The organism is Hymenobacter sp. HSC-4F20 (assembly GCF_019599275.1).
Classification (GTDB): Bacteria; Bacteroidota; Bacteroidia; order Cytophagales; family Hymenobacteraceae; genus Hymenobacter.
Window position 1 is genome coordinate 1,152,956 of record NZ_JAHZTD010000002.1, and the last position, 55,592, is coordinate 1,208,547.

Consider the following 55,592-nt stretch of genomic DNA (forward strand, 5'->3'; position numbering starts at 1 on the left):
TTATCAAACGTCTGTTCATGTTCTAGATGCGGCAGATTATGGCGTTCCACAACATAGGGAGAGAGTAATTGTAATTGGGGTGAAACAGGGAGATTTCTGCTTTCCTGCCCCAACACATGGCCCGCGCTCGAAATCAAGAGTTGAGCATATTACTGCTGCAAAAGCATTAGAAAGTGTTCCTGCCGATGATTTATTGCCTCCTCCAACAGGCAAATATGGTCATCTCTTAAACGATATACCTCCCGGCCTCAATTACTCTTTCTACACTGAGCGCTTAGGCCATCCTCAGCCTATTTTTAGCTGGCGGTCCAAATTTTCAGACTTCCTATACAAGGCAGACCCTCAGGAACCTACTCGTACAATAAAGGCCAACGGAGGCCCCTTCTGTGGCCCTTTCCACTGGGAAGGGCGACCTTTTACACTTGCTGAGTTGAAACGCCTACAAACGTTTCCAGATTCGTATGAACTATTAGGGGGGCGACGTGTCGCCTTTAGGCAACTGGGTAATGCTGTGCCCCCTCAACTCGGTCGGGTTCTAGCACTAGCAATCCGCCAACAGCTATTCGGCGAGCCCATACCTACTGCATTAGATTACTTGCCCCATGGGGATGATACGCGCGTATATCGTCCTAAGCATCTAAAAACTGCCATATACTCTCGCAAAGCTTCAGATGGCCACGCTGCTATTACTCCCATTATGCGTGCGTCTATCACAGAGTGGGAAGGTCAACGTTTTTTGACGGAATCTTTCAGCTGGCAATCAGAGCCTGAATTCGGCTCACATGCATATACCGTCAAGGCCAAACTAGGAGAAGATATTTGGGTCATCCGACTCAAACGTTCAGGGATGTCAGGCATGCAACGTATTCAATACACCTTGACGCTGCGGCCCAATACAGCTCAAGGATGGCCTTTGGAAGCCAAAGAAGTGCGAATACAGGCGTGTGACAATTCTGCTCCCATGTTTACTGCTTGCTGGAAGGCTTTTGAGGAAATATTACGAGAGAAGGCTCATTTATCAGATTTAGTCCAACTTTCCGGGTACTATTACTATACTCAAAGATTCAACGTTGAGCTTCGTCAACAGGACAAGGCACTTGCCCCGTCTTGGTTCGCTGTTGCTAAACAAGTATCTGCAGGGAAGGGCGTAGGCGTCTTGATGAATGAAGATGAACTAGCTAAGCACTGGGGCATATCTCCATCAGGGGTTCCTAATAACCTTGTCGCACTTCGCAAACTAGGCTTTGAAGTACGTAGTCACTACATAAACCCTCAGATACCTGTTGGGCAGTATCTCGTTCCTTATAGCTTTCCTACTTTAAGCCCAAGTAGCCCTCTACGCAAAAAAGAATTTACTGGCCTTGCGGCCGTCACTCAATAACCATTCTCTATTTCGCACTTTTATGCTTTCCCCCTTAATTCCGGTTAAACCACTCCGTGTAACCGACATAGGAGAATTTATCCGTCATGATTCTTGTGAAAGACGATTCAAGTTGGGCCTTGGTAATCGAGACCTAACCAGAGTACTTCCTTTCTTCGACCGCTTCTTGAATACTATGGACCCCGTACTCAAGGCACAGGGACATATGCGTGAGGAGGAGTGGGCTGCTAGCTTGCTAAAAGATGGCTTTAAGGACTCAACAACATTAGTTCCTATATATGATAAAGCGGGGAAGTTCCTCCGTAATGACCTCAAAACCACTTGGGCAGAAGTAGTTGCTGCCATTGGCAGTGCTGTGGTTGGACAGAATTTGTTCTGGCGTGAGACAACTGTTGAAGGCAAAGTTGGTGACTTTGAAGTGCGTGGAAGTATAGATTTCATTTTGCTTACTTGGGCTGCTAATAATGAACCTGTACTGTATGTAGTTGAGTGCAAATCAAGCCGCCGAGACCGTACTTATCATCGGGTACAGGTTGTGTTGTATCAAATTTTAGTTGAACAACTGCTGTCCTCCACGCCAGCAATATGGCATGGGCGCACTATTACTGCCGCTGACTTCAAATATATAGTAGCACGTATAGACGAAACCACGAACCTAAACCAACGAATTTTAGATATTCCAGCGTTTGACCTGTCACTCGAGCGGGCTGATGTTGAGTCCCTTTTAGAAGAGCATGGGTTACTAGCAACCATTCGAGATACTGATTTGGAAGAGCTTCCCTTTCAGTTGAACAAAAAATGTGATGGCTGTACGTTCAGCCCACATTGCCTTACTGAGAGCGCTAGGCACCTACGCTTAGAGCTACTTGGCCTTCCCCCCGCAACCACGCGAGTTTTGCGGCAGTTTGGTGTAAATACTTTAGACCAGCTTGCAACACTAGACTTGCTCTCAAGTGCGGCATCACAGATTCGGAATTCCTTAGGGTTTACAAACGAGCTAAGTCGATTACAGATAGAGGCAATTAGCAGATGCGCCACCCTACCAGGGCGTGCAGGTATTCCCAAGGCTTTCTCAGTAACTACAATTCCCAACTCAGGTCAGGGTCAGCTACCGGAGCATACTTTATCAGGTGTTCCTCTGGTACGAGTATACCTCAATGTAGATTATGACTATGCTGAGAACAGGGTTGTAGCACTAACTGCCCATGTTACAAACAGCCCGAATCAATTAGAAACGCCCTACTCTCTTAAGCCTGATGGTAAAAGAGATAAACCTATCGCTGGTATACAAGAGGTGCATAGTGGTACTGCACAACCTGTGAAAGGCCGTGATGTACAGCAAATAGTGTCATCTTCTTGGACTGGCGATTACGGACAGGATTCGGCTACAGAGCGTGCCCTTATCCAAAACTTTTTTAGGGACATAGTAAACGCAATAGCAACTGAAGCAGGACGGACTGCCAGCGTACCTGTACATTTCTATGTATGGTCAGGCATGGAGATGAAAATGCTCATTGAGGCATGTTCACGAGGTGGAGGAAAACTACTTGGTCATTTGCGTGAACTACTCGGTAGCCGACAAAGTCTAGAGCAGCTGTTGTTCTCCTCAGTAAGTGATGAGGTAACGCAACGTTATGGCCTAGGATGGACAGGGCGCGGGTTAGGTGTTGTAACATCGTTGATTTGGTTCAAAAGACGATTCCACTGGACACGCCACATCAACAGTCAGGATGTGAAGCTTGATGAACAGTTTACACAGGACGTATTTGACTTTAAAACCGCCCTTGACTTTGACCCGGCAAAACCCGGCTATTGGATTGATAAGGATATAGAGCCTTTGGTCGATAAGCATCGATTCGAAATCCGTAGTCGTTTCAATGATGCGTTATCTGCACCATATTGGCGAGCTTATTGGGGAGACCTACCTGACCCTGCTAAATTAGACCATCGTTCACGACGTGCCATTGAGTACTATAACCGAGCTAGTCAGCCTAACTATCTTGCTGAATACTTGCGCAGCCGTACTCATGCATTACGGTGGCTGGACGAGGGATTACGTAAAAACCCAGATATAGAAAAGACCGCTTTATCCATATCTGGACTCACATCATTCACACTCGGTGTCTTCGACGCTGGTAGAGCTGGCATAGATTTTCTTCTCTTAGACCACCACGTAAAAGTGAGCGGGTGGTTGACGCAGAATATGCGGCCTACAGCAGGGAGGGTGGCAACAGGACAAACCCTACCCCTTAAGAACGTACACACCGATGGCAATAAAATGCTCTGTGCAACCATAGACCCGGCGCCGTTCGGGCTCACATTGGCATCACTGGAGTCTCGTGCATTGTACTCCGTTGGTTCTTATGTCCGTGTATCTCCTTGTGCGTCAGACCCACAACGTGGTCAGACGATTCCGCAGCTTACAAAGGGGGGCTGCACATGCGTAATAATAAGTATGGATTGGACAACAGGAGATGTAATGCTAGAGCCGCGCTTTGGCATGCATAATCCTTTTACCCTCCAAAGCGGTAGCTACCAACCGAACGTAGGTGTATTCCCTTTCGCCACTATGGATGAAAGCGTAACGGACTTCGTTGCGAATCGGGTCTATAAAAGACTCTCTTTCAACCCTAGGAATTTCATGTTCAATTGGCTAGACCCAATAACTCCTCATGTACCGCCGCTTGCAGCACTTCCAGCTCCAACAAAGACGTTGCTTGAAACGGTAGTCACAGACTTTCAAGACCCAGACCGCCATCGATTGATGGCTGACCAACGTGATGCTGTTCTGACAGGGCTAGCTACACGAGTTATCTGCTCCAAGGCCCCCCTGGCACTGGTAAAACTACAACCACCGCAGTAGCTATTCTGTCTCGCGTTGCTGCGCGGCGTGCGGTTGGTGATGTGATATTGATTTCGGCTAATACACATAATGCGGTTAGAACCTTACTTAGACGTCTTGCTCTGATAAGCACCACTTTTGCAGCTCAGGCTGCTAGCAGAGGTATGCCTATGCCAAATATCCATTTGGTACAAATGCACTCAAGTGATGTAACAGAGAGCATAACAGGAACAGAGGATTGCACAGATGGGAACTGTACTAGTAGCGTAAAGAGATTGCGCAGAACAGGTGTTGTGATTATCGGTGGCACCACTACTGCTCTGTTAAAAATGTCGGAGAGAATCTCTGCGTCGGCAGCTTACACAGGTGCAGGCCGTGTATTTCAAGCCGATGAGTTAATAATTGATGAGGCAAGTATGCTGGTATTCCCTCATGCTTTAGCCTTAGCATCACTTTTGACAGAGGATGGATGCATGATGTTAACCGGCGACCATCGACAGCTATCACCGATAGTAGCACATGAATGGGAAGATGAAGACCGGCCGCCAACCGTTCTGTATCAACCCTTTCGTAGCGCCTATGATGCTATTCGTAACTTATTAGCACATTCATTGATTGCGGCTGACAAGACACGGATGAACCGCTCAGCTCTCACATATAGCTTTCGACTGCCTACAGTTGTGAGAAACCTGATAAAACGCTTGTATCTTCTTGATGATTTGGAACTAGATGGACCTTCAGGCCATACTAGGCCAGATTCAAGAGGCATTCAAGACGGCTGGGAGAGTGTTTGGGCAAATGGCACTGGCTTGTATCTTATATTGCACAACGAGCGCATATCAAATCAGAGTAATGAAGTAGAGGCCAGCATTATTAAAGAGATGTTGGACGCTGCACCTGCTCAAGCGCCAAATAGTATTGCGGTCATTACTCCACATAGAGCACAAAGGACTCTTCTACAAACTCGTTTAGCTCCTTACATTGACCCAGGCATAGAACCCGTACAGCTAGTCGACACTGTAAACCGCCTCCAGGGTGCTGAGCAAGAAACAATCATCGTATCAGCTGCGATGAGTGACCCTTCGGCTATTGCGGGCAACGCTGAGTTTATTTTGGAGTTGAATAGAGCGAACGTAGCCTTCTCAAGGACGAAAAAACGCCTGATTGTCGTGTGTTCCGAAAGCTTGCTTTCTCATATGCCCGTCGAAGCCGACCAATATGCCGAAACATTGCTTTGGAAGTCATTGCGTCAGGAATGCACCGAACTGGTAGCTACGGAAACTATAGGCAGCTATTCAGTTCGCGTCCTAACGCCTCCCTTTGACCCACCATCTGTTCCTGTATTAGTTACTTCCACCTTAGTGCCAAGCTCCGTATAACACTAAGAGCAGGGTAGGGATAAAGCATTCCCTACCCTGTTTTTTATACCTCCCGTAACCCCGTTTTACTGTTCCTTAATGAGTCGTAACCTTACCTTATAGCTATGAATTCGTACCAATGTACTGTACGCTAAGTGCGGTTGCAAGGCTCGTAAACGACTACTATTAGCCCGCTTAACACTAGCTTGGTTCATGGAGAGGCCCTAGTACGCGAATGGCCCCTCCCCCGTATCCGGCACTGCCCCCCTCTCCCCCAAAGCATTGTTTCGGTGGCTTGGTCGCGCAAAAAATTTTTCAATTTTTTTTGCTAGCGAATCACTGACAAGCAATTACTTACCCTCTTTAGTTATTATAATAATATATAAATAACTATATTTTATTTGACTTTCAGCTTGAGGTCTAGTCTTAGTTTACGCAGCTGCTGCTCTATTATCTTGCGTGCGTTGTCTGCTTCCTCATGACGAATGAAGATAGCGTCATGTATGGTAACCACCTTACGAATTCCTCTTTCGGCCAACGCTCTCACGAGTATAGTGTATATCAGAACGGACTCAATCCTTTGAGCGAGCAAGCAGTTATTCGCATGCGGTTTTCCTTGTCCCTCTACGTTCCACTCCAACCTTTTCAAATTACGGAACAACTGATGAACGCCAGGAAAGGCTTTCTTGAACAGATGGTAGCTTCGTAGAGTGAACAAATTTGAAGCAGCTCTTTTTAGCGTCTGCTCATTTCCGTTGACCATGTGCCATGCGTGTTCTGCTTCACTGCTGCTTAAGCTGAGATGACTAAGCCCGCTATAGTTTGAGAAGCAAGCTCGGTAGTATATGCTCTTACCATCATCTCGAATCATAGGAACGTTGTACTCTCGCTCATAGGATTGCGCTAGAAAATCGTAGATGCCATGACCTACCCGCACATCTAGGCATTTGACTTTATAGCGTTCCCAATCATCATTGCTTTTCATGACCTTGAAAAGCGGAATTGCAACAGCGCATTCGGGAGCAAACCTTCTTATCAGCGCAGGGGTGATGGAAGCTAACAACGAAGGTTGAGAAGCTACAAAATCTACTTCTACCAAGGGAGAGGCCGTATCGCTTTTAAAGCGCATAAAAGGCCGAAGTTCACGGGGCGCACTTGTTATGGGGCCATGTACTCGATATCCGAAATCATCCACTGACGCTTCCTGGAAGATGTTGTTGTTCCACATGTCCAGGTATTGTTCGGCGTTGACCCTTATTCTTCCTTCCGTGTAGAGCCTCGATAAGATTTGACGCGATTCTATGGTATCCACCAAGACTATGTCATCCATATTCTCTCGAATGAACTCACGGTACGGTTCCTCGTAGCGAACACGAGGCTTTTTCGCATTCTGTATTTTGGTGCCTTCGGTCTTCGTTAGCTCCATTTCCAAGATTTGGTAGCTATCGTCCAGAAGATGCGCAGGGACGCGAAAAGACTTGCAACGGCCTATTATGCCTTCTTTTTCGTCAGCTACTTGGAAGTAGCCGCCTGGGTAATACTGACCGTACTCATCGTACTCCAAGCGCTCGAGATAGTTATTGTCTACAAGCTGACGAAGCACATCCACATAGTTCTCCTTGCCAAGGAACGCTTGTAGCGTCGTATAGTTTACCTGTATGTAATCGGAAGCGAATTCCTCTTCCCTCGGCTTGACATCTTTGCTCAGGAGGTAGTTATATAATAGTACCACCCCACGAGTGGTACGTGAAAAGCTTGGCGTGCCAGTGAGGGCAACGTTCAAGTCCGTTAGATTCAAGTTGGCCGGTAGCCGAAACGAGAGTTGCAAGTAAGCGGTTCATCTTATCTATTCAGTTAGGTATTCCTGGGCGCGCCCATGGTAGTCGGTCATGTTACACGGATGCATGGAGGAGGCTTACCAACCAAGTGCCTTCCCATATGTGCTGGCGTCGTCACTAGAATAGCTTAGCCTGCGAACCAAATATATCCTCGTCTATAAAGCGACGAAAATCATTCTCATTGCGATGTCGTTTTTGTACAGCTAAAAGCGCATTTAAAGCGAGCAGAGATGGTTTTTGGCGAAAACTCCCGGCATACCCATATTACCCATATTACCGCAGGTTCCTTGTCTTATTACTGTTCTCCTTCTCGTTACCTACGTTTCTCCTTCCTCTTATATCCTTCCTACGTCACGTTTACTTCTCTTATCTTCCCTTTCCCTACCTACTATTTCCCTATCCACAATCTTATGCATCGCTCATTTACTCTTTCTGTAGCTAGCGCATTCGTGTATTAGCCTGTAGGCGGAACTGCCCTTTTGAAGCGTGTAGGTGCGTTTCTCACAGCGTCATGCCGTGGGTTATACTCAAGGCTTCGATGATGCATCGACATGTCTCGATACGCACAGCAGGAGGCATGCTCTTGCCGCGAATCTCCTTATGTGAAAAATCATTTCACCTGCTAAACAGTGATTTAGGCTTTCGCGGTTTTATGGGCGAGGATATATTTGGTCACGAGGAAACAAACCCATCCTCACCTATCAGTACTCATGGAAAAGACCAAATCCCAACCCTCACTCATCGCTCCATCACCTGGCACTCTGAGCCGCACACGCTACTATGACTACGCCGGTGTCAGCCTTGATGCTTATCGCTCAGCAACAGTGGAAGCAGCTAAACGCTACTTCGGAACTAAACGCTATGAGGAAATCAGAATAGTGTTCCAGGAAGCCTACCCGGAACTGGCAAAACACAACCGAGCCGTCACATTTGACGGTCACGCTGAGTGGTTGCACTTACATGGAATTCATGGCTTCGCTCATGCTATCGCAATCGGCCTTGAATGGGGCCTAGAACCTTTCATTTTGGACTGGGACGCTCATTTCGATGAATGGCTGGACTCATGCCTGGAAGCCAAGAAAGTCGCCTAAGCCCCTCAATATTAATACACAAGATGAAAGGAAACCATATGCACATTAACCCTAGCAAATTCGACGGCATGCTCACGATGAGCAGAGAAGAAGCCTACAACTATGGCGGCGTAAGCCTCGATTCCGTTCGCCTCGCCGTAAAAGAGAACATTCGCCGGTTCTTCGGAGAAGAGAAGTATAAAACTCTGATACTTGACTACGACACAATACGTGCTGTATGGGTAGCGAAACGTCAAAAGTTTACCTTCAAGTGCTTCATGAACATGCTGGCCGCAGATGGCATACACGGATTCGCTCAAGCGTTTGCGCTTGCACTTGAATGGGAATTCGAGCCTTGTATCGAAGATTGGGAGCAATCCTTGAACAAGTGGTTGGATAGTCCGTCAGGCAAGGTGTGCTAAAATGCTTTGCTCAGCTATTTGCCCTATAATGCTTCTAGAATGCGTGTGACCACTTTGTAGGTAGATACTCTTGCCTTGAGTGCCTTCTGTAGTCGTGTAGTGAAATCCGATGGCGTATATAAGCCTGACGGCATCTGGCAACCTTCTACCAAGGGGAATGGTGGATTCACATGAATAAGGTTGTACGGGGGAATATTTTTAGGATAAACTAGGCCGATGCCTACGATATGGTCTTTATCATTCCCTGATGAGCCCACAACCACATTGACATGAAGTGCGTCAGCTACTACTTGCTGCATATCGGTAGCTTGGGCTATCAGGGCCAGATATTCCGGTTCTTCCATAAGGGATGAATGATGAGTTTCTAATGTAGGCTAGTCCAACGTTACTACTAATACCGGACCACGTAAACACAGCTCTGCGTCTTCAGTGCTTTCATAGACACCCATTGATTGCAGCACTGACATGGCCGTTACGTTCACTTCAACCTCGCAATCGAACACGCTATAAGCAACATAACCGCTGCCACTGACAAGAACGTCTACTAGGCCAGGAACACACCCAAGTTCTGAGGCTACTTGATGAGACACCTTCGCGTAGCCATTCGCATCAGGCAGAACAAACCCGGATGCAGATAACTTGACAGGACAATGATTGGGGACGTAGAGAGTAGCGTTCATACTGGTATTGGAAGAGAATCGGTGTCATAAATGTTCTGCGAATCAGCTTTGCTTTGATATGCTTTAACTAAAATCAGAGCAGCATCTGCTTCCCCTTGAAGGGCATTCTGATACTTTTTGAATGACCTAGGGTCTGTGTGGTTTGACCACTTCATCACATAATGCTGTGGAGTGCCCACTTCAATGTTAAGCGTTATGAAGGTTCTACGACTCGTGTGACTGGAAATCCAGCAATGTTTAGGCTTTTTGACAGTTACCTTACGAGTGGCTTCGTAGTGGAACTGGCTAATCACTTCATTCAATGAAGGTGTTGCAATGGCAGCTAGTGCCATTACTTCCTTGATGAACTTGTTAAACTTTTGGTTGCTGATTACGGGCGGGCAGCCGTCGTACTTAGCGAGCATCTCGGCGGCCACCGGGAACAATGGTATGTCGCTGTAGTCTCCGGTCTTGTTGATATCGATTCGAACACGATGCCCGTTTTTAGTGGATTTTATGTGTTCCGGGGCGAGCCTTACCACATCAGAGAAACGGAGGCCAGTCCAAGTTTGAAGAAGGAATAGGTCGCGTACTTTTTCTAGGCGAGGCGCTTGCTGCAAAGGCAACCGACGAATCGCCTCTAGTTCCTCAAGAGTCAACGTAACAGGGTGAAAATTCCTTGCGGCTCTAACCTTATGCTTAGGGCGTAATGCCTTGTAATCGATGGTGATAAGTTCACGATGAGCCTCTAGAAATTTCTTGAGGGCAATGACTCTCCTCTCAACCGTAGTGTTGTGAAATTTCCTAGTTGAAATCAACCACGCTTGGAATGCATCGACTTCTTGGGCGGTTAGTGTATCCAAACGCCAGTCTTCTCCCGTATCCTTTTGATACAGGAGAAGGTTTTGGTGTAGAGCGGCGTAGGCTTTCATGCTATTGGGTTGGATTTCAGTCCTGCGATGCTCCATATACCTATCCAAGGCGCTCGTAACGACTTTCGTGACCGCGTACGCATTCTTCGGGGCCTTGCTCTTGGAATAGGCGGTATTGAGCTGCTCTAGGGAAGGTTTTTCACCCGTGTCCTGTAGGTGCTGCCGGATGATTGCATCGAACCTAGCCTTAACCGTCTTCAGGTGAGTATTGGCAGCAGTGACATCCTCGGCGCCCCCAGAGCGAACCTCCTGCTTGGTTTCATTCCAATACGATTCTGGAACGTGGATGCCAGTAGCGAACTTTCTGACAGCCCCCTTATGGGAATAGAGCACAACCACCTGCCACAACCCGGTTGCGGTTGACTTGTTCCGAAGTGTTAGCCTCGTTTCGGCGGCGTTGCGCTGGGTGTTTTTTTGCTTCATTCTCCACATGGATTTAGAACGTTCTTAGAACGTTGGCCATATGTTTAGAACGTAATGCATATACTAGGCGTTGAGTAAAATGTGCCTTTAATACACATAAGGCCACATTTTTATGGGGTACGCATAACCCAAAGGTCACTGGTTCGAGTCCAGTCCCCGCTACCGAAAGCGCCCTGGTTGCCAATATGGCAGCCAGGGCGCTGTTTTTTATCTACCTACTAATACGTTTAAGCCAATTTGGTTTAGCGCTAGCGCTGAGCGGCAGCCACCTACAAAGCAGCCGCAGCAGAAGCGGAGCACTTGTAGCGAAGGCCATAAGTGGGTCCGGCTCCAGCCCAACGCGCTGCTTCTGACAAGACAAGTCGGGCGCCGGGTTTGGCTGCTGGATAGCTGCGGCCGCCAGTATGGGGTAGCCGATGGAGGCCAGCTGTTGCATCCGAAGCACCGGACAGGCCGTGTACCTACTGCGCCCCAGGAGCCGCGCTCTTTTGCAATTACCCCGTTTGCGTGTAGCAGCATCGACGCAGCCAAGCCCAGTGCTTTTAGTAGCCTTTAGGTATACTTAAAAGCATTGGGCTGCAGTCATTCGTTTCTTTGTCTTCTAACGCGAAAAGGGACCGGCTTTGTGGCCGGTCCCTTTTTCTCAAAATTCCCGCTAATCAGCGGAGCAAGTATGTGCTACCCTTACTCGGCGGCAGCTACTTCGGTAGCCTCCGTAGCGGGTACCACCGATACAAACGAACGGTCTTTGCGGCCCTTGCGGAACTGCACCGTGCCGTCAATCATAGCGAACAGGGTGTGGTCTTTGCCGATACCCACGTTCTGGCCGGGGTGGTGCTTAGTGCCGCGCTGACGCACGATGATGTTGCCGGCAATGGTGCTTTGCCCGCCGAAGATTTTCACGCCCAACCGCTTCGATTCCGATTCGCGGCCGTTATTGGAGCTACCTACGCCTTTCTTGTGTGCCATGGTATTTTAAGAGTTGAGAGGTATCAGTTGCCGGTTGCCAGACTATTGTTACCAAATCTTACGCAGACTGGTAACTGGCAACCAAGACAAGCAACTCAATTACCCGATGCTGTTGATCAGTACTTTGGTGAACTGCTGACGGTGGCCGTTCAGCTTCTTGTAGCCCTTGCGGCGCTTCTTCTTGAATACAAGAACCTTGTCGCCCTTTACGTGCGCCAGGATAGTACCGGTTACGGTCACGTCCAGCTCGGGGGCTCCGATGGTGATGGTTCCTTCGTTATCGGTCAGCAGGGCCTTGCCCAGCTCCACGGTGTCGCCGACGTTGCCAGCCAAACGGTGGGCGTATACAAATTTATTGGCTTCGACCTTGGTCTGCTTCCCGGCTATGTTGACAATTGCGTACATCGGCGTCTTCGCGGTTTCTGAAAAATGGAAGGCAAAAGTAGAAGGATGATTTTACAAATCCAAACCCTAACTCATTAAACCTCATTGCTCCTGCCCCAGTGGCTTGCCTTTAACCAGTCGGTACCTCATAAGCAGGAACGCGCCAGCGGGTGCGCGAATACAATTTCTGTGGATAACTACAATTGTCCACAGAAATAATGTGGATAACTTCTGTTATCCACCACTTCTACCTCTTCCATGATATATTCTGGGCTAGCTATCAACGCGCAGCGAACGAACAGCATACGTAAAAATTAACACAGAAAAAATGCCCGGGGGCGGCCAAGCTTCCCGGCGGGGCCGTTTATCTTTGACTTCGGCCCGGGGGGTGCCAGCCAAACAATTGGCGTTATGCCCGGGTTAGCTCCGCGCTATCCGGCCCCGTCCGGATTACCTTTGCATCTACCATCTTATCCCTCGTTGCCATGGAACCTCTGCTCACTGAGAACCCTAACCGCTTCGTCCTCTTCCCCATCCAGCATAACGATGTGTGGCAGATGTACAAAAAGGCCGAGGCCTCTTTCTGGACTGCCGAGGAAATTGACCTGAGCCAGGACCAGAAAGACTGGGAATCGCTCAATGATGGCGAGCGGCACTTCATCAGCCACGTACTGGCCTTCTTCGCTGCCTCCGACGGCATCGTCAACGAAAACCTGGCTGTCAACTTCATGCAGGAGGTGCAGATGGCTGAAGCTCGGTGCTTCTATGGTTTCCAGGTGATGATGGAAAACATCCACTCGGAAACTTACTCCCTGCTGATTGATACCTACATCAAAGACCCCAAGCAGAAGGACTACCTCTTCAACGCGCTGGAAACCGTACCGGCCGTAGCCAAAAAGGGCGAGTGGGCGCTGAAGTGGATCAACTCCGAGAACTTCACCGAGCGCCTCATCGCCTTTGCGGCCGTAGAGGGTATCTTCTTTTCAGGCTCGTTCTGCTCCATCTTCTGGCTGAAAAAACGGGGCCTGATGCCGGGCCTGACCTTCTCTAACGAGCTGATTTCGCGGGACGAAGGGCTACACTGCGACTTCGCCTGCCTGCTCTACCGCGACCATCTGCAGAACAAACTGCCCGAGAGCCGCGTGCACGAAATCATCCGCGACGCGGTGCAGATTGAGCAGGAGTTCGTGACGGACGCGCTACCTGTCAACCTCATCGGGATGAACGCGCAGAGCATGAGCCAGTACATCGAGTTTGTGGCCGACCGCTTGCTGGGCGAGCTGGGCTACAGCAAGATCTACAACGCCTCCAACCCTTTCGACTTCATGGAGATGATTTCCCTGCAGGGCAAAACCAATTTCTTTGAGAAGCGGGTAGGCGAATACCAGAAAGCCGGCGTGCTCACTGACCGCGACCAGAACGTTTTCTCTCTGGACGAGGATTTTTAAGGTCGGCGCTCAAAGCTTGCAACCTGTCGCAACGGGGGCTAATCGTATGATTGGCTCCCGTTGCTCATTTATAGCAAATGAGTAATATTACTCAACGCACTTCTGTCGTTAACCCTCTGACTTACACTCCATTACCATATCCTTCCCTTCTTATGAAAAAAAGTATTGTTTTCCTTGCAGCCTTGCTCCTGAGCGGTTCTTCGGTATTCGCACAAGCCGATTTCAGTAAACTAAGCGGCCAAGCTTTCGATGCCTACATGGCCAAAAACTACCGCGGTTCGGGTGAGCTGTATGATCAGGCCTTTAAAGTGGCTAAAGCACCTAGCGCCGGCGACTTTTACAACGCAGCTTGTGCCTGGTCGTTAGCTGGAAATGCTACCAAAGCGTTTCAGTACCTCGACAAAGCAACGGTGGCCGGCTGGGAAAATATAGCCCACCTCAAACAGGATACAGACCTAACTTCCTTACACACCGATAAACGCTGGCAACCCATGCTCACGAAGCTGGAAGCCACGCGGGCCAAGGTAGAAGCTGCCTACAACAAGCCCCTGAAGCAGCAGTTGGATTCCATTTACGCCTCGGACCAGGGCGGGCGCATGAAGCTGGATGCCACCATGAAGCAGTACGGCCAGAAGTCGCCGGAAGTCACGGCCCTGTGGAAACAGATTGAGGAGACGGATGCCCGGAACCTCCACAAAATCACGACGCTGCTTGATCAGCATGGGTGGCCTAAGAAATCGGAAGTAGGTACTACGGGTACTACCACAGTCTTCCTCGTAATTCAACACTCTAACCTGCCTACCATGGAGAAATACTTTCCTATGGCGAAGCAGGCAATGGAGCGCGGCGACTTAGCTAAGCCTTCATTTGCGCTGCTCCAAGACCGGCTTCTGATGTGGCAGGGAAAGCCCCAGATCTACGGTAGCCAGCTCCAGGGCGACCCTATCACGAATAAGATGGCGTTTTACAAAATAGAAGACGAAGCCCACGTGGATGAGCGCCGAGCCGCCATTGGTATGGAGCCGCTGGCCAGCTACGCCAAGCGCTTCGGCCTCGACTACAAGGTGCCAGTGAAATGAACGTTCTGACAGGCGCTGAATCAGAGAAAGTAAACAGCGCTATTACTCAGCATGTGGGCTTGCGGTTCAGCACAGACAAGTTTTACACTAGTAGCGAAGAGTACGGATTTGCCACGGCCTGCTTAGTGCAGGAGGTATACAACTTCACCGTGAGCCTACCCATAAACTGGTCGGCAGAGACTCTTCAGACGGCCATAGCCAATGTAGCAACTGCTGTAAAGAAAGCCTACCCTCAATTGAATGACGAAAGTGTTCGTCGTCTGCAAAGCTGCCTTGCTTATGCTTGGCGATAGGCTGAGCCTATTTCCTACAGAAAGGCCAACGCCCTTGAGGGCGTTGGCCTTTCTGTCTTGCTACCCCCTACCCCACCGACAATACCACTTCTCCCGGAAATCAGCAACCCAATTTCTATTTCTTTTATCTGGCTATATAGTCATCGGCAAATAACAAAAACCCGCTAAGTACTAGCGCTTTAGCAGTATGTGGAAAACTTCTAAAGAATAGGCTTGTCCTGACCTTGCCAGACGGATATCTTCGGAACCGTTGACCTTGCCTTCGGGGGTAGGGCACGCCCGAGTATCTACCTGAACTGTTGGCCGGCCTGCTCCGGTCTTTCCCATACTTCTACTTCATCAACCTGCTACGCCTATGCTGGTAATCAAACGCGACGGCCGCCGCGAGTCCGTGAAATTCGATAAAGTCACGGCCCGCATCGAGAAGCTCTGCTACGGTCTCAACATGATGTACGTGTCGCCGATTGAGGTGGCCAAGAAGGTTATCGACGGTATTTACGACGGCGTAACCACCGTGGAGCTCGACAACCTGGCGGCCGAAACCGCCGCGTCGCTCACCACCAAGCACCCCGACTACGCCATTCTGGCGGCGCGCATTGCCGTGAGCAACCTGCACAAGGTGACGAGCAAATCGTTCAGCAGCACCATGAAGCGGCTGCACACCTACGAGGACCCCAAAACGGGCGAAAACGCCTCCCTGATTGCCCAGGACGTGTGGGAAATTGTGCACGCCAACGCGGCTACCCTCGACTCGGCCATCATCTACGACCGGGACTACAACTACGACTACTTCGGCTTTAAGACCCTGGAGCGCAGCTACCTGCTGCGCCTGGACGGCCGCGTGGTGGAGCGCCCCCAGCACATGCTCATGCGCGTGGCCGTGGGCATTCACAAGGAAGACATTGCCTCGGCCATCGAGACGTACAACCTGATGTCGGAGCGGTGGTTTACCCATGCTACCCCTACCCTCTTCAACGCCGGTACGCCCAAGCCCCAGCTCAGCTCCTGCTTCCTGCTCACGATGAAGGACGACTCCATTGAGGGCATTTACGACACGCTGAAGAACTGCGCCCTGATTTCGCAGAGTGCCGGCGGCATTGGCCTGGCCGTGCACAACGTGCGCGCCACGGGCTCTTACATCAAAGGCACTAACGGCACTTCCAACGGCCTGGTGCCCATGCTGAAGGTGTTCAACGACACGGCCCGCTACGTGGACCAGGGCGGCGGCAAGCGCAAAGGCGCTTTTGCTATGTACCTGGAGCCCTGGCACGCCGATATCTTCGACTTCCTGGACCTGAAAAAGAACCACGGCAAGGAAGAGATGCGCGCCCGTGACCTGTTCTACGCCCTCTGGACCCCTGACCTGTTCATGAAGCGCGTGGAAGCCAACGGCGACTGGACCCTGATGTGCCCCAACGAATGCCCCGGCCTCGATGAGTGCTACGGCGAGGAGTTCGAGCGCCTCTACCAGAAGTACGAGCGGGAAGGCCGCGGCCGCAAGACCATCAAGGCCCAGGACCTGTGGTTTGCCATTCTGGAAAGCCAGACTGAGACCGGCACGCCCTACATGCTGTTCAAGGACGCCGCTAACCAGAAGAGCAACCAGAAAAACCTCGGTACCATCAAGTCGTCGAACTTGTGCACCGAGATTATGGAGTACACCGACAAGGACGAGGTAGCCGTGTGCAACCTGGCCTCCTTGGCCCTACCCCGCTACGTGCGTCCCGACGAGGCCGGTAACCTTATCTTCGACCACAAGAAGCTGTACGAGGTAACCTACCACGCCACGGTAAACCTGAACAAGGTTATCGACATCAATTACTACCCCGTACCCGAGGCGGAGAAGTCGAACCGCCGCCACCGCCCCATCGGGCTGGGCGTGCAGGGCTTGGCCGATACGTTCATTGCCCTGCGCATGCCCTTCGAGAGCGACGAGGCGACGGGCCTGAACAAGGACATCTTCGAGACCATCTATTTCGCCGCCATGACGGCCTCCAAGGACCTGGCTAAGCGAGATGGTGCCTACGAAACCTTCCCCGGCTCGCCCCTGAGCCAGGGCCAGTTCCAGTTCGACCTCTGGGGCGTAACGCCGGAGTCGGGCCGCTGGGATTGGGAAACGCTGCGCCAGGAGGTAGTAGAGCACGGTGTGCGCAACTCCCTGCTGGTAGCGCCCATGCCGACGGCTTCGACGGCCCAGATTCTGGGTAACAACGAGTCGTTTGAGCCTTACACCTCGAACATCTACGTGCGCCGCGTACTGAGCGGGGAGTTCATGGTGGTGAACAAGCACCTGCTCAAGGATCTGGTGAAGCTGGGCTTGTGGAACGAGCAGATGAAAAACGCTATCATTGCCGCCAACGGCTCGGTGCAAGACATCCCGAACATCCCGCAGCACATCAAGGACCTGTACAAGACGGTGTGGGAAATTTCGCAGCGCCGCATTATTGATATGTCAGCCGACCGGGGCGCGTATATCTGCCAGAGCCAGAGCCTGAACCTGCACGTGATGAACGTGAACTTCGGCAAGCTCACCAGCATGCACTTCCATAGCTGGAAGAAGGGCCTGAAAACCGGCATGTACTACCTGCGCACCAAAGCCGCCGCCGACGCTATTAAGTTCACGGTGCAGAAGCAAGCCGCCGAGACCCTGGAGCCGCTGAACGTAGCCGCCCAGAACGCCTCCGACATGGCCTGCTCCCTGGACAACCCAGACGCCTGCGAGGCCTGCGGTTCGTAATTATCCCATGTTCCTAATAAAAAAGGCCGCCTCTTGTGAGAGGCGGCCTTTTTATAAGTATCTGACCAAATGTATTTCATGTATGTTGATGAAAGTGGTGACCCAGGTAAGTACATGGGTAGCAATTCAGCTCACTACATCTTAAGCGGACTTATTATTTCAGTCGACGATTGGTCCAGTGCTATTGACCGTTTGGTTAAATTTAGGGAGCTAGTACAAAAGGCAACTGGCCTTAGTAAGCGAATTGAACTACATAGCAGCGAGATCATTCGACCTCACAAACTCGATGCTTATAAATCTATACATAAGTCAGTACGAGTTCAGCTATTAAAGAGCTTTGTAGGAGAAATGCACCTTTTTTTTCCCAATAGCAAAATCTTAAACATATGCTTAGACAAAAATAAACTCACTCAATATGATGAATATCAAGAAGTAGCTTGGAAGCGCCTAATTCAACGATATGACACTTTCCTACGCAAGTCCAAGACCAAAGGAATCATTATTGCTGACGATACCAATGATGCTGCACTTCGAAGATTGATCCGTAAAATGAGAGTTTATAACCCCATAGAATCTAAATTTGGAGGGCTTCACAACCCAGTAATAAATAATATTATTGAAGATATATTTCATCGGTCATCGTCGCACTCATACTTTATACAAGCTGTTGACGCTATTGCTTACTGCTTGTACCGTAAGGAATATCCCAAAGGCAGTTTGAAGAAATTTGGATTTCAATATCTATTCGACTCATTGGATAGCCTCCTTCTGAAAGAAGCTGCTTCCAATGATCCACAAGGTATAGTTAGGCGCTAAAAAAATGCCCCGGTTGAAAAACCGGGGACTTTGTCGTGGCCCGGCAGAGGCCACGGGGCCTAAGCGAGTCACAGTGCAAGTATAACGACTGTGGATAACATATGGTTCTTTGTGGATAACTTTAGCTGTCTCGACTTGCTTATTTTGCACATCAAAGCATTGACTGATGTGCATTTAGACCTCTGTATCGAGAGAGGACGAGTGCTAGGTATACAGGTCTACCGCTTGAAGGAATAAGCTCATTAGGCAGAGCCCGACATCTTTATAAGCTCTACTATAGAAACGAAAACGGACGATAATTGCCGTCCGTTTTTATATAGCCTGGGTTAGGCCTAAGCTACTTGTGCTCCAGTTCCTGCAACAGCATCCTGACTCAAAAATTTTGCACCAGTTACTTCGGTGTTATTTTTTGTAATCATTAGGGCCTCCTTTCTCGTTTTTTCGTTTTCTGCAGTTATTACTAAGTCAAAATTCAACATCATGGAACTGATGTTCAGTAAACCAATCAAGAAGTAAATAAGCATCTTGTGCTTGGCCGATTTTGAAAATTTTTGTGCAGAAGTTGAGTCAGGATTGTTGCTAGAGACCTTGTGATGAGCACTTTCACACCCTAAGGTGGGTCAAACATTAATGAACAAATATACTCCTTTGACAAATCGTAACCAAGGCGGGAATGGCTTTGCTCTCAACTACCGTTAATTGCGCATAGTGTAGCTCGTGACAAGCCTTGAGGTGGAGATTGTACCTCCACTGCCGCGCTAGCGGCAAACCAATATCGCGCCGCTCAGAGAAATCTGGGCGGCGATTTCCGTTCAAGCGGGAAATACGAAGCCCCCATCCCAGGCTTGGCACAGTTTTCTATATAGTGTTTTTACACTTCTCTATTCCTTATGAAATACAACGCTACTCTCTCGCTACTGCTGGGTCTGACGCTGGCCTTTACCGCTGGCTGTGCTAAAGATGATCGGGAAGAAACGCCCGAGCCACTGCCGGAGCCCACCGTTACTTATAGCCGCTCCATTGTGTACCAGGACAACGGCCAGCACCGGGATACCACCTTTCAGGCGCCACAACTGAAGGGCAATGTCACGCAGACTACTCAGAGTTTATCGGTAAGCGTGGAGCCCATTACCCGTACCGAGGGCATTGGCTTCGCGCTAGACCGCACGAAACTAGCCGCCGCTCTTACCGGCACCTACACCCTCAAAACCCTCCGCGACCAAACGCTTCATGCGGATGTGCGCTACTATTACGACCAGCCCGAAAGCCTGGGCGGCGGTACCATTCTGTACTTCAGCAGCATGCAGCACGTTACGGGTAGCTTCATCATCAGTAGCTACGATGCCAAGCGGCAACTCCTGAGCGGCACCTATACCGCCACCTTAACTGGGTCCAGCGACCCAACAGTGGCCTACGGCACCTTCCCGAAGCGAAAGTGCGACATTACTGTTACGGGCACCTTCGCCAACGTGCCGCTGAAGCAGGTAGAATAGCACGGCGCTAGGTCACTCTCAACCCCACTAATAGGAAAGTACCTGTGCCTTCTCAGAGGCTGCGGCAGGGCACAGTTGCATACGGCAACTGTTGCGGCTGCCTGCCATGCATATACGCGGCACAAGCTGCCGGGTCATGCGGTGTCTAGTGGGGCGGCGGGGTATAGCACTTCGCCGCCGGAGCAGCTGGTAGGCCAGGGGGCGCCGGTGGCTTCGGCAACTTCGGCTGCGCAACCGTACAGCGGCAACGGGCGCCTACCCTCCGTCCGGCTCCTGCCCGTTGCCGGTGTACGGTATAAAGGGCTCCTACAGGTGTGGGAGCCTTTCGGCTTACCAGAGGGGGTAGGCGTTTAGTGGCGTCCGTGGCCATGTCCCCGGCCGTGCCCGTGCTTGGAACCGTGGCCGTAGCCGCGGGGCGCGTAGTACACGGGCTGAGCCGGCACGAGCATTACGGGGCGGGGCTGGTAGTAGTGGCGGCGGTGTTTCCAGTGTTTGGCGGGTCGGGCCTCGCGCACTACCACTACCGGCGGAGGCGGGGCGGGCCGCCCGATGTTGATGGTAACCTGGGCCTGCGCCGGGGCCGCATCGAGCAGCAGGGCAGCGCCGGCAAGAAGGGCAGCAAAGGGAAGAGCTTTCAGCATGTGGGAGGTAGTAAGAGGGTAAGAAGAAGCCGCCAGACTGCATGAGGCCCCTGCAACCAGGTAACCCGCTGTCTTTCCAGCTCGACAGTCGTTTCAAAGATTAAGCCAAACCACCCGCTGAGCAAGCGCCATACCTGCTCTTCGGCCCGGGTGCATTGTGTGCCTTCCAGGCAGTCGGACTGGGTGTGCCTGGCCGCAAATAAGCTTCTGACGTTCTTCTGCTACCTTACCCCACCTAATCGATCCTATAGAAGTTAACTTGTGCAAGCGTCTATTCTTATGGTTCTCCGAATACTACCGGGCCCCGGCGGGCTGTTGCTGATGAGCCTGGCTGTAGCAACAGGCCTGTTTTTCCTGCCCCGACCAATGCGCGCCAAAGCCAGCCCTAAGCCGAGCTACGACCTCATCTTTGGCGTACACACATACAAGCCGAACTTCAAACCAACGGTAACCATCAGCCCCTACATCAGGGGAGGTACGCTGTATATAACGGCGGAGCAGCACTTGCCCCCTGAGGCCCCTCCCAGTTCATGCGTAACCCTGTACCGCTACAACAGCAAAACCGGTATTGCCGAGCCCCTACTCTCGCCCGATGCCCAGGAGGTGCAATCAATTCAAGGAACCCAGACCTTCGCCTTTGGCCCAACCCAGCACCTGAAACTGTACACGCACGAAACGTCACCGGATGGCTTCTCACTTGCGGAGCCCGGCTGGGTCAAGGTTAATCCGGTTAGCAGCGTGTTTGGCAACATAGCTATGTTCCTGGTTGCCGGGAGCTTCGGACCACTCAAGAAGCGGGAAAACTCTCCACGCCTGGCAAGTGCCTCCGGTAGCATGCCAATAAAGTCGGCCCATCCTATTTTCAAGGATGAGGCTGACAGTGCCTTTTTCCTGGCTTGGATTGTACCGGATTCTGGTAAAGCTGGTCAGGATCAGACGCATTAGTCCTCTGAAGCCCGCATTATTGGTCGGGCGCTTTCCCTTGCCAGCGCTGCCGGTCACTTCTGGTTCTAACGGCGGCACCAGCGGCGGGCAACGGATACCGGCGGGACAGGCGTCTGGGAAGTAGGTAGGCTCATTTCTTCTCCTATCTTCGCCCGTGTTACTTCTTACTCCCTATCCTTTGATGCGTTTATCTTTAACACCTGGCCTGCTGGCTCTCACAGGACTGTTGAGCTGCACCCGCCTACCTGCCACCGGCCCCGCACCTACTACCACCCGGCACCCCACTGATATTATGCTGGTTGCCAGTCCTCACCTGGCCCAGTTCTACAAAGCCAATAAACCCAGCACCGACGTACTGACGCCCACGCGGCAGGCAGAACTGGCGGCTCTGCTAACCCAGGTACAACGCTTCCGCCCCGAGGCAATTATGGTAGAAGAGCTACCCCAGGAACAGCCCCGCATCGACAGCCTATACGCCCTCTACCGGCAGGATAAGCTCGACCTGAACACGATGCCGGGCGCACGCAACGAGGTGTATCAGCTGGGTTTCGTGCTGGGCAAACGCCTGGGACTGGAGCGCATCTACTGCGTCAACTCAGAGGGGGGCACCTCGCAAAGCATTCTGCATGAAGGCAAAAACATTACGCTCTATGTGGACGCCACTGCGGAGCACCGGGCCTACTACACCCCCGTGCTGCAGAAGTGGGAAACCGGAGCCGTGTCGATGGCCGGGCTGCTATACTTTCTCAACAGCCGGCCCATGCTGGAGCAGCTCCACACGCTGGTGTACCGTACCCCGGCCCGCGTGACGGATGGCACCCTGAAAGCCGACCCTATGGTGGACGCCGCATTTATTAAGCCGCACTATGTAGGGGCCGAGTTCATTTCGGTGTTCTACAACCGCGACCTGAAAATCTACTCCAACATTGTGACTACCCAACTGGCTACCCGCAGCTCCCGGGTCCTCACCATTATTGGAGGCCGGCATGTAGCTTCACTGCAAGGCATCTTCCGTACCGATCCGGCTTATCGGGTGGTCGAAGCCTCCGCTTATCTGAAGCGGAAGTAAGCCCACCCGCCCACGCAGTTATACCAGTTCGTAGCAGGGGTAGCGCCGCTGCCGATAAATCTTGCCGTCCTTAAACTCGAAAATCAGGCATAGCTGCCCCTGCAGGCGTTGCCCCCGGAGCAGCGGGCCGATGTCGCTGGTGGTGACAGCCTGCCAGAGTCCTTCTACTACTACAGTTCCGTCGGGAGCGGTGAAGGTGCGTTGCACCTCAAAGTGCGGGTCGCGCAGCAGCTCACGCCCAACTCGCAGATTATCAAGAATGTCTGCAAAAGAGCGCCGCTGAATGGTTTTGTACAGCAGGTTGGGGTACTCGGTTTGCTCTACTTCGGGGTGCAGGACAGCGGCGTAAGCTGCCGGCTCGGTATTGAACGCCTGAACAAGGTCGAAATAAGTGCTGATGGTATCGAGTTGCTCGTTCATGAAGAAGGCAGGAATGAAGTACGCCCCGAAGATAGCAGAAGCAAAAGCTACCACCACCACACCGGCTCCATCCCTTCTCCTCCTGAATGCCGCAACCTGCCCCCTAGCTAGGCACTACCCTGGCACCGTCAGCAAAGTTCGTTTAAGAGCTTAAGGCCGGCGCTTCTGGGAACGGGCGGGGGTAGTGCGGCGGCTTGCAGGGCGTACCTGCACGGAGTCGACGGGCCCTACGGTTACTTGTCCGCTAGGCAAGGTAGGCTGGGGTAGCGGATGATTGGGGAGCACCTGGGTGGGCGCCGGAACGGGTTCGGCGTTGCCCTGGTTTACGCCCGCGGGCAACGCTACCCCTGGCATCGGGCTTACCCGTTCGGTAGGATTACGGCGCACGGGCTGCACTGGGGCCCGATTCTGGGCCTGCGCCCCACTGGCCGTTACTCCGAGGGCTGCAACCCCCATAAACAACAGAAATCGAGACATAAGCCAATCGGCGCGGGGCCATTAAGTGAGTGGTGCGCAAGTGCGCGGCCCTGACTACCTCCTGCCCGGCTGGGGCAGGCGTACGGCGGGCTACCATCCACTACGACTGCACAACGCCACAAGTTTAGCGAGCAGGCAGGCCCACAGCCCCGAGTGCCCTAGCAGTTCCTAAGCCGCCGCAATGGGCTGTTGCAAGAGCCAGGCCTGAGCGGCTGCTTCGGAGTCGAAAGACCGGTAGGTGAGGGCCAGGCTTTGGCTTTGGGTGGTGATGTAGGCCGTGGCCAGACGCACCATCACTTCCGGCGAGACTACTACGGCCCCGTAGCGGTAGCCGCCCACTGCTACGGCCTGAGGCAGCCATTGCTCTGCTATCCACTGCTGCTCTTGCGAGGTGAAGGGCCGCATGGCTTGCTGATTGACGAGAATACGTCCCCACCGACGGCGCTGCAGGCCTTGCATCATGTGCGTAAACAGGCCCTGCACATCACTGAAGCCATAGGTATTACCACTCCAGGTTGCCCGAATGAAACCAGCCGGGTCCTCGAAAAGCTTACCGGCTGCATTCTCGAAGTATAGTACCGGCGACGACTGAACAGCGTACTTCATCGGGGGTAAAATTACCTCATTTCCGCATCGGAAGGCGAATAAATGGCATGTATTTCTGGATTTCTGGCATTGCTCAACATTGCAGGAAAACGCCTCTGCTTCTGGCGGGCCAGCGTGTACCGCTTTGCAGTAGCTACGGCGCTGGCGGATAGGCGGCGCGGCTTGTTCAGCAAGGGCAGGAAACCGCAAAAAAAGCCGTAATCGGTTATACTTCAGCTTCTAACTCGAGCGCAACCTCTGGTTTTTCGGGTCGTAGTAAGAGCAGTTGCAGGAATACTTCACGCCAACACAGCTTCCAGACATGGCTATTCAGAAATATCAGGATTCCTTTTCCGACTCAGCTTCGTCGAACTTTAGCTCCATGCTCGACCGGTTCTTCAACGACTCATTGGCGGCCCGCGGACGCGTCAGTAGCTTTTCGCCCCACGTAGACGCCTACGAGACCGAGAAGAGCTACGAGATTGAGGCTTCGCTGCCGGGGATGAAGCGCGAAGACATCAGCGTAGACTTCCACCAGGGCCGCCTGACCATATCGGGCGAGCGGCACTTTCGCAACGAGCAGAACCAGCGCCGCTACCACGTAGTGGAAAGCTCATTTGGCTCCTTCCACCGCGCCTTCCAGCTTCCCGACACGGTAGATGCCAGCCGCATCGAAGCCCGCTTCGAGGACGGGATGCTGCACATCAGCGTGCCTAAGGACGAAAAGAAAACCATGCGCCACCAGATTGAGGTGCGCGGCGGCCAGCGCCAACCCAACGCCCCGGGCCAAGTATCGGAGCACATGGGCGGGCAAGCCACGGATGTGCCCGTGCAGGCTGCCGAAGGCGGTAGCCACGACCAGCCGGCGGCTCCTTCCTCCGACCCGGCCGAAGAAATGAAGAATCGTCCGCAAAGCTCGGGAGTGGGCTCGTAAGCTCCCGGCTTAGCAGGAGCGCCTGCAAGCCGGCTCGCGTACGTGAGCCGGCTTTTGCGTTTTCTCTGCCTACCAGCTTGGAGCAAGCAAGCTTGCGGAACCTACCCCTCCCGGCCAGGCAAACGAGCTCCTGGTTAAGCAATGGCTCAGCTTCTGACGGCGGCTGGGCAAGCCCTTAACCTAGTCGAAAAAGAAGCACAGTCGGGCTACCTCAAAAAGCAACCAGGTGCCCCCGAGCCCAATGTAATATAGCCGCCCCCCGATTTAGGCCGTAAAAAGAAAGCTACACCCGGTTTTACTTCTCACTTCACCTTCTGCACCATGCCCCGCACTATTCTTCTCTTACTGCTATGGGTAGCAGCCGTTCTGAGCTGGCCCACCCAAGCAGCCGCGGCCGATGAGCTGCCGCCGCGCCCTACCCCCTTCCGGTTTGTAAATGACCAAGCGCAGTTGCTACCCGCCGCTGATGCCAAAACTTTGGAAAACGGCTTGCGCCGCTACGCTGATAAAACCGGTACGCAAATAGTGGTGGTAACTGTTCCTTCCCTAGGCGGCCAAGATGTAGCCGACTATGCCCGGTCTTTGGGCACAGCCTGGGGCATTGGCCAACGCGAGAAAAACAACGGCGTGGTGGTACTGCTGGGGGCCCAGGAACATAAAGTAACCATTCAGGCCGGTTCGGGCCTGCAAAGCCAAATCACGCCGGAGCTGACTTCGCGCGTCATTAACCAGCAGATGACGCCCAGCTTTAAGCAGGGCCGCTATTTTGCCGGCCTTCGCTCGGGGCTTAATGCCCTGATGCTGGCCGCCGACCCTAACCCACGCCCTGATGCCTCAGCGGCTACTGCCACTACTGAAAGTGGCGCCGCGGCTACCGGCTCCAGCGGCCTAAGCGCGGGCGCTTCAGGCAGTGGCCTAACCGATGAACTACCATCCCAGGCTGGACCTACTAACCCAGTAGCAACTCCTGTTCCGGTTTCCGAACCTAGCTCATCGGGCTTTGGCCTGGGGACGCTGGTGTTGGGCGCAGTTGTTGTGCTAGGAGGCATCTGGCTTGTATCGAAGCTGTTTCGTCGGCGCACTCCTACCCCCGAGGCTGGCCCCAGTAGCAATGGTCCCGACTTTCTTCCTCGTCAGCCCAACGGCCCTGCCCGGGGGGGCTACGGTGGCCAGCAGCCCCCGATGCAGCAGGGCGGCGGACCGAACTTCTTCCCTAACTCTGGCCCTGGCCTGGGCGGGGGTGGCGGCAGCGGAGTAGGCGGCATGCTGATGACCGGAGCCGCGGCGGCAGCCGGTGCTTACCTAGGCAACCGCATGGCCCAGGGCCACGACACGCACGATACAACTGCTTTCAACCCTGATACAGCCCCACACAACCTCGACCCAGGTGCCGCCGCTGCCGGGGCGGCAGGAGGAGCGGTAGGCGGTGGTTTCCCGGCCCTCGATGACTCCGCCGCTACCCCCGACGCGGGCCCAGACTACTTCGCCGACGACTACACCTCCGCCAACGACTCCGCTGACTACTTTTCATCGGACGAAAGTGGTTCCTACGACGATATGTCATCCGACGACACAGGTGGCGGTGGGTTCGATAGTGACGATGACAACAGTGGTTCCTGGTAACGGCTACTGACCAGGCCCAGGCTTACAACTGCCCATTGTACTTGGGGCTGCCTGTTTTTCGTGATAGTGTTGCTAGTAAACACCAAGGCCGGTTCCGTGCGTACGGAACCGGCCTTGGTGTTATGAGGTGTAACCCTATTTCTTCTGGAGGGAGCGGGTAGGCACGCCTACTTTCACGCTGGGGGTAAGCTGCTTGCGTTTGCGCTGCGCCTTCCGCCGAAGCTTCCACCGACGCAGCGGGCCCAGCTTTTTCATTTTATGCCGGCTGTTGCCCCGGTACGGCTTATAGTTGGGCCGGCCGCGCTTGTAAGAGCGCCGTATGAACGGCGTGCTCACCACCATTTCCGTATTAACTGACGCACTACTGCCCGTTTCAGCCCGGGCCGGCTCTGGTTCCAGAAACATCAGGAAGGCCAAAAGCAACAAGAGTATCGTTTTGAACATAAGAAAGAATGAGTGGTGAGAAGAAGATTACTTACAAGGCGTTTCTAAGATAGAAGTAATCTCACTATAATTCTCACTATCAGCCTGTATAAAGTTTTTATATAAGAATAGTTATAAATATCACAGTGTGCCACAGCCCTGCTATTAACAATATTTTATATGACATTTTTCATAAAACCGATGTATATACTTACGTTTCAGCGAGCAGAAATATCCGCAGGTGACCTATTTAGGCCCTCCGCTTCGGTATACCCAGCACCAGAAGCTGGCTACAGCAGTAATTGTCCGTGCTACGTTTGGCGCAGCTTGCTCCGGTGCAGTGCCTAACACCTCCCCGCACTTTCAGAAAGCCAACAGACCGCACCCATACGCCACTCACTGAACAGTGCGTACGCTTGGCCTGGCTTGCCAGGCTACCTGTAGCGTGCCCTACCTACCGCTGGGCAAGCAGCCACCGTACCGCCTCGCCTTCGTCGGTGAACTGGTTTAGCGAGCAATAATTGCCGTGGGTGTAAGGAAGCGGGGGCAACGTATCGTCGTGCACATCCTCCAGCTGGTAAGGCGCCACCAGGAACGCCAGGTAGGTATGGTCGCCGAGGTGCTGGCGCAGCAAGGGGTAGAACACCGTAGTTAACCAGTGCACGTCGCGGGCATCTACTTCCAACCGACGGCGTGAGTCAATCAGCCAGCGGCGGCAGGAGTCGCAGGTGGCTGCGTAGCGCAGTACTTCCTGGTAGCCGGCCCGCAGCTCGTGCGAGGCAGTGGGGCGGGTCCACCGGGCCGCCACAATGCCCAGGTCGGGGCGGTGCGTCAGATGCAGGAAGTCGGCGAGGGTAGTGGACGTGGAGGTCATGCCAGGTGAAAGGTAAGAACTAAACGCAACAAGTATTCTGAGTACGGCCCCGGGTGGCCCCTTGTTGGCCTTGCTACCTTACTCAGTGCCTCTGTACTTGTCCGGCGGTATGCTGCTTGGTGGTTTATGCCCTCCGGAGGTCACCCTCCCCCGTCAGGCGAATACCGTGGCCAGAGCCCGCCCCCGTCCGAAACCAGCCTGCCAGGCAACGCAACCGGCCCGACTACCACAAGGCAGCCGGGCCGGAAAAACAGAAGTCGGGGCGCCGCTATTTGGTGCTGATTATAATGGCGCCCTGGCGGCCTTTCGCTCCGTATTTCTTGGTAGCACGCTCCGCATCCAGCACGTTCACCGATATGATCTGGTCGACCGGGATGTTGGCTTGCTCTACCGTTGCCTCCTTATCATTAATGATCAGCAGACGCCCGGCCAGGTCAGCCGAGCTGATGCCCCGACCGGCCCCTACTGAGCTGAGTACGCGCTGATCGGCCGCTGCGGCTGGCCTCATAACGATGTTGTGCTCCTTGATGAAGGTCTGCACGGCCGCCGAGTCTTTGTTCTTTTTTGTGATGATGAGAATGGCGCCGTCTGCTGCTTTTTCCCCAAAGGCTTTGCGGCCTTGTTCACCTGTCAGCACGTTCATGCTCTCAATGGCTTTCGGATCAAGGGCGTACACGGCCTCTTTCGTGCTGGGCTGCCCATCCAGGAAGTACAGCGGCTCGGCAGCAGCGGCGGTCAGCGGCTGTCCATCGGCCGAAAACAACACTTTCTCCGGCCGCCGGCCGTAGGCAATTTCGGCCCGGTAGCGCAGGTTGCTACCGTCGGCAGCACGCACTTCGGTCAGGCCAATGAGGCGGTAGCCCGGGTACTGCTGCACAATGTACGCCAGCGCTGCCGGGGGTAGGGCGCTGATGGGGGCAGGCGTTTCTACCTCCGTACTGACAGCCGGCGCGGGGGCACTCAGCATGGCAGAGGTAGCCTCGGGGGCCGAAAAGCTAAGCAGGCCCAGGGCCAGGGGCAGGACGAGCAGGTAGCGGCTGGCCTGCACCCGCGACGATTTCAGGGAATTCATCATCTGGATACGGTTTTTGAGGGTGATAAATGAGAAGGGAGTAACCAGCGCCGGCCCCGGCGCAAGAGTGCTGAGCTGCACCAGGCTGTATTGATAGTCGCGGGGGCTGACGTGGCCAGCCCGCAGCACGGCAGCATCAGTAATAAACTCCAGGTTTTCCTGTATGGCCCGCAGCAGCAGCCACGCTCCCGGGTTCCACCACCCGAAAATGCGCTGTGCGTGGCCCAGCAGCACGTCCAAGGTGTGCCACTGCCGCACATGCACCTGCTCGTGCAGCAGAATGGCTGGTAATTCCGCCCGTGCGTGCTGGGCCGGATTCAGATAGATGGTGCGCCAAAAGGAAAACGGGTTGATAGCGGCAGCCACTTCCCGAAACCTTACCCCCGCTACCTGTGCCGGGCGGGAGGCGCGGTGCACCCCAGCCAGCGAGGCACCCTGCACCAGCAGGCGTAGCGTCATGAACCCTACCCCTACCCAGTAGATAGCCAGCAGCCAGAACCCACCCGTAACGCTCGTTCCGGCGGGGGGCATCGACGCTGCGGCGCTGCTTCCTGCCCAGCTGGGCAGCAGCACACTCAGCTGATTTTCCAGAGCTGCCGGCCGGGGTAGCAGCACCGATACATCCAGCAGCGGGTATGTGGCCGAGAATAGCACTACCCCTGCCAGATACAGCCGGTTCAGCGTATGAAACGTAAGCCGACGCAACAGGGCGTAGTACAGCCCAAGCAGCACCGACAGCGCCAAGTTGGCCTTAATCAGATACAGTAACAAAGCCGGAATCATGACTGCGGGGGCTGTTGTTGCTCAATCATCCGCACAATCTCCTTGAGCTCCTCAGCACTGATTTTCTGCTCCTTGGCAAAAAACGAAACCAGCTCTTTGTAGGAGTTGCGGAAGTAGTCGCCCACGAAGGTGCCCAGGAACCGCTTGCGGTAATCTTCGGCCGGAATCAGGGGCGTGAAGCGGTAAGTGTTGCCCAGCTTTTCGCTGCGCAGGTAGCCTTTGCGCTCCAGGTTGCGCACTGTGGAGGCCAGGGTAGTGTAAGGCGGGCGGGGCTCGGGCAACAGCTCCAGCACGTCTTTGATAAAGCCGCCATTAAGCTGCCAGAAGCCGCGCATAGCCTCCTCCTCGGGTTGGGTAAGTCGTTCCATATCAGAATTTACTATCTTTTCGTAATACTACGAACATTTCGTAAATAGATATAAAAAGTAGACGACTATTTTTCGATAGCGCCCAAAAAAGGCGACCTACTTCGTGCAGGTCGCCTTTTATATGTCTCGTATAGGGTCATCCTGCCACGATTGGCGAAGCACGACAGCCGGTGTAGCAAGCTCAGCATCGCCGAGGCGCCAGAGGTTGCGTTTCTACAGAGGTTGGGCTGCTCGCGGGCTTACCAAACGCGGGCGCGCACATTCTGGGCGCGTACCATTTTGGCATCCTCTTTACAGCCGAACGCCTCGTAGAACTCGGGCATGTTCATGAGCGGGCCGTTGGTGCGGAATTGGGCCGGGGAGTGCGGATCGGTCAGCACCTGCTGCCGTAGATATTCGGGGCGGGCGTTGGTACGCCAGATCTGAGCCCAGGCCAGGAAGAAGCGCTGCTCCGGTGTGAAACCATCGTACTTGGGCCGGGGGCCGTTGCCGTATTTCTGCTGCAATTGCTTTTGTAGGGCGCTGTAGGCCACACTCAATCCTCCGAAGTCGGCCAGGTTTTCGCCCATAGTCAGCTTGCCGTTCACGTACACGGAATCCAAGGGCTGGAAGGCCGAGTACTGCTTGCCTACCAGGTCGGCACGCTGGGTAAACTTCTCAGCATCCTCCTTGGTCCACCAGTCGCGCAGGTTGCCTTCGGCGTCGGACTGGCGGCCCTGGTCGTCGAAGCCATGGGTGATTTCGTGGCCGATAACGGCTCCCATGCCGCCGTAGTTGACCGCATCATCGGCCTTGGGGTCGAAGAACGGGGGCTGCATGATGCCCGCGGGGAAGGTAATGTCGTTCATGGATGAGTTGTAGGAAGCATTCACCGTGGGCGGGGTGAAGCGCCATTCGGTACGGTCAATCGGCTTACCGTACTTGCTCACGTTGTCGTTGTAGGACCACTGCCGGGCGGCCAGCACGTTTTTCAGGTACGACTCGCGCGAGATGGTCAGGGCCGAGTAGTCCTTCCACTTATCGGGGTAACCGATTTTCACGGTGAAAGCATTCAGCTTTTTCAGGGCCTCCTGTTTGGTCGCGTCGCTCATCCAGTCAAGCTGCTGAATGTGCTCCGCCATGGAGGCCTTGATGTTGTTGACCATTTCCAGGGCCTTCTGCTTGGTTTCCGGCGTGAAAGTCTTATCCACGTAGAGCTGGCCGAAGGCCTGGCCCAGGGCCTGGTCGGTGGCGCCCAGCATACGTTTCCAGCGGGGCTGCTGCTGCTTGGCACCCGTCAGCGTCTGCTGAAAGCGGAAGGCTTCGTCGGCGTAAGCTTTGGGTAGGGCCGAGCTAACGGAGCTTACCAGCTGCCAGTCGAGGTAGCTTTTGAGGTTGGCCAGCGGCTCTTGCTTCATAAGGGTACTCACTTCCTTAAAGAAAGCCGGCTGGCCCACAATGACTTCCTTAGCTGCCCCCAGCTTGTTTTGCGCCAGCAGGGTAGGCAGACCGATGTTGGGGAACTGCTGGTTGGCCTCGGCCACCGTCATCTTGTTGTAATTCGCATACGGGTCGCGCAGCTCCACGCGGCTCTTGCTGGCCTTGGCCAGGCGCGTTTCAATGGCCAACACGGCCGCGGCTTTCTTGGTAGCCGTAGCCTCCGGGTCGCCCATAAGCTTGAACGTGTTGGTCATGTAGGCCACGTAGGCGTTACGCACGGCTTTAGAGCGGGCATCGTCCTTGAGGTAGTAGTCTCGGTCGGGCATGACCAGGCCACCCTGGCCCAGGTTCACGGCGTACACGGTGCTGTTTTTCCGGTCGGGGCTCACGCCGGCCCGGAAAAAAGCGCCCGTACCCAGAGCCTGGTGGCGGGCTACTACGGCTTGCAACTCCTTGACATTCTTAGCGGCGGCAATGCGGGCCAACTCCGGTTTGAGAGGCGTGATGCCAGCACGCTCAATGGCCACTGAGTCCATGGCCGAGGCGTAGTAGTCGCCGACTTTCTGCAGGTTGCTGCCTTTAGGCGCATTGCGATTGGCGGCGGCTTCCTCCAGAATCTGCCGGCTCACGGCGTTGTTCTGGTCGGCCAGCTGCTGGAAGCTGCCCCAGCGGACCTCGCTAGCCGGAATGGCCGTGTTCTTGAGCCAGGTGCCGCTAGCGAAATGGAAAAAATCGTCGCAGGGTGCCACCGAACGGTCGATGTTGGCAACGGCCAGGCCCACCCCGGGTACGCTGGGCGCTTCTGGGGTAGTAGTGGTGGTAGCTGCCACCGCCGTAGTAGGTGTGGCCGCCGTAGCAGCCGGTTTCGATGATTTACAGCTGGTTACGGCCAAGCTTGCCACCGACAGGGCTGCCAGCGCCAGGGTATTCTGGTTTTTCATAGATGCAGGAAATACGAAGAAGAGAAAAAGAGAAAAGCGAGCTACCTGGGTAGCCCGCTTTTCAATCTACTTATTTACACTATCTTACCCAATACTACCAAACGCGGGCGCGCACATTCTGGGCGCGCACCATTTTGGCGTCTTCTTTACAGCCGAACGCCTGGTAGAACTCGGGCATGTTCATCAAGGGGCCGTTGGTGCGGTACTGCGCGGGTGAGTGCGGGTCGGTCAGGACCTGCTGGCGGATGTACTCGGGACGGGCATTCGTACGCCACACTTGCGCCCAGGCCAGGAAGAAGCGCTGCTCCGGTGTGAGGCCGTCGTACTGGGGGCGGGGCTCATTGCCGTACTTTTTCTGTAGCTGCTTTTGCAGAGCCGAGTACGCCAGGGCCGTGCCCCCGAAGTCGGCCAGGTTTTCGCCCATCGTCAGCTTGCCGTTCACGAACACCGAGTCCAGGGGCTGGAAGGCCGAGTACTGCTTGCCTACCAGATCCGTACGCTTCGCGAATTCGGCGGCGTCTTCCTTGGTCCACCAGTCGCGCAGGTTGCCTTCGGCGTCGGACTGGCGGCCCTGGTCGTCGAAGCCGTGGGTGATTTCGTGGCCGATGACCGCGCCCATGCCGCCGTAGTTGACCGCATCGTCGGCCTTGGGGTCGAAGAACGGGGGCTGCATGATGCCGGCCGGAAACACGATTTCGTTCATCGTGGAGTTGTAGTAGGCGTTTACCGTGGGCGGGGTCATGCCCCACTCGGTGCGGTCAATCGGCTTGCCGTAGTGCCCCACATTGTCCTTGAACTCCCATTCACGAGCGGCCAGCACGTTTTTCAGGTACGACTCGCGCGAGATGGTGAGGGCCGAGTAGTCTTTCCACTTGTCGGGGTAGCCAATCTTTACCGTGAAGCCGTTAAGCTTCTTCATGGCTTCCTGCTTGGTGGCCGGACTCATCCACTCCAGGGCCTGAATATGTTCGCCCATAGCCTCCTTGATGTTGGCTACCATTTCCAGGGCCTTCTGCTTGGTTTCCGGCGTAAAGGCCTTTTCTACGTAAATCTGGCCGAAAGCTTCGCCCAGGGTGCCATCGGTAGCGCGCAGCATGCGCTTCCAGCGGGGCTGCTGCTGCTTGGCTCCGCTCATCACCTGCTGGAACCGGAACGACTCATCCACGTACGCCTTCGGCAAGGCCGAGGCTACGGAGTTCACCAGGTGAGCCCGCAGGTAGGTTTTCCAGTCGGCCACGGGCTCCTGCTGCAGGGCCGCGCTGGCTTCCTTCATGAACTCCGGCTGGCCCACAATCACCTCTTTGGCCGAGCCCAGCCCTATCTGGGGTAGCATGGCCGATAGCCCTAAGTTCGGGAACTGCTTGTTGGCTTCCGCTACGGTCATTTTGTTGTAGTTGGCGTACCGGTCGCGCAGAGATACGCGGTCCTTGCTGGCTTTAGCTAAGCGCGTTTCCAAACGGAGTACGGTAGCCGCATTCTTGGTAGCGGTGGCCTCACTGTCGCCCAACAGCTTGAACATGTTGGTCAGGTAGGTAGTGTAGGCCGTGCGGATGGTTTTGGAGCGGGCGTCGTCCTTGAGGTAGTAGTCCCGGTCAGGCAAGGTGAGGCCGCCCTGGCCGAGGTAGAGGGCGTACTCGGTGCTTTTCTTGGAATCCTGGCGCACGCCTAGGCCGAATACCGAGCGGGTTTGCAGCATCTGCTGGCGCACCAGTTGGTTTTGCAGGCCTTTCAGGTCTTTCACGCCGTTGATGCGGGCCAATTCGGGCTGCAGATACTTCAGGCCGGCCTTTTCAATGGCCACCGTGTCCATAGCCGAGGCGTAGAAATCACCTACTTTCTGCGCATTGGAGCCTTTGGCGGCCGACTTGTTTGCGGCGGCAGCTTCCAGAATGTTGCGCAGCACGGCGTTGTTCTGGTCAATCAGCGTGTTCCAGGAGCCCCACGACGATTCGGCGGCCGGAATGGGCGTGTTCTTAAGCCAAGTGCCGCTGGCATACTGAAAGAAATTGTCGCAGGGCGACACGGATAAGTCGCGGGTCGAGAGGTCGAGGCCCACGCCGGGCAGTACCGGACCCTTCGGTGCTTCCGAGGGGGTAGTAGTGGTAGCGGCCGTAGCCGTAGTTGTGGTGGCCGAAGTAGCCGTAGTAGCCGGAGTGCTGGAAGCGCAGCCCGTGAGGGCCAGGCCAGCGGCAGTACCCAACGTAAGCAACAGGTAGCTTTTGGAGGTCATGGAGAAGGGAAATGTGGGATGTGAAATGCTGTTGTTTTCTGTCATTCTGAACCCGGGGCAGAACCTTTACTGCCTTATTAGGAGTAGCAGGATTACCTTTTATTACGGGTCCTTTGCTCAGGCTCAGAACGACAGGTGAATACTCAGTAGCGTTAAACTACCAAATAACCGCGCGCTCCGCATCAGGGCGCACCATTTTTTGACCTTGCTGGCAGCCGAACGCCTGGTAGAAGGCGGGCATGTTCATCAGGGGGCCGATGGTGCGGTACTGGCCGGGCGAGTGGGGGTCGGTAAGAATTTGCTGGCGTAGGGCCGCCGGCCGGATGTTCTGGCGGCGCAGTTGGGCCCAGCTCAGGAAAAAGCGCTGCTCGGGCGTAAACCCGTCAATCAGGGGGCGGTTGCCTTTGCCATACGTTTTGTCGAGCTGCTTCTGCAGGGCGCCGTACACAATGGTCAGGCCCGCGAAGTCGGCCAGGTTTTCGCCCATGGTCAGCTTGCCGTTTACGTGCACCGAGTCCAGGGGCGAGAAGGCGTCGTACTGGCGGCCCACTACGGCGGCTCGGCGGGTAAACTCCTCGCCGTCGGCCTTGGTCCACCAGTCGCGCAGGTTGCCCTCCGAGTCGTACTGCCGGCCCTGGTCGTCGAAGCCGTGGGTCATTTCGTGGCCCATCACCCCGCCAATGGCGCCGTAGTTTACCGCGTCGTCGGCGGCAGGGTCAAAGAAGGGCGGCTGCAGGTAGCCCGCCGGAAACACGATTTCGTTCATGGGCGGGTTGTAGTAGGCGTTGATGGTCGGCGGGGTCATGCCCCACTCGTTGCGGTCAATGGGCCCGCCGAACTTCTTCACGTTCTGGCGGTAGTTCCACTGGCGGGCGGCCAGCACGTTTTTCAGGTACGACTCGCGGGAAATGTTTAGCTCCGAGTAGTCCTTCCACTTGTCGGGGTAGCCGATTTTCACCCGCAGGGCGTTCAACTTCTTGAGGGCTTCGGCTTTGGTGGCGTCGCTCATCCAGGTGTTGGTCTGGATGTGCTCGGCCATGCTTTCCTTGATGTTGGCCACCATTTCCAGGGCCTTGCGCTTGGCTTCCGGCGAAAACGCCTTGTCCACGTACAGCTGCCCGAATGCCTCCCCGAGGGTAGCATCGGTGGCCGATTGCATGCGTTTCCAGCGGGCCGCCTGCTGCTTGGCTCCGCTCTGCACCTGCTGGAAGCGGAAGGCTTCGTCGGCGTAGGCTTTGGGCAAAGCCGAGGGTAGGGAGCTGACGAGCTGCCAGGTCAGGTAAGTTTTGAGGTCGGCCACGGGCTCCTCTTTCAGCATGGCGCTGACTTCCCGGAAGAAATCAGGCTGGCCCACAATTACCTCCTTGGCGGCCCCAAGGCCGTTTTGGGCCAGCATGGCGGGTAGGCCGATGTTGGGGAACTGCACGTTAGCCTCCGCCAACGTCATCTTGTTGTAGGTCGAGTTGGGGTCGCGCAGGGCCACGCGGTCCTTGCTGGCTTTGGCCAGGCGGGTTTCCACGCGCAGCACAGTAGCGGCTTTCTGGGCGGCGGTGGCCTCGCTGTCGCCCATCAGCTTAAAGGTGTTGGTGAGGTAGGTGATATAGGCCGAGCGCACGGCTTTGGAGCGCGGATCGTCTTTGAGATAGTAGTCCCGGTCGGGCATGCCCAGGCCACCCTGGCTCAGGTTCACGGCATACACGGTGCTCTGCTTGCGGTCGGGGCCCACCCCAGCCCGGAAAAAGGCACCCGTGCCCAGGGTCTGCTGGCGGGCCAGCTCGGATTGCAGACTTTTCAGGTCTTTGATGGCGGCAATGCGCTTGAGCTCGGGCTGCAGGTATTTCAGACCCGCCTGCTCAATGGCGGCGGAGTCCATGCCCGAAGCGTAGAAGTCGCCGACCTTTTGGGCATTGGAGCCTTTGGGGGCTGAGGTATTGGCGGCGGCTTCTTCCAAAATCTGCCGGAGGGTGGCCTGAGTCCGGTCGCCGAGCAGGTTGCGCGGGCCCCAGCTGGAGGCGTAGGCCGGCACAGGGTTATTCTTGAGCCAGTTACCGCCCGAAAACTGAAAGAAATCCTCGCAGGGCGACACCGAGCGGTCCACGTCCTGGGGGTTGATACTGCGCCCGCCGGTAGTGGAGGCCACAGCAACCGGGTTGGCGGCAGCGGCGGGGGTAGCAGTAGTGGCAGTGGTTGTGAGTTGGCTGGTAGCGCAGCCCGCCAGCGTGAGCAGCAGGGCCGCAGCCCCGGCGCGCGGTGAGGCAGAACGGTTTTTCATTCAGCGAATTAGGGGAAGGGATTTCCGCTAAGGTCGCAGGTTGCGCCGGGAAGGTTGCGCGGGTTGGTGTGGGGGTGTGAGGGGCCGGTGTCAGGTGAGTTAAATGGACCAGCTAGTCACTGATGCCGTGATTACTTCTACCTTTTGCTACAGCTTGATTTTACTTAACATAGTTTTACTTATCGGACAACTTAGCGGGTAAACAGCGTATCACTATGGACAGGTACCCACTGGCCATGTTTCTTGATGGCATAGCCCGTGATACGCATTTTCCCTTCAGTCCCTCGCAAGGAAAAGGTATAGGGCAGCGAGTCGGAAGCCAAGTCCCTCTGGTTGAAAGTTACTTCAAAGAGGGCGTCCTCCCCCAGTCGGGCAACGAGGCGCGGGTGCTGGGGAAGTGTTTCCTCCATTTCTGCTAAAAAAGGGGGAATGTCTTTCCATATCAGGTAGTGCGTGAACTGCTGCATGCTCAAGCAAAGAGCCGCGAAGAGAACCACGTACGGGATAAATTTTTTATAGGTAGCAAAAGTCATGCGGTAGAGGATATAGTGTTTGAAAGTTAGACAGAAGGCTGAAAATGGACCATAGTCAGGCTGTCTGGTTTCTGCGAATTGTCCCTTTACATAATCGAAGTTATTCGATGCTTATGAGAATTTCACTAATCTCTAGGGTTACTATTTCTCTATACGGATAGTACTTTACCTACCAAATTCTCTCTGGAGGCAACGGAGGCAGATTACATATAGCCTTCGAACAAATCTTTAGGGTAGGAAGGGTTCGCCTCCCCTTCCTACCCTAGTAAACCTCCCAAACCTCAGCTACCGCCGGCGCGGCTTGGCTCGCTCGTACTGCTCGGGCCATTCTATGTCAACGCCCAATTCATAGGCAGCGTGCAGCGGGAAGTGGGGGTCGCGGAGGGACTCGCGGGCCAGTAGGATTAGGTCGGCCTGGTTGGTGGCAATGATGTCTTCGGCTTGCTGGGCTTCGGTAATCATGCCCACGGCGCCGGTAGCCAGGCCGGTTTCGCGCTTGATTTGCTCGGCGAACTGCACCTGGTAGCCGGGGCCCACGGGAATATCGGCGCGGGGTACGTTGCCGCCGGTGGAGCAGTCCAGTAGGTCCACACCTTTATCTTTCAGGATGGCGGCCAGTTGCACCGAGTCGTCGGCAGTCCAGCCGCCCTCGGTCCAGTCGGTGGCGGAAATGCGCACCAACAGGGGCAGGTGGTCGGGCAGCTCGGCGCGGGTAGCGGCCACTACTTCCAGCAGCAGCCGGATGCGGTTTTCGAAGGAGCCGCCGTACTGGTCGGTGCGCTGGTTGCTCAGGGGCGAGAGGAACTGGTGGAGCAGGTAGCCGTGGGCCGCGTGCAACTCAATTACCTCAAAGCCAACCGACAAGGCCCGGCGTGTGCCCACCCGGAAGGCTTCTACTACCCCCTGAATATCGGCGAGGGTTAGCTCACGCGGGGCAGGTTCATCGGGGGTAAAGGGCAAGGGACTGGGGGCTACCGTCTGCCAGCCGCCTTCAGCTTCGGGCACCACGGTGCCGCCTTTCCAGGGGCTGCTGTGGCTGGCTTTGCGGCCGGCGTGGGCCAGCTGAATGCCCGCCACGCAGTTCTCGCTTTTCAGGAAGTCCACGATGCGGCGCAGGCCGGGCAGGTGCTCGTCTTTCCAGATGCCCAGGTCGTCGGGCGTGATGCGGCCTTCGGGCACGACGGCCGTAGCTTCCAGCAAGATAAGTGCGGCGCCGCCCATGGCCCGGGCTCCCAGGTGCACCAGGTGCCAGTCGTTGGTAAAGCCATCTTCGGCGCTGTACTGGCACATGGGCGAGATGACAATGCGGTTTTTCAGGGTGAGGCCGCGCAGGGTGAGCGGCGTGAATAGTTGAGCCATTATATGGAGCGAAGAATGAAGTCAAAGTGGAAGCCTGATAAACCGAGGGCCGGGGCCAAGGGTTTTCACGGAGGAGGTTGTGCGCCAACTTGGGGGTAGCCCGAGAAGTAACCAGAGACAGAGAGTAAAAACCATTCGGGCCGGCAAATGGTATGCATCAGGCGCTGGCGGCAAGCCGCCCGGCGCTTTCCCCTCGACCTTCTCCTTCCCCCGCCGCATGCGCACCATCAAAACCCAGCACCGCGCTCAGAACGCGCCCATTGCCGACCTGGTCACGTACCGGGCCCTCCCCACCAACTCGGTCGAACACCTCGACCCGTTTTTGTTTCTGAACCACCACGGCCCCCAGGTGTACCGCCCCAATACCCAGGGTCTACCCTTCGGCCCCCACCCCCACCGCGGCTTTGAAACCGTAACGTTTATTCTGGACGGCGACATTATGCACCAGGATACGGGCGGGCACCAGAGCATTATCGGGCCGGGCGGCATTCAGTGGATGACGGCCGGTAGGGGCCTGATCCATGCTGAAGTTTCCTCGCCGGAGTTCAAGCGCACGGGCGGCCCGCTGGAAATTCTGCAGCTGTGGGTGAACCTGCCGGCCAAGGACAAGATGGTGGAGCCCCGCTACCTTGGGCTGCAGGAACCGGAAATTCCAACGGTGGCGCTAGATGAAGGCCGGGTTACCATTCACGCCGTATCGGGCAACTGGGCTGGTACGGCCGGGGCCGTTACGCCCCTGGCCGATATTCAGCTGGCTACCATTGATTTCCGGGCCGGCGGCAGGCTCGACCTGACCATTCCCGCTGAGCGCACCATTTTCTTTTATACCGTGCGGGGCCGCCTACGCGTGAATGGGCAAGAAACGGAAGCCCGCCGGTTGGTAGAATTCAACTACGACGGTGACGACCTGCAGATTGAGGCCCTGGAAGATGCCGTGCTGCTGCTGGGCCACGCCGAGCCCTTCCGGGAGCCCATTGTGTCGTACGGGCCTTTCGTGATGAATACCGAGCAGGAAATTCGCCAGGCCTATCAGGACTACCAGGCGGGCACGTTTGGGCGCTGGGCCGAATAAATACTTGCCTGCTTAAGGTAAAGAAACGGGAAAACCGTCTGTCAGGGTAGGCCGGTTGTTGGCTGGCCTACCCTCCCTATGGCACACTGTATACACGCTGTTTCGAGTACGACTACGATTAGATTGCGCGCAATCTTTTTGCAGCGTATATTTGTAACCGAATCTGTTACCAATTCCTCATGAATACCCGCTTCGCCGTTGCAACGCACATGCTGGCTTACCTGGCCCACGCCCAGGGGCAGCCGGTTTCGTCGGAGGTGCTGGCTAGTAGCGCGGGTACGCACCCGGTAGTGGTGCGGCGGCTGATGAGCACCCTGCGCGACGCGGGCTTCGTGCAAAGCCAGCGCGGGGCCGGTGGGGGCACCGTGCTAGCCCGGCCGGCTGCTGAAATTACCTTGCTGGATGTGTTTCGGGCCGTGCAGGAAACTGAGCCTGACCTGTTCCAGGTGGGTAGCACAAATCCTAACGCCCACTGCGACCTGGGCCGGGTGATGCAACAAACCCTGGAGGGTATGTTCGGGCCTGCCATTGAGGCCATGCGGGCCGCGCTGGCAGCCGTGACGGTACAGCAGGTAATGCAGGAGCTGGGCAAGCGCCTTCCCAATGGGTGCGCCGGGGCTTCGGGTTGACCTGTTTTTATTTGGCAAGAAATGTAACCAAATCGGTTACTATCTGTCTTTCACCATGTTTCGCTCGGCCTACGGGCCTGCGACTATCATTTGCCGGACTGCGCGGTTGCGTAGTTCGGGTTGCCGGGTCAGCCGGTAGTTATACCCATGAAAAAGATACTTGGCGTGGGGCTTGTCCTCCTCGTCGCGGTGAGCAGCTTCCTGTTGCCCCTCTGGCTTACCCCGGCCGATGCGCCGGCCCCTGGCCTACCTATCGTGGCTACTTCGCACTTTCTGCCGAAGCAAGCTGCTGCCTCTGCTACTACTCAGCCTATTCGCACGGAGTATGCCGGCCGGGTGTGGGAGGTGTATTTTCATGAGGGCCAGCGTGTGCGTAAAGGCCAAGTGCTGCTGAAACTCATCGAAAAGCTTCCCAGCGTAGCCCAGCAGCAGCTACAGGCCCGCCTGCGCCAGCAACAACACGCTTACGATGCTCTGGTGGCTGGCGCCTCAACTTCCGACTCGGCCTTGGCGGCGGCTCGGGAGCAGCTAGCCTCCACCCGCGACCAGCTGGCCCGGGCCGTGCCCCTGCTCAGCTACGTCTTCGTGACGGCCCCGGCCGACGGCATTGTTTCCGGCCAGCTGGTTCGCATTGGCGACTACCTCGCGGCCCAAACGCCGGTAGCGCAGCTTTCCTCGGCCCTGTTAACTGCGGATACCACGCTTCTGCTTTCCAGCGTTGAGTAGTACCGCCTACCCGCTCTTTTTTCGCTTTTCTCGTTTTTCACTGTTACCGTACCGGACTATGGAACAGCTCGTTCGCTACCAAGTAGAGCGCATGTTGCGCCGCAAACACCGCAACCCTGCCCTCCAGCTTACTCCTACCTCCCGCCTGCACGAAGATGTGGGCCTCGACTCCATCGACATGGTCGAGCTGGTCATTAATTTAGAACACCGCTTCCACATCGAAATTCCGGACCCGGAGCTGGAAACCCTGCGCACCGTACAGGATGTGCTCAACTGCGTGGATGAGCACCTGGCAGAGGTGATTTAAGAGCACTAAGGAAGTTCTTTTTTCACCTTCTACGCTTACCCCGCAAGCAACCCGAGCCCCTACTCTCACGCAGAAGGCAGAGGCTCAGGTTGCCTGCGGGCTTCTCTGGCCCCTTAACACCAAATCCTGCGCCAGCCGGTATAGTACTCCTGAACAGCTGCTGCCTAAGCGTAGCATGAGCCCTCACCCTACGAGGCGACACTTTGCATAACTGCCTGCAAACTACCTGGTAGCGCTGTTTGCTTAACCAGCTTATGCTAGCAACTGCTGCCCTTCTTGCAACCACTGAATAGCCAGGCGCTCGTCTACAAACCGCTCGGCGGTATATGGCTTGTCCTGAAAAAAGCTGGCTGCCGGGAAAGCCGCGTCTGCCTCAGCGTCACGCAAGGTCACTGGGGCCAATAGGTAGGCCAAGTAGGCGCGGCCCCCCAGCCTAGCGCGCAGCTGGGGCAGGAAGGTAGCCACCATCCACTGGGCACCCTCACGGTCGGTATTGAAGCGACGACGGGCATCCAGCAGCCAGTAGCGGCACTGGTGATGGGCCGCTACCTCCAGCAGGTAGAAGTAGCCCCGGCACATTTCCTCCAGCTCCACCTTGCGCATCCACCGGATCAGCAGCACGTCCAGGTCAGTGCGGTAGGCAACTTCGATAAACTCCGGGGCGGCTGGCAGCATTAGGGAAGATGTGAAGGGGGATTGGTTCAAAGGTACTGGTTCACGGGAGCATCAAGGCGTAGAACAACGTTATTTTGCCGTTTTCTCGACCAAACCCGTATTCTCTCCCATGATTCCGCTGATTGCCTATACGCCCCGTCTGACGCTAATTGCCGCCAGCCGCGCGCTGCTCACGGCTGAACTCACGAAGCCACAATATTTCCCGATGCTGCTCGGCGCCACCCTACCCCAGCACTGGCCCCCGGGCCACCACACTGAGGAAGCCATGCGCTACTTCCTGGAGCAGCTTACGGCCGGGGGCCGCACGGCGGCTGGGTGGTATAGCTGGTACGCCATCCTGCGGGCAGAAAATGAGGGAGTTAGGAACACGCTCATCGGGGTTGGTGGCTTTCATGGCCCGCCCCAGAATGGAACTGTGGCGCTGAGCTTTTCCGTAGCCGATGACTGGCGCGGGCGCGGCCTGGGCTCCGAACTAGTCGCGGGCCTCGTGCGCCACGTTGCCGATACGGGCTTGGTACGCCAACTTACGGCCCGCACTGCTCCGGCCAACACAGCATCCCAACGAATTCTGGAGCGCAACCGCTTCGAGCCGACGGCCCCTGCCCCCGATGCCGAGGGCTTGCTGCGGTTTCAGCGCGCAATTGTGGCGGCCGATAAAACGCCCCCGTCCGCTCCAACTTCCTGACCAGGGCCGGCTCAAGCCAACTGCTAATTTCAGCCTACCCCGATAGGTGGCACCGGTACGCAGGGTATTTTTACACTCTCACTTACCCTGCTTTCCTATGCCTGAGCCTGCCGGCGCTCCTACTGCGTATCACACTGAACTGAACGGGGCGCGGGCTATTGCCATTTGGCTGGTAGTGCTGCAGCACTGGATTGCGCCACCAGTTATGATGGGGGAAATGGGCCGGCAGATCTTGTTTGTCCTGAGCGGATACCTGATTTCCAGCATTGTGTGGGAGAAACAGGCCTACCCTGGGGCCCCTGGCAACTGGCGGCAACGGCTGGGCACTTTTTACTTGCGGCGAGTACTGCGCATCATCCCTCCCTACTACTGCACCCTGGCCCTAAGTGCCCTGCTCCCCCTGGCAACCGTGCAGGAGTACCCCGCCTGGTTTATGCTGCCCGTCGCTAATCAACTTTTCTACCACCTGCAACGCTGGGGTGAGGGCTGCGGCCACCTCTGGACGCTGGCCGTTGAGGAACAGTTCTACCTTATTTGGCCCTTGCTGCTAGCATTCGTGGGCCAGCGGTGGCGGTGGCTGCTCTTGGTGGGCATAGCCGGGCTAGCCTTCCGTATAGGATGGGGCCTGCTGGTTACCTCCGGCTTCCTGCTGGTGCTGCTGCCCTCGTCCCTGGACCTATTCACGGCGGGTACGCTGCTGCGACTTTTCGAGAAATCAGGGCAGCTGGAGCAGTGGGTACGCGGCTGGCATGTGCTGCTGGCCTGGGCCGTTTGGTGGACGCTGTGGGCTCTGCTACACAACTATCACGGCGGCGCCACCTGGCTGATGGTATTCCCGGCAGTGGGAGCAGTAGCGGCCTCCCTGACCCTGGGGTGGCTACTTTGCTACCCGGCAGCGGCCCGGCGACTGGGCTTAGTGCATCCGGTGTTGCTATGGGTAGGAAAACGGAGTTTCGGAGTGTATTTGTATCATCTGATGCTACCTGTGCTTTGGCAGCGCGTCGTATTCAAACTATGCGCTGCCGGCTCGGAGTGGCGGGTGTTGCTCCTGAAGCCACTACCAACAGTACTTGTGCTCATCCCCTTACTTCTGCTGATAACGGCTGCTTCCTGGCGTTTCGTTGAGGAGCCGCTTAGCCAGTTCAAGCGCTACCTCACCTACTCCCCTATTCGCGCCAAACAAGCTTCGGCACGCTCCTAACTTTCCTCAACCCGAAAGGTAATAGCTCACTGACAGGTCAGGTAAGACGCCCCGCTTGGATGAGCGTTCTACTAATTTTCTAAGCTAAGCAGCACGTAGATATGTCTATTACTTGCGCCAGAATGACCGAATTAGATAGATTTCAACTGTATTTCATAGACTTTTTGACATAAAACATGGGTTACAGCTTCCTCTTTCAGGTTGGTACAGGATTTGAAATAAGCCTTGTACACCTTAAGAGAGGAACCTGACCATGAATCTTATCAGCAAGGATTTTATCCGCAACATCGCCCCGCAACTCGACCTGCTTAATACGCTGGGTGGAGGCATTGCCCAGGCCTCGATGCGGATTGACAAGCGGGAAAAGGGCGTGGTGGTCCGGGTGGCTGCCCCGTCGGTAAGCCCCGACAACTTCCACGTAGTACTTAACAATAACGTCCTGACCGTATTTGCCGAGTACCGTCATTCGCCCGAAGACAAGCTGGCGGCTCCGCTATTCACCCGCACGCTGAACCTGCCCGCCACCCTCGACTACAGCCGCATCGATGCCGTGTTTGAGGGCCAGGAACTGCAGATCCGCATTCCCTACCGCGACGCAGCTACCGAGCCGCGCGAAATCAACATCAAGCAGCGCTAAGTAAGTCTAGCTGCCTATAACGCCGGGACCGACCGGCATGCTTTATGGTATCACCTGCCACTGCCCCCCGGTAGTGGCTTTTTTGTGTTCTATCTTAATTGAATAAGGGCCATAACAGCAGAAAACCAGTGAGCAGCGACAGATAGAACCAGCCCATTAGTTGGCTCCGGTGGCGGCGGGGTAGGCGGTTGCTGAGTACCAGCACGGCCACTACTACCAGCGTAAGGTGCAGGAGCAGAAACACTACCGTTTTCACCCAGTTGCTGACGATTGTGTTTTCCGGCTGAAGCTGGTTGCTCATGCCCAGACCGGAGGTAGCGAAGCGCAGCACCTGGTATGCTACTACCTCGAACAGCACAAACAAGCCGGCTCCCGCCAACAGGGCTAATGGCCCGGATTTCTGCGATACATCAGCCATATTATTTCTTAGCCAACACCTCCGCCGTCCGGGTCCGAATGTAGAGCTCTTCTACCTTGGCCCGGGCCCAGGGTGTGCGCCGCAGAAAGGTAAGGCTAGACTTGATACTTGGGTTGACGGCGAAGCAGTTAATCCGGATGCGGCGGTCCAGCTCGGGCCAGCCGTAGGCCGCTACCAGGTACTCCAGAATCTGGGCCAGCGTAACGCCGTGTAGCTCACGGATCAGGTGGCCCGATTCGTCGCGGGCGTCGGGCAGGTTGGGCAGGTCGGGCATGAGGAATAGGCAACTTGTGTAAGTAAAAGTGCGAAAAAGCAGGCGTCTTTCGGGCCCACCCGCCCCGAAAACGTACCACACACCCCTTGCCTTGCGTTACCTTTGGCAACCTGCCATTGCCTTTATGAGTGCTTCTCGTCGTTCCCGTTCTGGCTTGCCGCCTTTGTGGCGCCGGGCTTTGCTGCTGGCCTTCCTGGCTGCGCTGGCAGGTAGCCTGGTGTTTTACTGGCGGCACCAGCGGCAGCTCAACCGCTATATCCGCCGCACATACGCTTCCCTGATTAGCGGCCACCTCACGGGCCGCGAGAAAACTCCGTTGCTGGCCGGTTACTCGGTACATGGCATTGATGTCTCGGCGTACCAAGGGCGCATTGACTGGGGCCAAGTAGCTGAGCACCACGTGCGGTTTGCGTTCATCAAGGCCACGGAAGGAGTAACCCTGCGTGATGCGCGCTTCAAGCGAAACTGGCAGGGCGCCCAGGCCGCGGGCATCTACCGGGGCGCCTACCATTACTTCCAACCTAACTACGATGGCGCGAAGCAGGCCAACTTGTTTACGCGCACCGTGCCCCTGTCGCCCGGCGACTTACCGCCCGTCCTGGATGTAGAACACGCCGAGTTTCATGATGTGGCCCAGATGCGCCAGGGCGTGGCTATCTGGCTGCGGTTGGTGGAGCGTCATTACGGGGTGCGCCCCATTCTCTACTCCAACTATAGCTTCTATAAGCGCCACCTGGCCGGCCATTTCGATAAGTACCCGTTGTGGCTGGCGCACTACGAGGTGTCGCAACCTTCTCTGCCCCGCGAAAAGTGGATTATCTGGCAGCATTCCGATGAGGCCTACGTGCCCGGCATTCGGGGCACGGTCGACTTTAACGTATTTCAGGGCAACTTTGAGCGCCTGCTGGCCTTGCGCATTCCGGCTCGAAGTCAGGGGTCGGTGCCTAATTAATTTGCTCTCCTATGTTCCTTTCCGCACTGGCTACCCGTCTCCCCTTTCGCTACCTACTGCCTGCCGCCTTGGCGGTTTCCTCTTGCGCTGGAGGGGGTAGCACGTTCACGCAGTCGGGCAAGGCTTCGTATTACGCCGATAAATTTGCGGGCCGCAAAACAGCCAGCGGCTCCGTGTATCGGCCCAGCAAACGCACCGCTGCGCACAACTCCTTGCCGTTCGGCACCATTGTTCGCGTAACAAACCCGCGTAACCACCGCTCCGTGAAAGTAAAGATAACCGACCGGGGGCCGCACGCTAAGGGCCGCGTCATCGACCTTTCCCGCAAAGCAGCCCGTAAAATTGGGCTGGTGGAGGCGGGAGTAGCTCCCGTTGAGTTAAAAGTAGTTCGTAAGGTTAAGTAAGTAGCCTTTCTTTCAAGCCCCAGTTACTCATGCGCATTCGTAAGAAAGTTCAGTGGACCATTCCGGCCGAAGCCAACCGTTTCATCCAGCTCGGGGTCTTTGTAAAAGCGGCGGAAGCCCAGGGCTGGACAGAAGCCGAAATTCAGTTTGTAATGGATGAAATTGTGGAAGCCCACGACGAAGCCGAGGCCCTGCTCATCTTCCAGGACTACACTCAGCAAGCCCGCCACTAACAGCGCGGGGCAGCCCGGCCATTGCGGCCGGGCTGCCCCGTAGTATTCTGAGACCAGGCTGAAGAAGGAAGCGGCTTACTTTACCTTCTTCTTCATTTTGACCTTGCCCCCATTTTTCGACAGTTGCATCAGGCTGTCTTGCTCCGCCTTCATGGCTTTGGTTGTCATGCGGCCAGTTAAGGACATATAGTCGCCTTCTTTGAGCATGGTAGTGGTACCGTTGGCCATTGTCACGGTGCCGTCGGCATTGATTTTCGTGCCATTCACCAAGGCTGTTTCGGCGGTCAGGGGCTCGGTATGGGCGTCGCGGGTCACCATTACCTTCCCATCTTTCATCATGAACCCGTCTTTGAGGGTAACACCTTGGGGAGCGGCCGCTTTGGGGCGGGGCTGCACGGGGCGGCGGGGCGGCAGCTTCGTTTGGGCGTGGGCGCTAAGGGTAGCCGCCGCCGTGAGAAGCAGGCCAGCCAGAAGGGTACGATATACTTTCATAAGAGGTGAGACTAAAATAAATGTGAGAGAAAAGCAGCGGTAGCCAGGTAGCGTAACTTACAAAATACGGACCGAATTCTACTGTGTTGGTCGGGTAACCCCGGTTCCGTCGTACTCGTTTTACGGAGAGAATCCCAGCTTCCGGCACTGCGCCGGGAGCTTTCTTCCCGTTTAGCCTCGCTCGCCCGTGGATTACAAAGACTATTATCAGATTCTGGGCCTTGATAAAACGGCCACTAAAGACCAGATCAAGAAAGCCTACCGCAAGCTAGCCCGCCAGTACCACCCCGACGTAAATCCTAACGACGCGGAGGCGGAGCGCAAGTTCAAGGAAATCAACGAAGCGCACGAAGTACTCAGCGACGATGAAAAGCGCCAGAAGTACGACCAGCTAGGGGCCGACTGGCAGCGCTACCAACAAGCAGGTGGCAGCCGGGGCGGCCAGCCCGGCGGGGGCTTCGACTGGTCGCAGTATACCCAGGGCGGCGGATTCAGTGGCGAAGACAACCCCTTCGGCGGCACCGATTTTTCGGAGTTTTTCAGCTCCATGTTCGGCGGGATGGGCGGCGGCGGCACCCGCCCCCGCGCGGGCCAAGATTACCAAGCCGAGTTGGAGCTGACGCTGGAAGAAGCCTACCACGGCGGACCGCGCACCCTCACCGTCAACGGTAAAAACCTGCGCATTACCATTCATCCGGGCGTAGAAGACGGGCAGACCATCCGGCTGCGTGACCAAGGTGGGCCCGGGCGCAACGGCGGCCCTACTGGCTCACTGTACATTACCCTGCGCATTCTGCCGGATGCCCGCTATTCCCGCGCTGGCAACGACCTGACCATGGACGTCCCGGTGAGTATCTACACGGCTTTGCTGGGTGGAGAACAGGTAGTAGAAACCTTATCGGGTCCGGTAAAAATCAACATCAAGCCCGAAACCCAGAACGGCACCCGCCTGCGCCTGCGCGGCAAGGGCTTCCCAGTGTACCGGCAGGCAGGCCAGTTCGGCGACTTGTACCTGCGCCTGAATCTCACCTTGCCTCAAAACCTTACAGAGCAGGAAAAGGCCCTCTTCCGCCAGCTTGCGGAGCTGCGCAAGTAGGGCCCCCGTGGCTTGCGCTCCGTATTTCCTACCCCTTTACGGCTACCCAACCTCTGCTATGGAAACCCATATCATCACCCTCACTTTTCACGACTGTGCGATCCGCTACGGCTTAAGCGAAGCCGATGTGCACGAGTTTGTAGATCTGGGCCTACTGCATCCAGCCCCCGACACCCCGAACGCTCTGCGCGAAGAGCCTGACCACATTGCCCGCCTGGCCCGCCTGCACCACGAGCTAGGGCTGAGCAAGGATAGCCTGGAGGTGATTATGGCCATGCGCCAGCGTCTGGAGCAACTGCAGCAGGAGCTTACCCAGCAGCGTGCACGCGTGCGCCAACTTGAGCTGTTTCTGCGCGGCTCGGGGCCCATGCTCGACCTCGATTAAACTTCCAGGGTGAATTTCTTGCCCTACCGCAGAGCTTCGGCGTGGGCTGTTTCACCGCTTGTTTTGCAGGATTCCTAGGCACGCTTGTACGCAGCTAGGCAACTTTTCCGGGTAAGGCCGGTATAAAGTCCCAGTTTGGCCCCTCCGGTCGGGCTAATCATGTGTCACCTTTTTCACTTTTATATGCCTCCACGCATTCCCCTCTCCAAGGCGCTGACGCTTGGGCTTTCGGCCTGGGCCCTGGCTCCACTGGCTTCGCAGGCGCAAACCGCTGACCGCAAAACGGCCATCGGCATCAACGTAAGTGCCATGCAGTACAAGGGTAACTTTGGCTCCGATTACTGGAACTGGAGCGAAAACAAGTACGCCCCCGGTATCACCATCAGCCAGTACCTTTCCAAAGGTCTCGACCTGCAGCTGAGCGGGAATTATGTAGAGTTCAAGAAAAACGCCCCGGCCGGTGCTCCGTACTTCGGCAGCAACTTCGCTACCAACGTGGTGAACGTGAACCTGGGCCTGAAATTCAAGCTCCTCAAGGAAGAATCCTTCCTGCGGCCTTACCTGCTGGCTGCTCCCGGCTGGACTTACACCAGCCGCGAAGGCACCATCTTCCGCAACAACCAAACCATCAACACGGATCAGGACAAGAGCTACTTCGATTTGTTCGGGGCTGCTGGCCTGGATTTCCGTCTGGGCGAGGCTGTGCACCTGTTTGTGCAAACCGGGCAGCATATTCCACTTAAGGCAAACCTTGATGGCGACCCAGCCCGCGACGATAACAGCTGGGACGACAAATTCTTGCAGCACACCGTGGGCCTGAATGTTGCCTTAGGCAAAGTGAAGGATGAGGATAATGACGGTGTTGCTGACCGCAAAGACAAGTGCCCCGGCACCCCAGCTGGGGTAGCAGTTGATGCCAACGGTTGCCCCCTCGATGGTGACGGCGACGGTGTTCCGGATTACCAGGATAAGTGCCCCACCGAAAAAGGCCTCGCTAGCCTGGAAGGGTGCCCCGACCGTGACGGTGACGGTGTGCGTGACGGCGACGACAAGTGCCCCGACACGCCTGGCAAAGCAGAACTGCAAGGCTGCCCCGACTCGGATAACGACGGTGTAATTGACCAGAACGATAAGTGCCCCGATACCCCCGGCGGCGTGAAAGTAGATGCCAATGGCTGCCCCGTTGACTCCGACGGCGACGGTGTTCCCGACTATCAGGACCGCTGCCCGCAGCGCCCCGGCCCGGCCTCGAACAAAGGCTGCCCGGAAATGAAAATAGAGGAAAAGAAGCGCCTGCAGGAAGCTACCAAGTACATCCAGTTCGAGTTCAACAAGGCAACCCTGAAGCCGATTTCGTTCCCGACCCTCGATGGCCTGGTGCAAATCCTGAACGACTACCCGGATTACTTCCTCGGTATCTCGGCTCACGCCGATAACGTGGGTAACGACGACTACAACCTGCGTCTGTCGGATGAGCGTGCTGCCTCGGCCCGGGCCTATATGCTGCGCAAAGGCATACCTGAAAACCGCATCGTATCGCACGGCTACGGGGAAAGCAAGCCGATTGCTCCGAACACCACGGAAGCCGGCCGCGCCCTTAACCGCCGCGTAGAGTTCGACGTGTATCTGCCCGGCGACCCGAACCCCGCCGAAACCAAGTACGGTCCCGCTCCGGAAATTCCGGCTGCTCCCGTGAAAGCGGCTACTCCGGCCAAGAAAGCCCCCGCGAAAAAGGCTCCGGTCCGCCGCCCCGCCTCGCGCCGGTAGTACTTCCCGGTTTGTTAATTCATGAAAAAGCCCGCTCATAAGAGCGGGCTTTTTTGTTGCCTTGCAGTGCTACTCCTGCTTATCTCTCTGAACTATTTGTCCGCTGCCGGAGGTAGTCGGCGTACTCGTCTTGCAGCGTACTCTCCGCAACGTACCGTTGGTCAGAAGCCCCGTAGGAATTCCGGGCGAAAGACAAGGCTTCTTCTACAGTGTCAAACTCTGTCGTAATGCCGTACGGTTCGTCTTCATCCGGCTCCGTGAAGCTGAAGATATCAAGGTAGTTTTCCTCTCCTTCGTCCTCGGTTTCGTGGTAGCAGACGGCAAAGGCTTTGTCGTCGCCCCTATCCAGCGTCAGCTATTCCAGCACCGTGTAGTCCGGCGTAACCTCATAGCCCAGAAACTGAGCTATTGACTTGCCCAGGGAAAGCCGCGCCCGCGCCTCTTGTTCGTGTAGGCAGCGGTTTATAGCATAGTTGAGTTAGTATACTCCTACCCCACATCTACCAGCAAGGCCAGCAGCAGGCCCGCCAGCGTGGCAACCAACTTGCGCACGTTCAGGCTGTGGTCGGGGCTGGTTTCGAAGAGGATGGTGGTAGAAACGTGCAGGAAGTTGCCGGCCACCAGGCCCAGCAGGCCGGCGTACAGCCCGCCGGTAAGCAGCTGTTCCAGCACCACGTAGTTACTGACGATAATGCCCGCCGGACCGGCCACGGCAAACAGCAGCAGGTAGGGCAAGGCCCGGCGGAAGGAGCCCAGCCGTAGCAGTAAGGCCGCCATCAGGGCGAAAGCCGCCGGAATGTGGTGCAGGGCTACCCCAGCCAGAATAGCGTAGAAATTCCGGCTGACGTCGCCGGCCTCCGGCGTTTTTACCAGAATGCTACCTTCCAAAAAGGAGTGCAGTACCAAAGAAAACAGTAGCAGAAACGGCACTCGCCCTGCGTGCTCGGTGTGATGATGCACGTGCCCGTGCTCCACACCCTGCGAGAATACTTCCAGCAGCATCTGCCCGAAAAACCCTGCCAGCACAAAGTAGCCCACTCGGTGGCCGGGGAGCATTTGCAAGGCCTCCGGCAGTAGGTGGGTAACGGTAAGAGTAAACAGGTAGGCTCCACTAAAAGCCAGCAGGGGCTTCATCCAGGTGGTACGAGCCGTTGGCACCAGGCGGGTCAGCCAGCCGGCTCCCAGCACGGTTAGAAACAACGCGAAAACGGCAAACCACATACAAACGAGAGGGGATACTAGGTACGCAGGTAATCAGTACCTGCTGGCGGATGATACGAGTGGAGGAAACAGCCGGTGGGCCCATCCGGTTTGCGCAGCCTAGTGCACCCACTCTACCACTCAGTTCTATTTATTTTTTAAGCACGAAAATCATCCGGGGGCTGGTGGCGGCCTCGAATGGTGCCAGCTGGTAGTCGCCAAGCACTTCAACCAGGCGCAGTCCGGCCATCTGGAAGTAACTCTCAAACTGCTCCCGGCGCAGGGCCCGCACCCGTTCCTCGAAGTATTGCTCCTGCTGCGCCTCATCCTGGAATCGGATTTCCTTCACGATGAAGCCGTTGTGAAAGTGCCGGTACAAGTGAAACTCGGTGCCCTCCACCTGCTTGGTTTCGTGCGCTACCAGCGTCTGTACTGTCAACGCGGTATTGAGAAAGTCGATAACCATTTTCCCACCGGGCCGCAAGGCCGCAGCTGCGTTGCGCAGGGCCAGTACGTTATCGGTTTCCTGCGCGAAGTAGCCGAAACTGGTAAACAGGTTCAGCACAAAATCAAACGGACCGGCGGGCAGCGGCTCGCGCATATCGTGCACGTAGAACTGCAATTGCGCGTGCTCGAACTGCCGGGCGTACTGAATGCTTGCCGCCGAGAGGTCTACGCCCGTTACGTGGTAGCCCTGCGCGCTCAGGTAGCGGGCGTGGCGTCCTTTGCCGCAGGCCAGATCCAGCAGGTGCGTCCCGGGTTTCGGGTGCAGGTACTGCAGCAGCTTATCCAGAAAGGCCTGGGCCTCCGCCTGGTCCCGGTTCTGGTACAGGCGGTGGTAATAGGGCGAGTCAAACCAGGTGCTAAACCATTCGATGGGGGAGGCCGCGAGCATGAGTGGGTGGGGAAGGTAAAAATGAAAAAGGGCGTTTACACGCCCTTTTTGCCGGATAGCAGCAGGCACGGGGCTTCATATTTGCAACAATGCTGCAAATATGAAGCCCCGCGGGTTCAAATCAAAGTGCAGTTCCTGCCTTGGCGGCTGGGTTAGGCTCCAGGTCCATGTCGCAGACCGGGCACTTGCCGGGCTTGTCGCTGGCGCTACCTTCGCAGCCCATAGGGCAGATGTAGGCGGCCGTAGCAGTGGGCAGTGCCGTGCTATCGGCTGCGGAGGCAGCCGACGTTTCGGGGGTAGCAGCCTGCTCAGCGGGCTTCGATTGGCAGCCGGTCAGGGTAGTGCCAAAGGTGAGCAGCGTAGCGGCTACAGCTGATTTCCAGAAAGGTATCATCGCAGAAGATTACTGCTTGGGAGCCGGCTCGGCGGTTTCAGCCTTCTGGTCGTCCACGCCCTTTTTGTCGCTCTTGATAGCCTGGGAGCTGTTGGTGTGGGTAGCATCCTCGGCATCGGCCGTGCGGGCTTCTTCGGCCGTTACCCGGTCGCGCTGGTTGGTTTCATCCAGCGTAACCTCCGAGCTAATCGGACGCTCAATGGCCCCGCCCTTCGACTGGTCGGCAGCTTCGGATGTATGCTGGTCGAAATTGTCGGAGGAGCGGCTGCCGGGCTCTACCATATCCAGCGACACCTTTTTATCAGGACGCCAGTCCGAGGGTTCGCTGCTGCACGCGTTGAGGGCCAGCGTAGCCAGGGCCAGGGCGGAAAGTACGAGTTGCTTGCTCATGGGAAGAGAAAAGAAATCTGTAAGAAGTAAGGACGAAAAAACAACGCCGGAGGTTAGTGCCGGGCTTTACGCGGCAACCGGTCCGCCGCCGGGCAGCAGGTTCTTACGGCGCAGCATGGCATCAAACAGCTTCTGGTCGTTGGGCGAGTTGAAGATGCGGTCCGGGACCTGCAGGAAAATGGGTGTATCGAAGGTTTTGGCCATCCACAGGCGCCAGCCTTTCAGTTCCTGGGGCAGCTCCGGGGCGCGCAACGAGAGCAGATAACCGTCGGCCTCGCGCTTTACGTCGCCAATCATGTCCCAGGTCAGGCGCATGCCTTCCTTCTCGTTGCGGCGCAGCACAATCTGCTTGTTATCAAACTCGTAGCCCAGCTTTTCGAACAGGGGCTTGGTTTGCTCTACCTGCGTAACGCCGGTTACCTGGGCCGAGCGGAAGAGCACATACAGCAGCGTAAGCAGTAGCGCACCCGCCAGCCACCACCACGAGGGCCAGATAAGGGCCGGCAGCAGCCCCACGGCAAACGGAATCAGGGCGTACCACCACTCCCGCCGCCACACCCGAGCCATAGCCAGGCGGGTGTAGGTATCGGTATCGAGCTGATGTTTTTTGGTGCGGATAGCCAGCGGCGAAGCGCCCCCTTGCTGGACTTGCTGCCGGTAGGCGCCGCGTTGGTTGGGAAGTTGCATTTGAGGAAATGTGAAAAAGATGTTGAATGTGGCTGAAAGGTGAAAATGCGCTCGGCCGGCTCGGGCCGGAACGACTGTCTATCACATCTTCCACATTGCTCACACTAAAAGTTAATAGGCTTTCAGGCTCATATCGAGGCTCCGAATGGAGTGCGTCAGGGCGCCCACGGAAATGTAATCGACGCCGGTGGCGGCTACCTCGGCAATCGTTTCTTCGGTAATGCCACCGCTGGCTTCCAGAGGGTAGCGGCCCGCCACCAGGGCCACGGCCTCGCGCAGTTGCGCCGGAGCCATGTTGTCAAGCATAATCCGGTCGATGCCGCCGGTGTCCAGGGCCTGCTGTACTTCGGCCAGGCTACGGGTTTCAATTTCGATGGGCAACTGCCGGCCGGTGCGGGCGAGGTAGGCGCGGGAAGCCTCAATGGCCTGCCGGATGCCACCGGCGTAGTCGACGTGGTTGTCCTTGAGGATGATCATATCGAACAGCCCGTAGCGGTGGTTAACGCCGCCGCCAATCAACACGGCCCACTTCTCGCAGAGGCGGAAGTTGGGGGTAGTCTTGCGGGTATCGAGCAGGCGGGCCTTGGTGCCGGCCAGCAGGCTGGTCAGGTGGGCCGTGCGCGTGGCAATACCGCTCATGCGCTGCATGCAGTTAAGCACCAGCCGCTCGCCGGTCAGGATGCTCTGGGCCCTACCCTCCACGGTAAAGGCAATATCGCCGTGCTTGACCAGGGCCCCGTCCTCCAAGCGGGTTACCAGGCGCAGATCGGCATCTACCTCGCGGAAAATGCGGCGGGCCAGCTCTACCCCGGCCAGTACGCCCTCATCTTTGATAAGCAAGTGGGCGCGGTTACGGGCCTCCGCCGGAATAGCCGACAGGGCTGAATGGTCACCGTCGCCGACATCTTCGGCCAAGGCCGTGCGGATAAACGAGGATAACGCCTCGGGGGTAAGGTAGGTG

57 protein-coding genes (2 of these 57 running past the window's edge) are annotated in these 55,592 nt (G+C 56.0%); 27 read left to right on the top strand and 30 right to left on the bottom strand.

Features of this window, described 5'->3' with window-relative positions; translation table 11 throughout:
• The 3 genes in view from K3G63_RS14705 to K3G63_RS14715 are tightly spaced (at most 22 nt apart) and all read left to right on the top strand, a layout consistent with a single transcriptional unit that may run on beyond the window.
• Positions 1–1,381, top strand: partial view of a DNA cytosine methyltransferase gene (locus tag K3G63_RS14705; protein ID WP_220614842.1) — the 3' portion only. 515 nt of this gene lie to the left of the window's left edge; 1,381 of the gene's 1,896 nt are visible here — the last part of the coding sequence; the start codon falls outside the window, past its left edge; its stop codon occupies positions 1,379–1,381.
• Between the two features lie 22 nt (positions 1,382–1,403).
• On the top strand, positions 1,404–4,244 hold the full coding sequence (locus K3G63_RS14710) for a PD-(D/E)XK nuclease family protein (protein WP_220614843.1): 2,841 nt from the start codon (positions 1,404–1,406) through the stop codon (positions 4,242–4,244).
• Positions 4,245–4,249: 5 nt separating this feature from the next.
• Positions 4,250–5,602, top strand: a complete 1,353-nt coding sequence (locus K3G63_RS14715; protein ID WP_259404508.1) for an AAA domain-containing protein — start codon at positions 4,250–4,252, stop codon at positions 5,600–5,602.
• Between the two features lie 376 nt (positions 5,603–5,978).
• Here the strand turns inward: K3G63_RS14715 and K3G63_RS14720 are convergent, their stop codons facing one another.
• Positions 5,979–7,364 carry a hypothetical protein gene (locus tag K3G63_RS14720; RefSeq protein ID WP_220614845.1) on the bottom strand — a complete coding sequence of 462 codons (1,386 nt, stop codon included), beginning with the start codon at positions 7,362–7,364 and terminating at the stop codon, positions 5,979–5,981.
• A gap of 765 nt (positions 7,365–8,129) precedes the next feature.
• Here K3G63_RS14720 and K3G63_RS14725 point away from each other — a divergent pair.
• Complete coding sequence (locus K3G63_RS14725; protein WP_220614846.1) at positions 8,130–8,510, top strand: hypothetical protein; 381 nt, start codon at positions 8,130–8,132, stop codon at positions 8,508–8,510.
• 38 nt (positions 8,511–8,548) lie between these two features.
• On the top strand, positions 8,549–8,911 hold the full coding sequence (locus tag K3G63_RS14730; RefSeq protein WP_220614847.1) for a hypothetical protein: 363 nt from the start codon (positions 8,549–8,551) through the stop codon (positions 8,909–8,911).
• A gap of 23 nt (positions 8,912–8,934) precedes the next feature.
• Here K3G63_RS14730 and K3G63_RS14735 read toward each other — a convergent pair whose 3' ends face one another.
• The 5 genes from K3G63_RS14735 to rplU all read right to left on the bottom strand — a co-directional run bounded on the left by K3G63_RS14735 (position 8,935) and on the right by rplU (position 12,299).
• A complete protein-coding gene (locus K3G63_RS14735; protein WP_220614848.1) occupies positions 8,935–9,255 on the bottom strand; it encodes a hypothetical protein in 321 nt (106 codons plus the stop codon).
• A 30-nt stretch (positions 9,256–9,285) separates the two neighbouring features.
• Positions 9,286–9,591, bottom strand: coding sequence for a hypothetical protein (locus K3G63_RS14740; RefSeq protein WP_220614849.1), 306 nt, complete (start codon positions 9,589–9,591; stop codon positions 9,286–9,288).
• The gene (locus K3G63_RS14745) at positions 9,588–10,925 is read right to left on the bottom strand and encodes a phage integrase SAM-like domain-containing protein (protein WP_220614850.1); all 1,338 of its coding nucleotides are present in this window, start codon (positions 10,923–10,925) and stop codon (positions 9,588–9,590) included. The genes K3G63_RS14740 and K3G63_RS14745 overlap by 4 nt, the downstream gene beginning before the upstream one ends.
• Positions 10,926–11,609: 684 nt before the next feature.
• On the bottom strand, positions 11,610–11,894 hold the full coding sequence (gene rpmA, locus K3G63_RS14750; protein WP_220614851.1) for a 50S ribosomal protein L27: 285 nt from the start codon (positions 11,892–11,894) through the stop codon (positions 11,610–11,612).
• Between the two features lie 99 nt (positions 11,895–11,993).
• The gene (rplU, locus tag K3G63_RS14755; RefSeq protein WP_110976236.1) at positions 11,994–12,299 is read right to left on the bottom strand and encodes a 50S ribosomal protein L21; all 306 of its coding nucleotides are present in this window, start codon (positions 12,297–12,299) and stop codon (positions 11,994–11,996) included.
• Between the two features lie 464 nt (positions 12,300–12,763).
• Here rplU and K3G63_RS14760 point away from each other — a divergent pair, with 464 nt between their 5' ends.
• The 4 genes from K3G63_RS14760 (at position 12,764) to K3G63_RS14775 (ending at position 18,651) form a co-directional block, all read left to right on the top strand.
• Positions 12,764–13,726 carry a ribonucleoside-diphosphate reductase small subunit gene (locus tag K3G63_RS14760; protein ID WP_220614852.1) on the top strand — a complete coding sequence of 321 codons (963 nt, stop codon included), beginning with the start codon at positions 12,764–12,766 and terminating at the stop codon, positions 13,724–13,726.
• Positions 13,727–13,878: 152 nt separating this feature from the next.
• Entirely contained in the window at positions 13,879–14,805 is a 927-nt protein-coding gene (locus K3G63_RS14765; RefSeq protein ID WP_259404450.1) for a DUF6624 domain-containing protein, read from the top strand.
• A 648-nt stretch (positions 14,806–15,453) separates the two neighbouring features.
• Entirely contained in the window at positions 15,454–17,835 is a 2,382-nt protein-coding gene (locus tag K3G63_RS14770) for a ribonucleoside-diphosphate reductase subunit alpha (protein WP_220614853.1), read from the top strand.
• A gap of 78 nt (positions 17,836–17,913) precedes the next feature.
• Positions 17,914–18,651 carry a DUF3800 domain-containing protein gene (locus K3G63_RS14775; protein ID WP_220614854.1) on the top strand — a complete coding sequence of 246 codons (738 nt, stop codon included), beginning with the start codon at positions 17,914–17,916 and terminating at the stop codon, positions 18,649–18,651.
• Positions 18,652–18,983: 332 nt separating this feature from the next.
• On the opposite strand, the gene K3G63_RS14780 is transcribed toward K3G63_RS14775, so the two are convergent.
• Complete coding sequence (locus K3G63_RS14780; protein WP_220614855.1) at positions 18,984–19,133, bottom strand: hypothetical protein; 150 nt, start codon at positions 19,131–19,133, stop codon at positions 18,984–18,986.
• A gap of 408 nt (positions 19,134–19,541) precedes the next feature.
• On the opposite strand from K3G63_RS14780, the gene K3G63_RS14785 reads away from it, so the two are divergent.
• Positions 19,542–20,144: a hypothetical protein gene (locus K3G63_RS14785; protein WP_220614856.1), complete on the top strand. Its 603-nt coding sequence runs from the start codon at positions 19,542–19,544 to the stop codon at positions 20,142–20,144.
• A 350-nt stretch (positions 20,145–20,494) separates the two neighbouring features.
• On the opposite strand, the gene K3G63_RS14790 is transcribed toward K3G63_RS14785, so the two are convergent.
• Positions 20,495–20,785, bottom strand: coding sequence for a hypothetical protein (locus K3G63_RS14790; RefSeq protein WP_220614857.1), 291 nt, complete (start codon positions 20,783–20,785; stop codon positions 20,495–20,497).
• 279 nt (positions 20,786–21,064) lie between these two features.
• On the opposite strand from K3G63_RS14790, the gene K3G63_RS14795 reads away from it, so the two are divergent.
• A complete protein-coding gene (locus K3G63_RS14795; RefSeq protein WP_220614858.1) occupies positions 21,065–21,730 on the top strand; it encodes a hypothetical protein in 666 nt (221 codons plus the stop codon).
• Positions 21,731–21,911: 181 nt separating this feature from the next.
• Positions 21,912–22,799: a DUF5694 domain-containing protein gene (locus tag K3G63_RS14800; protein WP_259404509.1), complete on the top strand. Its 888-nt coding sequence runs from the start codon at positions 21,912–21,914 to the stop codon at positions 22,797–22,799.
• A gap of 18 nt (positions 22,800–22,817) precedes the next feature.
• Here K3G63_RS14800 and K3G63_RS14805 read toward each other — a convergent pair whose 3' ends face one another.
• From K3G63_RS14805 to K3G63_RS14815, 3 genes are all read right to left on the bottom strand, one after another.
• Positions 22,818–23,219 carry a nuclear transport factor 2 family protein gene (locus tag K3G63_RS14805; RefSeq protein ID WP_220614860.1) on the bottom strand — a complete coding sequence of 134 codons (402 nt, stop codon included), beginning with the start codon at positions 23,217–23,219 and terminating at the stop codon, positions 22,818–22,820.
• Positions 23,220–23,369: 150 nt separating this feature from the next.
• A complete protein-coding gene (locus K3G63_RS14810) occupies positions 23,370–23,696 on the bottom strand; it encodes a hypothetical protein (protein WP_220614861.1) in 327 nt (108 codons plus the stop codon).
• Positions 23,697–23,864: 168 nt separating this feature from the next.
• Positions 23,865–24,302 carry a hypothetical protein gene (locus tag K3G63_RS14815; RefSeq protein WP_220614862.1) on the bottom strand — a complete coding sequence of 146 codons (438 nt, stop codon included), beginning with the start codon at positions 24,300–24,302 and terminating at the stop codon, positions 23,865–23,867.
• Positions 24,303–24,603: 301 nt separating this feature from the next.
• On the opposite strand from K3G63_RS14815, the gene K3G63_RS14820 reads away from it, so the two are divergent.
• On the top strand, positions 24,604–25,215 hold the full coding sequence (locus K3G63_RS14820) for an Hsp20/alpha crystallin family protein (RefSeq protein WP_220614863.1): 612 nt from the start codon (positions 24,604–24,606) through the stop codon (positions 25,213–25,215).
• A 321-nt stretch (positions 25,216–25,536) separates the two neighbouring features.
• Positions 25,537–26,838 carry a YgcG family protein gene (locus K3G63_RS14825; RefSeq protein WP_220614864.1) on the top strand — a complete coding sequence of 434 codons (1,302 nt, stop codon included), beginning with the start codon at positions 25,537–25,539 and terminating at the stop codon, positions 26,836–26,838.
• Positions 26,839–26,973: 135 nt separating this feature from the next.
• Here the strand turns inward: K3G63_RS14825 and K3G63_RS14830 are convergent, their stop codons facing one another.
• The 9 genes from K3G63_RS14830 to K3G63_RS14870 all read right to left on the bottom strand — a co-directional run bounded on the left by K3G63_RS14830 (position 26,974) and on the right by K3G63_RS14870 (position 39,112).
• Positions 26,974–27,282 (bottom strand): hypothetical protein, encoded by a 309-nt coding sequence (locus K3G63_RS14830; RefSeq protein ID WP_220614865.1) that lies wholly within the window; start codon positions 27,280–27,282, stop codon positions 26,974–26,976.
• A 433-nt stretch (positions 27,283–27,715) separates the two neighbouring features.
• Positions 27,716–28,135, bottom strand: a complete 420-nt coding sequence (locus K3G63_RS14835; protein WP_220614866.1) for a hypothetical protein — start codon at positions 28,133–28,135, stop codon at positions 27,716–27,718.
• Positions 28,136–28,403: 268 nt separating this feature from the next.
• The gene (locus K3G63_RS14840) at positions 28,404–29,990 is read right to left on the bottom strand and encodes a M56 family metallopeptidase (protein ID WP_220614867.1); all 1,587 of its coding nucleotides are present in this window, start codon (positions 29,988–29,990) and stop codon (positions 28,404–28,406) included.
• On the bottom strand, positions 29,987–30,358 hold the full coding sequence (locus K3G63_RS14845; RefSeq protein WP_220614868.1) for a BlaI/MecI/CopY family transcriptional regulator: 372 nt from the start codon (positions 30,356–30,358) through the stop codon (positions 29,987–29,989). Before K3G63_RS14845 ends, K3G63_RS14840 begins: the two co-directional genes overlap by 4 nt.
• Before the next feature lie 239 nt (positions 30,359–30,597).
• Positions 30,598–32,718 carry a M13 family metallopeptidase gene (locus K3G63_RS14850; protein WP_220614869.1) on the bottom strand — a complete coding sequence of 707 codons (2,121 nt, stop codon included), beginning with the start codon at positions 32,716–32,718 and terminating at the stop codon, positions 30,598–30,600.
• Positions 32,719–32,812: 94 nt separating this feature from the next.
• A complete protein-coding gene (locus K3G63_RS14855) occupies positions 32,813–34,948 on the bottom strand; it encodes a M13 family metallopeptidase (RefSeq protein ID WP_220614870.1) in 2,136 nt (711 codons plus the stop codon).
• A gap of 157 nt (positions 34,949–35,105) precedes the next feature.
• A complete protein-coding gene (locus K3G63_RS14860) occupies positions 35,106–37,220 on the bottom strand; it encodes a M13 family metallopeptidase (protein WP_220614871.1) in 2,115 nt (704 codons plus the stop codon).
• Positions 37,221–37,411: 191 nt separating this feature from the next.
• The gene (locus K3G63_RS14865; protein ID WP_220614872.1) at positions 37,412–37,753 is read right to left on the bottom strand and encodes a hypothetical protein; all 342 of its coding nucleotides are present in this window, start codon (positions 37,751–37,753) and stop codon (positions 37,412–37,414) included.
• A gap of 285 nt (positions 37,754–38,038) precedes the next feature.
• Positions 38,039–39,112: an NADH:flavin oxidoreductase/NADH oxidase gene (locus tag K3G63_RS14870; RefSeq protein ID WP_220614873.1), complete on the bottom strand. Its 1,074-nt coding sequence runs from the start codon at positions 39,110–39,112 to the stop codon at positions 38,039–38,041.
• Positions 39,113–39,329: 217 nt separating this feature from the next.
• Here K3G63_RS14870 and K3G63_RS14875 point away from each other — a divergent pair, with 217 nt between their 5' ends.
• The 4 genes from K3G63_RS14875 (at position 39,330) to K3G63_RS14890 (ending at position 41,846) form a co-directional block, all read left to right on the top strand.
• Positions 39,330–40,184, top strand: coding sequence for a pirin family protein (locus tag K3G63_RS14875; protein WP_220614874.1), 855 nt, complete (start codon positions 39,330–39,332; stop codon positions 40,182–40,184).
• A gap of 179 nt (positions 40,185–40,363) precedes the next feature.
• The gene (locus tag K3G63_RS14880; protein ID WP_220614875.1) at positions 40,364–40,813 is read left to right on the top strand and encodes an Rrf2 family transcriptional regulator; all 450 of its coding nucleotides are present in this window, start codon (positions 40,364–40,366) and stop codon (positions 40,811–40,813) included.
• Positions 40,814–40,960: 147 nt separating this feature from the next.
• The gene (locus tag K3G63_RS14885; protein WP_220614876.1) at positions 40,961–41,539 is read left to right on the top strand and encodes an efflux RND transporter periplasmic adaptor subunit; all 579 of its coding nucleotides are present in this window, start codon (positions 40,961–40,963) and stop codon (positions 41,537–41,539) included.
• A 58-nt stretch (positions 41,540–41,597) separates the two neighbouring features.
• Positions 41,598–41,846 (top strand): phosphopantetheine-binding protein, encoded by a 249-nt coding sequence (locus K3G63_RS14890; RefSeq protein ID WP_220614877.1) that lies wholly within the window; start codon positions 41,598–41,600, stop codon positions 41,844–41,846.
• A 252-nt stretch (positions 41,847–42,098) separates the two neighbouring features.
• Here K3G63_RS14890 and K3G63_RS14895 read toward each other — a convergent pair whose 3' ends face one another.
• Positions 42,099–42,521, bottom strand: a complete 423-nt coding sequence (locus K3G63_RS14895) for a hypothetical protein (protein WP_220614878.1) — start codon at positions 42,519–42,521, stop codon at positions 42,099–42,101.
• Positions 42,522–42,630: 109 nt separating this feature from the next.
• On the opposite strand from K3G63_RS14895, the gene K3G63_RS14900 reads away from it, so the two are divergent.
• From K3G63_RS14900 to K3G63_RS14910, 3 genes are all read left to right on the top strand, one after another.
• On the top strand, positions 42,631–43,206 hold the full coding sequence (locus tag K3G63_RS14900; protein WP_220614879.1) for a GNAT family N-acetyltransferase: 576 nt from the start codon (positions 42,631–42,633) through the stop codon (positions 43,204–43,206).
• A 97-nt stretch (positions 43,207–43,303) separates the two neighbouring features.
• The gene (locus K3G63_RS14905; protein ID WP_220614880.1) at positions 43,304–44,407 is read left to right on the top strand and encodes an acyltransferase; all 1,104 of its coding nucleotides are present in this window, start codon (positions 43,304–43,306) and stop codon (positions 44,405–44,407) included.
• A 253-nt stretch (positions 44,408–44,660) separates the two neighbouring features.
• Positions 44,661–45,044, top strand: coding sequence for an Hsp20/alpha crystallin family protein (locus tag K3G63_RS14910; protein WP_220614881.1), 384 nt, complete (start codon positions 44,661–44,663; stop codon positions 45,042–45,044).
• Positions 45,045–45,138: 94 nt separating this feature from the next.
• Here the strand turns inward: K3G63_RS14910 and K3G63_RS14915 are convergent, their stop codons facing one another.
• Complete coding sequence (locus K3G63_RS14915) at positions 45,139–45,462, bottom strand: hypothetical protein (RefSeq protein WP_220614882.1); 324 nt, start codon at positions 45,460–45,462, stop codon at positions 45,139–45,141.
• 1 nt (position 45,463) lies between these two features.
• Positions 45,464–45,736 carry a VF530 family DNA-binding protein gene (locus tag K3G63_RS14920; protein ID WP_220614883.1) on the bottom strand — a complete coding sequence of 91 codons (273 nt, stop codon included), beginning with the start codon at positions 45,734–45,736 and terminating at the stop codon, positions 45,464–45,466.
• Between the two features lie 124 nt (positions 45,737–45,860).
• Here K3G63_RS14920 and K3G63_RS14925 point away from each other — a divergent pair, with 124 nt between their 5' ends.
• Genes K3G63_RS14925 through K3G63_RS14935 form a run of 3 tightly spaced genes read left to right on the top strand, consistent with a single transcriptional unit; the run spans position 45,861 to position 47,325 of the window.
• Entirely contained in the window at positions 45,861–46,688 is an 828-nt protein-coding gene (locus K3G63_RS14925) for a glycoside hydrolase family 25 protein (RefSeq protein ID WP_220614884.1), read from the top strand.
• Positions 46,689–46,699: 11 nt separating this feature from the next.
• Positions 46,700–47,092: a septal ring lytic transglycosylase RlpA family protein gene (locus tag K3G63_RS14930; RefSeq protein WP_220614885.1), complete on the top strand. Its 393-nt coding sequence runs from the start codon at positions 46,700–46,702 to the stop codon at positions 47,090–47,092.
• A gap of 29 nt (positions 47,093–47,121) precedes the next feature.
• Positions 47,122–47,325 carry a hypothetical protein gene (locus K3G63_RS14935; RefSeq protein WP_220614886.1) on the top strand — a complete coding sequence of 68 codons (204 nt, stop codon included), beginning with the start codon at positions 47,122–47,124 and terminating at the stop codon, positions 47,323–47,325.
• Between the two features lie 75 nt (positions 47,326–47,400).
• On the opposite strand, the gene K3G63_RS14940 is transcribed toward K3G63_RS14935, so the two are convergent.
• On the bottom strand, positions 47,401–47,817 hold the full coding sequence (locus K3G63_RS14940; RefSeq protein WP_220614887.1) for a DUF6799 domain-containing protein: 417 nt from the start codon (positions 47,815–47,817) through the stop codon (positions 47,401–47,403).
• A 187-nt stretch (positions 47,818–48,004) separates the two neighbouring features.
• On the opposite strand from K3G63_RS14940, the gene K3G63_RS14945 reads away from it, so the two are divergent.
• The 3 genes from K3G63_RS14945 to K3G63_RS23085 all read left to right on the top strand — a co-directional run bounded on the left by K3G63_RS14945 (position 48,005) and on the right by K3G63_RS23085 (position 51,065).
• Positions 48,005–48,913: a DnaJ C-terminal domain-containing protein gene (locus tag K3G63_RS14945; protein WP_220614888.1), complete on the top strand. Its 909-nt coding sequence runs from the start codon at positions 48,005–48,007 to the stop codon at positions 48,911–48,913.
• Positions 48,914–48,971: 58 nt separating this feature from the next.
• Positions 48,972–49,298 (top strand): chaperone modulator CbpM, encoded by a 327-nt coding sequence (locus K3G63_RS14950; RefSeq protein ID WP_220614889.1) that lies wholly within the window; start codon positions 48,972–48,974, stop codon positions 49,296–49,298.
• A gap of 183 nt (positions 49,299–49,481) precedes the next feature.
• On the top strand, positions 49,482–51,065 hold the full coding sequence (locus tag K3G63_RS23085; protein WP_220614890.1) for an OmpA family protein: 1,584 nt from the start codon (positions 49,482–49,484) through the stop codon (positions 51,063–51,065).
• A 489-nt stretch (positions 51,066–51,554) separates the two neighbouring features.
• On the opposite strand, the gene K3G63_RS14960 is transcribed toward K3G63_RS23085, so the two are convergent.
• The 6 genes from K3G63_RS14960 to nadC form a co-directional block, all read right to left on the bottom strand.
• Positions 51,555–52,286, bottom strand: coding sequence for a ZIP family metal transporter (locus tag K3G63_RS14960; RefSeq protein ID WP_220614891.1), 732 nt, complete (start codon positions 52,284–52,286; stop codon positions 51,555–51,557).
• 130 nt (positions 52,287–52,416) lie between these two features.
• Positions 52,417–53,160 carry a cyclopropane-fatty-acyl-phospholipid synthase family protein gene (locus tag K3G63_RS14965; RefSeq protein WP_220614892.1) on the bottom strand — a complete coding sequence of 248 codons (744 nt, stop codon included), beginning with the start codon at positions 53,158–53,160 and terminating at the stop codon, positions 52,417–52,419.
• A 121-nt stretch (positions 53,161–53,281) separates the two neighbouring features.
• Positions 53,282–53,554 carry a heavy metal-binding domain-containing protein gene (locus K3G63_RS14970; RefSeq protein ID WP_220614893.1) on the bottom strand — a complete coding sequence of 91 codons (273 nt, stop codon included), beginning with the start codon at positions 53,552–53,554 and terminating at the stop codon, positions 53,282–53,284.
• A gap of 9 nt (positions 53,555–53,563) precedes the next feature.
• Positions 53,564–53,944 carry a hypothetical protein gene (locus tag K3G63_RS14975; protein WP_220614894.1) on the bottom strand — a complete coding sequence of 127 codons (381 nt, stop codon included), beginning with the start codon at positions 53,942–53,944 and terminating at the stop codon, positions 53,564–53,566.
• A gap of 66 nt (positions 53,945–54,010) precedes the next feature.
• Positions 54,011–54,631 (bottom strand): hypothetical protein, encoded by a 621-nt coding sequence (locus tag K3G63_RS14980; protein WP_220614895.1) that lies wholly within the window; start codon positions 54,629–54,631, stop codon positions 54,011–54,013.
• Between the two features lie 111 nt (positions 54,632–54,742).
• Positions 54,743–55,592 carry the 3' portion of a carboxylating nicotinate-nucleotide diphosphorylase gene (nadC, locus tag K3G63_RS14985; RefSeq protein ID WP_220614896.1) on the bottom strand. Its footprint extends 11 nt past the window's final position, so only the last 850 of its 861 coding nucleotides appear in the window; its start codon lies beyond the right edge, outside the window; its stop codon occupies positions 54,743–54,745.

Bases quoted from the DNA above. Each gene is read 5' to 3' on its own strand.
- K3G63_RS14805 (WP_220614860.1), bottom strand. From the start codon at position 23,219: ATGAACGAGCAACTCGATACCATCAGCACTTATTTCGACCTTGTTCAG.
- K3G63_RS14870 (WP_220614873.1), bottom strand. From the start codon at position 39,112: ATGGCTCAACTATTCACGCCGCTCACCCTGCGCGGCCTCACCCTGAAA.
- K3G63_RS14825 (WP_220614864.1), top strand. From the start codon at position 25,537: ATGCCCCGCACTATTCTTCTCTTACTGCTATGGGTAGCAGCCGTTCTG.
- K3G63_RS14785 (WP_220614856.1), top strand. From the start codon at position 19,542: ATGAAATACAACGCTACTCTCTCGCTACTGCTGGGTCTGACGCTGGCC.
- rplU (WP_110976236.1), bottom strand. From the start codon at position 12,299: ATGTACGCAATTGTCAACATAGCCGGGAAGCAGACCAAGGTCGAAGCC.
- K3G63_RS14940 (WP_220614887.1), bottom strand. From the start codon at position 47,817: ATGAAAGTATATCGTACCCTTCTGGCTGGCCTGCTTCTCACGGCGGCG.
- K3G63_RS14790 (WP_220614857.1), bottom strand. From the start codon at position 20,785: ATGCTGAAAGCTCTTCCCTTTGCTGCCCTTCTTGCCGGCGCTGCCCTG.
- K3G63_RS14845 (WP_220614868.1), bottom strand. From the start codon at position 30,358: ATGGAACGACTTACCCAACCCGAGGAGGAGGCTATGCGCGGCTTCTGG.
- K3G63_RS23085 (WP_220614890.1), top strand. From the start codon at position 49,482: ATGCCTCCACGCATTCCCCTCTCCAAGGCGCTGACGCTTGGGCTTTCG.
- K3G63_RS14800 (WP_259404509.1), top strand. From the start codon at position 21,912: ATGCGTTTATCTTTAACACCTGGCCTGCTGGCTCTCACAGGACTGTTG.
- K3G63_RS14860 (WP_220614871.1), bottom strand. From the start codon at position 37,220: ATGAAAAACCGTTCTGCCTCACCGCGCGCCGGGGCTGCGGCCCTGCTG.
- K3G63_RS14810 (WP_220614861.1), bottom strand. From the start codon at position 23,696: ATGTCTCGATTTCTGTTGTTTATGGGGGTTGCAGCCCTCGGAGTAACG.
- K3G63_RS14780 (WP_220614855.1), bottom strand. From the start codon at position 19,133: ATGATGTTGAATTTTGACTTAGTAATAACTGCAGAAAACGAAAAAACG.
- K3G63_RS14795 (WP_220614858.1), top strand. From the start codon at position 21,065: ATGGTTCTCCGAATACTACCGGGCCCCGGCGGGCTGTTGCTGATGAGC.
- rpmA (WP_220614851.1), bottom strand. From the start codon at position 11,894: ATGGCACACAAGAAAGGCGTAGGTAGCTCCAATAACGGCCGCGAATCG.
- K3G63_RS14840 (WP_220614867.1), bottom strand. From the start codon at position 29,990: ATGATTCCGGCTTTGTTACTGTATCTGATTAAGGCCAACTTGGCGCTG.
- K3G63_RS14880 (WP_220614875.1), top strand. From the start codon at position 40,364: ATGAATACCCGCTTCGCCGTTGCAACGCACATGCTGGCTTACCTGGCC.
- K3G63_RS14935 (WP_220614886.1), top strand. From the start codon at position 47,122: ATGCGCATTCGTAAGAAAGTTCAGTGGACCATTCCGGCCGAAGCCAAC.
- K3G63_RS14835 (WP_220614866.1), bottom strand. From the start codon at position 28,135: ATGACCTCCACGTCCACTACCCTCGCCGACTTCCTGCATCTGACGCAC.
- K3G63_RS14895 (WP_220614878.1), bottom strand. From the start codon at position 42,521: ATGCTGCCAGCCGCCCCGGAGTTTATCGAAGTTGCCTACCGCACTGAC.
- K3G63_RS14775 (WP_220614854.1), top strand. From the start codon at position 17,914: ATGTATGTTGATGAAAGTGGTGACCCAGGTAAGTACATGGGTAGCAAT.
- K3G63_RS14905 (WP_220614880.1), top strand. From the start codon at position 43,304: ATGCCTGAGCCTGCCGGCGCTCCTACTGCGTATCACACTGAACTGAAC.
- K3G63_RS14770 (WP_220614853.1), top strand. From the start codon at position 15,454: ATGCTGGTAATCAAACGCGACGGCCGCCGCGAGTCCGTGAAATTCGAT.
- K3G63_RS14765 (WP_259404450.1), top strand. From the start codon at position 13,879: ATGAAAAAAAGTATTGTTTTCCTTGCAGCCTTGCTCCTGAGCGGTTCT.
- K3G63_RS14950 (WP_220614889.1), top strand. From the start codon at position 48,972: ATGGAAACCCATATCATCACCCTCACTTTTCACGACTGTGCGATCCGC.
- K3G63_RS14725 (WP_220614846.1), top strand. From the start codon at position 8,130: ATGGAAAAGACCAAATCCCAACCCTCACTCATCGCTCCATCACCTGGC.
- K3G63_RS14710 (WP_220614843.1), top strand. From the start codon at position 1,404: ATGCTTTCCCCCTTAATTCCGGTTAAACCACTCCGTGTAACCGACATA.
- K3G63_RS14975 (WP_220614894.1), bottom strand. From the start codon at position 53,944: ATGAGCAAGCAACTCGTACTTTCCGCCCTGGCCCTGGCTACGCTGGCC.
- K3G63_RS14820 (WP_220614863.1), top strand. From the start codon at position 24,604: ATGGCTATTCAGAAATATCAGGATTCCTTTTCCGACTCAGCTTCGTCG.
- K3G63_RS14865 (WP_220614872.1), bottom strand. From the start codon at position 37,753: ATGACTTTTGCTACCTATAAAAAATTTATCCCGTACGTGGTTCTCTTC.
- K3G63_RS14915 (WP_220614882.1), bottom strand. From the start codon at position 45,462: ATGGCTGATGTATCGCAGAAATCCGGGCCATTAGCCCTGTTGGCGGGA.
- K3G63_RS14745 (WP_220614850.1), bottom strand. From the start codon at position 10,925: ATGAAGCAAAAAAACACCCAGCGCAACGCCGCCGAAACGAGGCTAACA.
- K3G63_RS14925 (WP_220614884.1), top strand. From the start codon at position 45,861: ATGAGTGCTTCTCGTCGTTCCCGTTCTGGCTTGCCGCCTTTGTGGCGC.
- K3G63_RS14885 (WP_220614876.1), top strand. From the start codon at position 40,961: ATGAAAAAGATACTTGGCGTGGGGCTTGTCCTCCTCGTCGCGGTGAGC.
- K3G63_RS14980 (WP_220614895.1), bottom strand. From the start codon at position 54,631: ATGCAACTTCCCAACCAACGCGGCGCCTACCGGCAGCAAGTCCAGCAA.
- K3G63_RS14815 (WP_220614862.1), bottom strand. From the start codon at position 24,302: ATGAAGTACGCTGTTCAGTCGTCGCCGGTACTATACTTCGAGAATGCA.
- K3G63_RS14855 (WP_220614870.1), bottom strand. From the start codon at position 34,948: ATGACCTCCAAAAGCTACCTGTTGCTTACGTTGGGTACTGCCGCTGGC.
- K3G63_RS14830 (WP_220614865.1), bottom strand. From the start codon at position 27,282: ATGTTCAAAACGATACTCTTGTTGCTTTTGGCCTTCCTGATGTTTCTG.
- K3G63_RS14900 (WP_220614879.1), top strand. From the start codon at position 42,631: ATGATTCCGCTGATTGCCTATACGCCCCGTCTGACGCTAATTGCCGCC.
- K3G63_RS14960 (WP_220614891.1), bottom strand. From the start codon at position 52,286: ATGTGGTTTGCCGTTTTCGCGTTGTTTCTAACCGTGCTGGGAGCCGGC.
- K3G63_RS14970 (WP_220614893.1), bottom strand. From the start codon at position 53,554: ATGATACCTTTCTGGAAATCAGCTGTAGCCGCTACGCTGCTCACCTTT.
- K3G63_RS14875 (WP_220614874.1), top strand. From the start codon at position 39,330: ATGCGCACCATCAAAACCCAGCACCGCGCTCAGAACGCGCCCATTGCC.
- K3G63_RS14890 (WP_220614877.1), top strand. From the start codon at position 41,598: ATGGAACAGCTCGTTCGCTACCAAGTAGAGCGCATGTTGCGCCGCAAA.
- K3G63_RS14920 (WP_220614883.1), bottom strand. From the start codon at position 45,736: ATGCCCGACCTGCCCAACCTGCCCGACGCCCGCGACGAATCGGGCCAC.
- K3G63_RS14850 (WP_220614869.1), bottom strand. From the start codon at position 32,718: ATGAAAAACCAGAATACCCTGGCGCTGGCAGCCCTGTCGGTGGCAAGC.
- K3G63_RS14930 (WP_220614885.1), top strand. From the start codon at position 46,700: ATGTTCCTTTCCGCACTGGCTACCCGTCTCCCCTTTCGCTACCTACTG.
- K3G63_RS14735 (WP_220614848.1), bottom strand. From the start codon at position 9,255: ATGGAAGAACCGGAATATCTGGCCCTGATAGCCCAAGCTACCGATATG.
- K3G63_RS14910 (WP_220614881.1), top strand. From the start codon at position 44,661: ATGAATCTTATCAGCAAGGATTTTATCCGCAACATCGCCCCGCAACTC.
- K3G63_RS14730 (WP_220614847.1), top strand. From the start codon at position 8,549: ATGCACATTAACCCTAGCAAATTCGACGGCATGCTCACGATGAGCAGA.
- K3G63_RS14965 (WP_220614892.1), bottom strand. From the start codon at position 53,160: ATGCTCGCGGCCTCCCCCATCGAATGGTTTAGCACCTGGTTTGACTCG.
- K3G63_RS14760 (WP_220614852.1), top strand. From the start codon at position 12,764: ATGGAACCTCTGCTCACTGAGAACCCTAACCGCTTCGTCCTCTTCCCC.
- K3G63_RS14740 (WP_220614849.1), bottom strand. From the start codon at position 9,591: ATGAACGCTACTCTCTACGTCCCCAATCATTGTCCTGTCAAGTTATCT.